The following is a 57,671-nucleotide window of genomic DNA, read 5'->3' on the forward strand; positions in this document are numbered from 1 at the left end:
GCCGACGGCAGGGCGATGGCCCGGGCCAAGGCCGAGCTGGCGCGGATCGAGGCCCGGCTCGCCGAGCTGACCGGCGCCGGCGGCGACAAGGGGGACGAGGCCGAGGCCACCCGCGACGGCGTCGTCGACGTGGCGCGGCACGCGGAGATCGCCCGGCTGCGCGCCGAGTGGAACACCGCCTACTGGCGCTCCTTCCCGTCGTACGAGCACCGCGTCATCACCGGCGCCGAGCCGCGCCTGTACGACTGCTTCAACGTCTCCGACGCGATGGTCTCGGACATCTCCTCCGTGGTCTCCGACTTCATCGCGAGCGGCAAGCCGTACGCGGTCACCGACTCCGGCGAGCTCGGTCACGAGGAGTTCAAGCGGCAGAACACGGCCGTGCGCGCCGCGGTGATCCTGTCCAATGACGCGGGTGAGCTGGGCGGCCTGCTGGACGCCGTGCGCGACCCGTCCGCCGATCCGCTGATGGACGCCCGCAAGGAGCTCAAGCGCTATCTGCTGGGCCCGGACGAGCCGAAGTCCATCGACCGGTTCAACACGGCGGTGGCCGACCTGGCCCTCAAGGCCGAGGTGCGCAACGTCGGCCAGCAGTCCCGGCTGAGCGCCGGGGGCACGGGCCCCACCGAGCTGAGCAATGGGGTGCCGGGTCAGCGGATGGCGTCCGCCGACGACCAGGACGGTGTGAACGCGGGCTGACACCCCACCGTCGGCGTGGGCCGGTCCCGGGAGCGATCCCGGGACCGGCCCATCACGCGGCGGGTGCGTCGGTAGACGGAGGCGGCGGGTGTGGTGGCCGTGCCCTGCGCCTTGTGTGAGCGGGCCGGCTCACAACCTTTTTGCCGTACTCACATCGTGAGTGAACGGCTGCCCAGAGCCTGTCCGGACGCTGGACCGGCGGGCGCGAGGCGATCCACTTCGCGTAGATTGCGGCACAGGCAGCCAAACCGCGCGAGAAACTGAGGACAAGGTGGCAAGGGCAAGGCAGGCCGTGGGCGAGGCCCGCAGGATCGTCGTCAAGGTGGGCTCCTCGTCGCTGACCACCGCCGCCGGCGGCCTGGACGCCGACCGCGTCGACGCGCTGGTCGATGTGCTGGCCAAGATCCGCAGCGGGGGAGAGCGCGAGATCGTCCTCGTCTCCTCCGGAGCGATCGCCGCCGGGCTCGCCCCGCTCGGCCTGCGCCGCCGCCCCAAGGACCTCGCCCGGCAGCAGGCCGCCGCCAGCGTCGGCCAGGGCCTGCTCGTCGCCCGCTACACCGCCTCCTTCGCCCGCTACGGCGTCCGCGTCGGCCAAGTCCTGCTCACCTCCGACGACATGAGCCGCCGCGCCCACCACCGCAACGCCTCCCGCACCCTCGACAAGCTCCTGGCGATGGGCGCCTTCCCGATCGTCAACGAGAACGACACGGTCGCCACGGACGAGATCCGCTTCGGTGACAACGACCGCCTGGCCGCCCTCGTCGCCCACCTCGTCCACGCCGACCTGCTCGTCCTCCTCTCCGACATCGACGGCGTCTACGACGGTGACCCCAGCAAGCCCGGCACCTCGCGGATAGCGGAGGTCAAGGGCCCGGAGGACCTCGCGGGCGTCGAGATCGGCAGCGCGGGCAGGGCCGGCGTGGGCACCGGCGGGATGGTCACCAAGGTCGAGGCCGCCCGGATCGCGGCCGGCGCCGGCATCCCCGTGGTCCTCACCAGCGCCGTGCACGCGGCGGACGCCCTGGGCGGCGGCGACACCGGCACCTACTTCCACCCCACCGGCAAGCGCTCCGCCGACCGGCTCCTGTGGCTCCAGCACGCCTCCACCCCGCAGGGCGCGCTGACCCTGGACGACGGTGCGGTGGACGCCGTCGTGAAGCGGCGCAAGTCGCTGCTGCCCGCCGGAATCGCCGCCGTGGAGGGCGAGTTCAGCGCCGGCGACCCCGTCGAACTGCGCGACACGGCGGGGCGCGCGGTGGCCCGTGGGCTCGTCAGCTTCGACGCCAAGGAGATTCCCCGGCTGATCGGACGTTCGACCCGCGAACTGGCCCGGGAACTGGGCCCGGCGTACGAACGCGAGGTCGTACACAGGGACGACCTGGTGCTCCTGCACCCGTAAAACAGGACGTAGCGACGGCTCCCGGTGGGGGACGTTCCGTAAAACCGCCCCGCGGTGCCACAGGTCCTGCTCAACTTTGTCTCAGAGAGACGTCCGAGTGGCGTTCCCGAACGGTGGGTCAAGGAGGCCGTCGTGAGACGAGTGCGCGCTGGGGTGGCCACCCGCGGTGCCCTGACGAGCGTCGCGGCCGGCGACACCTACGAGGAGCCCAAGGACCTGCCCCGGCTGTGGCACGTCACCCTCAGCGTCGCCGGGCCGGACGTCCCCCTCGCGGATCTGCGCCGGGCCCTGGAACAGCTGGCCCACGACCACCCCTTCCTGCTGACCAGCCGCTATGCGAGCGACCATGCGGAGATCCGGTACTGGGAGGAGGCCCGTGACCTGCACGACGCCGCCGCCGTCGCCCTGCGCCTGTGGGGCGAGCACCGGCAGACCGCCGGACTGCCCCCGTGGGAGATCGTCGGCCTGGAGGTCATCGACCGCGAGACCTACCACCAGCGCATCGCCGAGGGGTACGGCCCGCCACCCGCGACACCGGTCGGAGTCCACCCCTTTTGATCCTTCTTGAGATCTCTTGAGATATCTTGAGGCCTCTTGAGCCCACTTGATCCCTCCTGGGGTCTTGTCTCGGGGTTTGGGATGAGCGGTGACCGACCCGGCCCGCGCACTACCCTTCCCTCATGACCACGCTCTCGCCGTACGACTCGATGTCCCCGGTCACCCAGGCCGCCTACCGGGCCAAGGCCGCCGCCGCCGACCTCGCGCCGCTGCCGCGTGCGGTGAAGGACGACGCGCTGCTCGCCATCGCCGACGCCCTCGAGGTCCGGACCAGCGAGATCGTCGAGGCCAACGCCAAGGACGTCGCCAAGGCCCGGGAGCACGGCACCAGCGAGGCCATCGTCGACCGGCTCACCCTCACCCCCGAGCGGGTCCGCGCCATCGCCTCCGACGTCCGTGACGTGGCGAAGCTGCCCGACCCGGTCGGCGAGGTCGTCCGCGGCTCCACCCTCCCGAACGGCATCGACCTGCGCCAGGTCCGCGTCCCGCTCGGCGTCGTCGGCATCATCTACGAGGCCCGTCCGAACGTCACCGTGGACGCCGCCGCGCTCTGCCTGAAGTCAGGCAACGCCGTCCTGCTGCGCGGCTCCGCCTCCGCCTACGAGTCCAACACCGCCCTCGTCCGCGTCATCCGCGACGCCGTCGGCGGCGCCGGGCTGCCCGCCGACGCCGTCCAGCTGGTGCCCGGCGAGAGCCGCGAGTCCGTCCGCGAGCTGATGCGCGCCCGCGGCCTGGTCGACGTCCTCATCCCGCGCGGCGGCGCCTCCCTGATCCAGACCGTGGTGAGCGAGTCCACCGTCCCCGTCATCGAGACCGGCACCGGCAACTGCCACGTCTACGTCGACGCCCACGCCGACATCGACATGGCCATCGACATCCTGATCAACTCCAAGGCCCAGCGGGTCAGCGTCTGCAACGCCGCCGAGACCCTCCTCGTCCACCAGGACATCGCCCCCGTGTTCCTGCCGCGCGCCCTCGACGCCCTCGCCGAGGCCGGCGTCACCGTGCACGCCGACGAGCGGGTGCTGGCCTACGCCAAGGACTCCAAGGCGACGGTCGTGGAGGCCGTGGCCGAGGACTGGGAGACCGAGTACCTCTCGTACGACATCGCCGCCGCGGTGGTGGACTCGCTGGACAAGGCCGTCGAGCACATCCGGCTGTGGACCTCCGGCCACACCGAGGCGATCGTCACCACCTCCCAGCAGGCCGCCCGCCGCTTCACCCAGCTGGTCGACTCCACCACCGTTGCCGTGAACGCCTCCACCCGCTTCACCGACGGCGGCCAGTTCGGCTTCGGCGCCGAGATCGGCATCTCCACCCAGAAACTGCACGCCCGCGGCCCGATGGGCCTGCCCGAGCTGACCAGCACCAAGTACATCGTCACCGGCGACGGCCACGTGCGCCCCTGAGACCCCCCGTTCGGCCGTACGCCGCCGGGGGCGGGCGGGGCGGCCGAAACGGTGTCTCATCAGTCAGACGAATTTCCATACCGTCTGCCCAAATTGACCCCCCAGGTCTACTCTGTATGCGTGCCGGAGGACGTGGGGGGCACGCCGTTCCCTGACGGCTGGGAGCCCGACGACGACCACGACCACGGGGTGTCGGACGAAGAGTTCGCCTCCGTGGTCTTCGACGAGGCCTTCGTACGGGCGGCCACGGTCCATGAGCCGACCGCCGTCGAGCGCCTCCTGGCCGCCGCACAGGCCAGAGCCGAGGCCTCCGAGGCGGAGGCCCGCCGCGCCCACGCCCGAAGCGAGCGCTACGACGACGCCTACGGCCCCGAGGGGACCGATTTCGGCCAAGATCCGGACGACGACGAGCTGGAGGACACCTACGTCCTCGGCGACCGCCACTTCGGGGGATACGGCAGACCGGTCCGCTGGCACCGCCCCGTGGCCTGGGTGCTGGCCGTCGTGATGGGCATCGGCATGGTCGCCCTGGCCTTCGCCGCCGTCTACCGGGGCGGTTCCGCCGACACCCGTGACGGGGTCCCCGCGCCCGCCCCGACCGGCCTGGAACAGGGCAGCGCCGCCGGGCCCTCCGTCTCCGCCGACACCTCCCAGCCGGCGGCCTCGGCCATCCCGCGCTCCCCTTGAACGCCCACGCCCGCATTTGGTGAGCACCTGTCAGAAGTTGTCGTGTAGCAGGGCGTTTACCTGAGGCCCACGCGACCTACTCTGAAAGTATGGGCGGGCCTGGAGACCCACCGGAGGGCACACCCGAGGGCGGCCCCGCAGGTGGCGAGGACGAGTACCGATCCGTCGTGTTCGACGAGTCGTTCGTCCGCGCTGCCCGCCTCCAGGAGTACTCCGCCGAGGAGCGGATGGCCGACCACGCGCCCGCCGTACGCCGCCGCCCGCCCCTGCACCGCGGACTCACCCGGCAGGCCCTGGTCCTCGTCCTGCTGATCGCCGTCGCCTTCGGCACCGCGGTCTACATGGGCATCCGCCACCCCTACGGCACCCCGGAGGCCCGGCGCCCCGTCGAGCCCCTGCGGATGACGGTGATCCCGCTCGCCCCGACGGGCAGGGTGCCCGGCACCGCCGACGCCGAGTACCTGTACGCGCACAGCCCCGCCGCCCAGTACGACATCGGCGCCGAGGGCATACCCCTGCCGGCCTCCCGCAGCACCGCTCACTTCTCCGACAGCCAGGTGGTGGCCGCGCTCACCACCGCCAAGGACTACATCGTCCGCTCCGCGCTCTACCCCGAGGTGCTCACCGGCCGCCAGGTCAGCCCCGCCCGGTCCCTCCTCGACGCCGACCAGCTCGACCAGTTCGACCAGAGCTTCGACCACCCGGCGGCGGACGGCCGGCACGCCGCCACCGGCTGGCTGGTCCGCCTCGACCCCTCCCGCGCCCGGCTCGCCGACGACCGGGTCCGCGTTCAGGGCGACCTGCAGGCCACCGAGTCCGACGCGGACACGCTGGAGGTCACCGCCGACCACACCTTCGTCTACGCCCTGCGCCCCACCGGCGCCGCGGCGAACGCGCCGGTGTCCCTCTTCACCGTCCGCCGCGAGCTGACCTTCCGCTTCACCCGCGACGACCTGCGCGCCCACCAGGTCCAGCTGCTCACGTCCTACGTCCAGGCCGGCCCACTCGCCTGCGCCGAGGACTCCACGGCCTACTTCCGCCCCCTCCTGGCCGGCCAGACCGCCCACACCGGCGCCCCTGCGGGCACCGACCCCTACGAGACCGACAGCCCCACGGCCCTGTGCGGAACGCTGGCCGCCGGGGCTCAGCCGAAGGTGTGAGCGGGCGCCTTCGGCGCTGGCCTGGGCGGGGTCCGGCGGTGCGGCCGAGCGCCGTTGTGGCGCGGCGGAGTCAGCCCTCCTGAGGGGCGTCCGTCGGGCCCTCCTGCGCCGGGGGCGGGCTGCGGAAGCCGTCGAAGCCGCGGCGGACCCGGCCGCCCAGGTCGCCCGCGCCGCCCGCGAGGTCGGAGACCAGCTTCATCAGCGGGTCCTTGGAGGTCTTCACGTCGCTCGCGTAGCTGGCCGCCGACTCGCGGAAGGAGTCGCTGACCGAGGTGTCCTTGTCCTCGTCGCGCCGCGGATAGTGGCCGTCCATGATCCGCTGGAAGTCGCGGGACTCGGCCCACTTCTTCAGCTCGGCCGCACGGATCGTGGCGAAGGGGTGCGAGCGGGGCAGCACGTTCAGGATCTTCAGCACCGAGTCGCGCAGATCGCCCCCGGACTCGTACTCCTCGGCCTGCTCCAGGAACGCGTCCACGTTCATCTCGTGCAGATGGTTGCCGCCCGCGATCTTCATCAGGCCGCGCATCGAGGCCCGTACGTCCTGCCCCACCAGCAGCCCCGCCCGGTCCGCGGACAGCTCCGACTTGCGGAACCACTCCCGGAGCGCCGTGATGATGGCCATGATCGCGAAGTTGCCCAGCGGGATCCAGGCGACCTTCAGCGCGAGGTTGGTCAGGAACAGCAGGATCGTGCGGTACACCGAGTGCCCGGACAGCGCGTGTCCCACCTCGTGCCCGACGACGGCCCGCATCTCCTCCTCGTCGAGGAGCTCCACGAGCCCCGTGGTGACCACGATGATCGGCTCGTCCAGGCCGATGCACATCGCGTTCGGCTGCGGGTCCTGGTTGACGTACATCGGCGGGACCTTCTCCAGGTCCAGGATGTAACAGGCGTCCAGCAGCATGTCGTGCAGGTGCTGGAACTGCCGCTCGGAGACGCGCACCGAGTCGGACAGGAACAGCAGCCTCAGGCTCCGCTCGGGCAGCAGCCCGCTGAGCGCCTTGAAGACGGTGTCGAATCCGCTCAGCTTGCGCAGCGCGACCAGGGCCGAGCGGTCGGCCGGGTGCTCGTAGGCACGCGAGGAGATCCCCGGGAAACGCCTGCGCTGCCTGCTCGGCACGCGCTCGTGCCCCGTGTGCTGCTGGCCGTCGTCGGACATGTCTTCCCCCATGTGCGTGTGAGTGCCCACTGTGCCCCCGAAGCGGAGCCCAGCCTAGGCGGAGATACCGTGGACGGGCAGTACAGCCGAAGGAGTCCACTCATGGAGCACCATCCCGCAGCCGCCCGGCTGACCGAGGCCGCCGCGAGCGCCGTCCAACAGCACGGGTCGGGCAATCTGCTCCGCATCGTCTTGATCGTGATGGTCCTGGGCTGTGCACTGACCGCCTGGTTCCTGCTCAGCGGCTACAAGCGGAAAGACGACTGACAGCTCAAACAAGTTCCCCGCGCGGCCCGAACGGCAGAGTCGGCGTGATCGCCGCCGGGGCGCCCGCATACGATGAGCCGACATCTTTATCCCGCCCACACGCGTTAGGTCCTGCCGAAGATGAGCCTTCACAGCGCCGCAGCCCAGATGGTCACCCTCGCCGAAGCCGAGGGCGGCCACCACAACAGCCTCAACCCGGCGGTCACCGGCGGCAGCGCCCTCGCCATCCTGCTGCTCCTGCTGTGGATCACCACCCGCTTCAACCGCGACCGCTGAGCGGGGACCCCGTCCCCGGCCGGACGTCCAGGACCGGGCCGGTAGGGTCTGCACGCATGGGAGAGCAGGACATGCCTACCGGTCCGGCGTACGAGAGGGCCGACGACAGGGTCGAGCACCCGCAGTACCGGCCGTTCGGCGGCCCCGCCCACACGGGCAAGCGGCGCCTCGGCGTCATGGGCGGGACCTTCGACCCGATCCACCACGGGCACCTGGTGGCGGCCAGCGAGGTCGCCGCGCAGTTCCAGCTGGACGAAGTGGTGTTCGTGCCCACCGGCCAGCCCTGGCAGAAGTCCCACCGCAAGGTCTCCCCGGCCGAGGACCGCTATCTGATGACGGTCATCGCCACCGCCGAGAACCCGCAGTTCTCCGTCAGCCGCATCGACATCGACCGCGGCGGCCCCACCTACACCGTGGACACCCTGCGCGACCTGCGCGCCCTCAACCCCGACACGGACCTGTTCTTCATCACCGGCGCCGACGCTCTCGCGCAACTGCTGACCTGGCGGGACAGCGAGGAACTGTTCTCCCTCGCGCACTTCATCGGCGTCACCCGGCCCGGTCACCACCTGACCGATGTCGGCCTGCCCGAAGGCGGCGTCTCGCTCGTCGAGGTACCGGCGCTCGCCATCTCCTCCACGGACTGCCGTGCGAGAGTCGCCAAGGGAGAACCCATCTGGTACATGGTGCCGGACGGAGTCGTGCGCTACATCGACAAGCGCGAGCTGTACCGCGGCGAGTGAGCCGAGAGGGGCACCGGTGAACGACCGATACCACGCGGATGACGCAGGCTACGGCGGCGGCCCGTACGAAATCGTCGGCTACGACGAGTACGGCCGGCCCATGTACCGGCAGGTCCCGACACAGCAGGCTCAGCAGGCACACCAGACACCTCAGGCTCAGCAGGCGACCTACGACCCGTACGCCCAGCAGCAGGGCTACGGCTACGATCCGTACGCCACCGGCCAGCAGCCGGTGACCCCCTACGACACCGACCGGCCCGCACCCGGGTACGACCCCTACGGCTCCCATGCCCCGTACGACCCCTACGGCACCGGCACCCGGCACCCCGCCGGCCACGACCCGTACGGGCAGGCCGCGAGCAGCGGACAGCAGCCCCGGGTCACCGAGCACACCGCCCACATCCCGCAGCAGGCCGGCCCGGGGCAGGCCCCGCACGTCCCGGCGCAGCCCGAGGGGCCGCACGACGACGGTGAACGGGACTACCGCACCGAGCAGTTCGCGTTCGTCGAGGAGCCGGACGGTGACTCCGAGGACGTCATCGACTGGCTGAAGTTCACCGAGAACCGCACCGAGCGCCGCGAGGAGGCCCGTCGCCGCGCCCGCAGCCGGATCATCGCCTTCGTCGTCGTCCTCGCCCTGGTCGCCGTCGGCGGCGTCGGCTACCTCTGGTACGCCGGGAAGCTGCCCGGCCTGTCCTCCGCCGGCTCCAAGCCCGGCGCGGCCACGCCGGTCGGCGCCCAGAAGCGCGACGTGATCGTCGTCCATCTGCACAACACCGGCAAGGGCGGCACCTCCACGGCCCTGCTGGTCGACAACACCACCACCAAGCAGGGCAGCACCGTGCTGCTGCCCAACTCCCTCGCCCTGAGCGCCGACGACGGCTCCACCACCACCCTCGCCAAGTCGGTGGCCGACGACGGCTCCTCCGGCACCCTCGGCCAGCTCGACACCGTGCTCGGCACCAGCATCCAGGGCACCTGGCGGCTGGACACCCCCTACCTGCAGAACCTCGTCGACCTGGTCGGCAACATCGACATCGACACCAACACCGACGTGCCCGACCCGGACACCGGCAAGAAGGGCGCCGAACCCCTCGTCCACAAGGGCAGCCAGCAGACCCTCAGCGGCAAGATGGCCGTCGCCTACGCCACCTACCGCGCCGCCGGCGAGTCCCCGAACGCCCAGCTGGAGCGGTTCGGCCAGGTCATGCAGGGCGTGCTGCGCAAGATCTCCTCCGACCCGTCGTCGGCCACGACCACCGTGCAGACCCTCGCGCAGATCCTCGACCCGCCGCTCACCGACAAGGACCTCGGCGCCTTCCTCGCCAAGCTCGCCGATCTCGCCAAGAGCGGCGCCTACCGGACCGCCCTGCTGCCCGTGCAGGCCGACGGCACCCTGAGCGCGAGGACCAGCGACAGCGTGGTGAAGGACATCCTCGGCGGCACCGCCAAGAGCCCCGACGCCGGCTCCGCGGTCCGGGTCTCCGTGCAGAACGCCACCGGTGTGAAGGACGACACGGAGAAGGCCCGCGTGGTGCTGCTCAACGGCGGCTTCACCTTCCTGGAGGGCGGCGACGCCTCCGGGACGCAGGCCACCTCGAAGGTGCTGTACGCGGACGCCGCCCACAAGTCGGACGCCACCGAGGTCGCCAAGACCCTCGGCCTGCCCGCCGGCTCCGTGGCCAAGGGGACCGTCTCCTCCGGCGCCGACGTCTCGGTGGTCCTCGGCCAGGACTACAAACCCGCCAGTTCGTGACCGGGTCCCGGGCGCCCCACGTGCCACGGTAATCACGTGGGGTGCGCCCGGCGGTCCGTGAGACCCTTGAGGTCCAGTGACCGCCGACCCGAAAGCTACGCAGTGACCGCCACCGACCGTTCCCTTGAGCTCATCAACACCGCCGCCCAGGCGGCGGCCGACAAGCTCGCCCACGACGTCATCGCCTACGACGTCAGCGACGTACTGTCGATCACGGACGCCTTCCTGCTCGCCTCCGCGCCGAACGACCGCCAGGTCAGGGCCATCGTCGACGAGATCGAGGAGCGCCTGCTGCAGGAGCTCGGCGCCAAGCCGGTGCGCCGCGAGGGCGACCGGGAGTCCCGCTGGATCCTGCTCGACTACGTCGACATCGTCGTGCACGTCCAGCACAGCGAGGAGCGGGTCTTCTACGCCCTGGAGCGGCTGTGGAAGGACTGCCCCGAGCTGGAGCTGCCCGCGGACGCCAAGGCCACCCGCGGCAAGGCGGCGGAGCACGCGAGGCTGCAGGCCGCCGAGGCCGAGCAGGAGCCGGGCGGGGAGTGGGCATGAGCGCCACGGGCGAGGTGACCGACCGCAGGAACCGCGGCCGCCGCATCATCCTGTGGCGGCACGGCCAGACCGCCTGGAACGTCGAGCGCCGCTTCCAGGGCAGCACGGACGTCGCGCTGACCGAGACCGGCATCGGCCAGGCCCGCCGCGCCGCCCGGCTGCTGGCCTCCCTGGGGCCGGACGCGATCATCTCCTCGGACCTGCAGCGCGCGGCGCACACGGCCGCCGAGCTGGCCGCCCTCACCGGCCTCGACATCACCCGCGAGGAGGGCCTGCGCGAGACCTACGCGGGCGTCTGGCAGGGGCTGACGCACGAGGAGATCATCGCCCGCTACGGCGAGGAGTACGCCGCCTGGAAGCGCGGCGAGGCGGTCCGCCGCGGCGGCGGCGAACTGGAGACCGAGGTCGCCGACCGCGCCGCACCCGTCGTACTGCGGCACATCGAGAAGCTGCCCGAGGACGGCACCCTCGTCGTCGTCAGCCACGGCGGCACCATCCGCACCACCATCGGCCGGCTGCTCGGCCTGGAGGCGGCGCACTGGGAGAGCCTCGGCGGCCTCTCCAACTGCTGCTGGTCCGTGCTCGGTGAGGGCGCCCGCGGCTGGCGCCTGCTGGAGCACAACGCCGGCACCCTCCCGGAGCCCGTGCTCGGCGACGACGACTGATCGACGACGACTGATCGACGACGACTGAGCGTCCGGCGGCTCGCGGACCCCGGATTTCACTTTCTGGCAGGTCACAGGCTAAAGTTCTTCTTGTTCGCCCCGCCGAGCGGGGCGGGACACCACGCGGCTCCGCCGCGTGACGCAAGGGGCTATAGCTCAGTTGGTAGAGCGCCTGCATGGCATGCAGGAGGTCAGGAGTTCAATTCTCCTTAGCTCCACAGATCGGATCCCGTCCCCCTCAGGGGGGCGGGATCTTCTGCTGTAGGCCTTCTGCTGTGTGGCCGGGGGCTGACCGCACGAAGCCGAACCGGGTTGAGTCACTCCCGGCCCCGCGCTCGTATCCACTGTCGTGGCGACGTTCTCGGCGCTCGTGTCCGGACTGGTACTGAGGCGTCGCTGACCGTATTGCTCCGGCCGTGGCAGAATCAAACGGCCGGAAGGGGGCGCGGCCCGACGGGAGGGAGTAGCGATGCCTGCGAGCATCCTTGAGGAGGTCGGCCACCTCCTCGGTGCGGCGTTGATACAGGACACGACCACCCGGCTGAGCTGCCCTTCCTGCGGTTCCGCGCACGTCGCACAAGTCCTCGGCGACAACGGCGGAATCTCCTACGTGTGCACGGCCTGCGGCCACAGCTGGAGCTGATCGATGGGTGCACACAGGCGAAAGTGCGACTGGTGTGGGAGCGGTACGCCGATCGTCCGTGACATGGAGCCGATCAATCCCGACTACCAGTACTGGTGCGAGGAATGCGCGCGGGCGCTGATCATAAAAGGCGACCCGATCGAGACGTACCGGGAATTGGAGGGCGAGCCGATCTACGGCCGTCTCCTCGAAGAGCACTGCACACTCAAGCGGTTCTACTCCTTCGTGACTGCCTGACAAAACGGACATCTGCCTTCTAACTGGGGCGCGGTGGGAATGGATTTGGCGCTGCGCCCGCGGGCCTGTAATGTTTACGTCGTCGCCGGGGGAACCGGGCGAAACAAGAAAACAAGGGGCTATAGCTCAGTTGGTAGAGCGCCTGCATGGCATGCAGGAGGTCAGGAGTTCAATTCTCCTTAGCTCCACAGCAGTCGAAGGCGGATCATCCCGATGGATGGTCCGCCTTCGGCGTGTTGTGCGACGCGCCGCAGGCCCGAACAAGACGGCGGGCCACCCGCCCGGGTGGCCCGCCGTCGTCGTGCGCTCAGCGGCCGAGAGCGCGCCGGCCGCGGCCCTGGGAGACGACCGGCAGGTTGCGGGACGGTGCCTGCCCACGCGTGTCCTCCTCGATGCGCAGGGCGAGCGCCGGGCAGCGGCGTACCGCGCGCAGCGCCTTGGCCTCCGCGTACCGCGGCACCTGCGCCTGGGCGACGGTCGGGAAACCGTCGGCGCCGAGTTCGAACACCTCCGGGAGGATGTCGGCGCACAGTCCGTGGCCCCGGCACAGCGTCCAGTCGACGTAGATCTTCTGGCGGCTTGCGCCGGTCTCCTCGGGCTCTGTGCCGCCCGGGATGCCCGTAGGGGCCCTGCCCCCCTCGAAGAGCGGCAGAACGCCCTCCACGGGCCGTCCGCAGCCGTTTCCGAGGACATGCGCGGCCAGGTCGTCGGTGAACGCCTTGATGGTCGACTCCAGGAACATCGCCGAGCCGTCCGGATGCGAACACGCGCCGCGGCGCTTGACGTTCTTCGCGACCTGCTTCAACGCTTCCAGGGCGGCCGGACCGCCGCCGTTCAGGATGTCCTCCATGCCGCGCGCGGCGGCGGGCAGTCCGAGGTAGCAGGGCCCGCACTGGCCCGCGCTCTCCTCGGCCAGCCACTGCGCCACCCGCAGCGACTCGCCGAGCGGGCAGGTCTCCTGGCTGATCGGCAGGATCGCGCCGGCACCCAGCGAACCGCCCACCGCGTCCAGCGAGTTGCGGGAGACGATCGCCTCGTCGACGGTCGCCGCGTCGATCCACTTGCCGTGATAGCCGCCGGTCAGCACGCCCTGCGGCACCGGCGGGGCACCCGCCAGCTGCAGCACGTAGCGCAGCGGCACGCCCGTGGGCACCTCGATCACCATCGGGCGGGCGACCGCGCCGGACACGGTGAGCATGACGGTGCCCGGCTCGTCGTACAGGCCGGTGTTGCCGTAGCGCTCGGGGCCGATGCGGGCGGCGATGGCCAGCTGCGCGAACGTCTCCGCGTTGGACAGCAGGGTGGGCGCGCCGCCGACGCCGCTCTGCGAGGCGCTGATCTTGCGGCCGGGCGGGATCGCCGGGCCGCCGTCGACCGAGCGGATCAGCGAGGCGGCCGCGCCGGTGACCATGCGCACGGGGTTGCGTTGCACCCACGCGCGCAGCGCCGATCTACGGCTGTTGCTCAGCCCGCGTTCGGCGAGCGCGGCCTCCATGGAGCGCTGCGTGGACTCGCGGGTGACACCGATCACGAGTGTGCGCGCGCCGAGTGCCTCGGCGCACAGCAGCGCGCCGTCCAGGATCAGGTGCGGGGCGCGGTTGATCAGCACCGTGTCCTTGCGGCAGGCCGGTTCGTCCTCGCTGCCGTTGACCACGACGACCGGCCGCACCCCGCGCTTGATCGCCGACTCGGCGACCGAGCGCAGCTTCTTGTGGAAGGGGAAGCCGGCACCGCCGCGGCCCCTGAGGTTGATGCGTTCGGCGAGCTGTGCGAGCTGCTCGCCGGCGAGCGGGTCGAGCGGCCCGTGCACCTTCAGGTGCATGGGCAGGTCGAGTCGTTCCACAAGGTCGAAGCCCGACGTGAGCTGCGGAAGGCCGACCACGCGGACTTCGGGGACGTCGGGCAGGGCCTCGTTCACTAAAAGCCTCCGGACGGCGTGTTCCAGGATTCGCCCGAACCCGGAGTGTCGTACGACGCGCCGGGCAGCGTTTCGGTAGCGGGACCGCTGTTGTACGTGTCACTGGCGTTGTACGTGCCATAGAGGCCGTTTGTCTCACCGGTGTCGTACATGTCACTTCCGCCGTATCCGGCGGTGCCCGAATTGCCGTAGACCGGAATGGTCTGCCCGGTGTCCTGGAGCGGGTCGTACACGGACCGCGGGGCCTCGCCGACCGGCGGCGGGGACGGGATCGGCCAGCTTCCCGAGGCGCCGGCGGAGCCGTCCATGCGCGGCATGGCCTCGGTGGCCTGCATGTCCAGCGGCAGGTCCATGCGAGCGGTCTGGCCGGCCGGGTACGACGGCCGGGAGCGGCCCGGTGCGGAGACGGCGCGGTAGGCGGCCGCGAAGCCCGACGCGGGTTCCGCCGCGGGGGCGGCGGGGGACTGGTACAGCGGCGCGGAAGGGGCGGCGGCCCCCCTGGGCTCGCGCCGGTCCTCGAAGCCCGCCGGAGCCGCTTCGGCCACCCGGGAACGGCTCGCGTCGAGCTCCTCGAGCCCCGGCCGCTCCGAGCTCCCGAACAGCGCCACGAGCCGGTCGGCGACCCTGCGCTTGACCGGGCGGGGGGCGGCGCGCAGGGCGAGGGCGGCCATGACCGCGAGCAGGGACAGCGCGTACAGGTACGTGAAGAGCGGGCTCTTCACCGGGCGGCCCGCGTACAGGCCGTGGATCAGCGCGGCGCACCAGGCCGGGTAGGACAGCATGTGCATGGCGCGCCAGCGCGCGGCGACCGGGGCGGGGGTGGCGAAATTGCTGCGCAGGGCGCCGGTGACGCCCACGAAGATCATCAGCAGGCCGGCCAGCGAGCCCAGTCCGATCAGGCCGCCGATTCCGGTGACGCCGAGCGAGAACGGGATGATCGCGGCGATCAGCTGCGTGTGGCCGAGTGCGATCTTGATGGTGATGTGCAGCAGCAGGAATGCGATCGACGCGACCCCCAGCGTGCGGTGCACCGCCTGGCCGATGATCCGCTGCCGGATGTTCAGGAAGATCCGGTCCTGGGCGAACAGGCCCCAGATCACCGAGCAGCTGAGCGAGACCAGGGACATCACGCCCGCGCCGAAGTTCAGGAAGTCCTGGACCTGGTTGCCTCCGACCAGCACGACCACGGGTATGAGCAGCAGGGCGACGGCCGACGCCACCCCATAGGCCGAGCGGCCCGGTTTGGGGAGGGAGCGGGTACTACGACGAGGGTTCATGGGGGCAACTCCGAGCAGTTTCGGGAAAGCGGTCCCGCTGCCGAACTCTAAGTGGCGCCATACCGATCAGTACGGGGTTTGAGTTATTGCGTTGTTATCAACGGACTATGCGACTGGGGTGATGTCCCTTGGGGGACGGTACGCGAAGTAGTTGTTGACCTTGGTTCAGCTCCCCTTGCGACTCCTGGCATGTCCACAAGGGATACGGAAGCGGGCCGCGGCTTGCTCAAGGCCGTCGCCGCTCGCTCGGGGCCTGCGGTACCCTAACGCCATGCGTGCCGTACGCCTTCTGCTTAGCGGGCCGCGCTGATCAGTACCGACCCCGGGTCGAACCGTGAGGTCGGCATCGGCGCGGCGTCCCCTCCTGTGCGAGGGGTTTTTTCGTTTCTCGGAATGTCGCAGCCGCAGGCAGAGACGATCGATGGAGCTTTGAGGATCATGAGCGAGACGAACCCCGCTGCCGCCGCCGCCACGTCGGCGGAGGCCGCCGCGCCGCACCGCTACACGGCCGCCATGGCAGCCGAGATCGAGGCACGCTGGCAGGACTTCTGGGACGCCGACGGCACCTACGCGGCGCCGAACCCCAAGGGCGACCTGGCGGGCGACGCCGGGCTGGTCGCCAAGCCCAAGAAGTTCATCATGGACATGTTCCCGTACCCCTCGGGTGCGGGCCTGCACGTCGGCCACCCGCTGGGCTACATCGCCACCGACGTCTTCGCCCGGTTCCAGCGCATGACCGGCCACAACGTCCTGCACACCCTGGGCTTCGACGCCTTCGGCCTGCCCGCCGAGCAGTACGCCGTGCAGACCGGCACGCACCCGCGCGTGTCCACCGAGGCCAACATCGAGAACATGAAGGCCCAGCTGCGCCGGCTGGGCCTGGGCCACGACAAGCGCCGGTCCTTCGCCACGATCGACCCGGACTACTACAAGTGGACCCAGTGGATCTTCCTGCAGATCTTCAACTCCTGGTACGACGACGCGGCGAAGAAGGCCCGCCCGATCTCCGAGCTGATCGCACAGTTCGAGTCCGGTGAGCGCGCTGTTCCGGGCACCACGCGCGCGTGGAGCGAGCTGAACGCCACCGAGCGCGCCGACGTCCTGGGCGAGTACCGCCTGGCCTACGCCTCCGACGCGCCGGTCAACTGGTGCCCCGGCCTGGGCACCGTGCTGGCCAACGAGGAGGTCACCGCCGACGGCCGCTCCGAGCGCGGCAACTACCCGGTCTTCAAGGCCAAGCTGCGCCAGTGGAACATGCGCATCACCGCCTACGCCGACCGGCTGCTGGAGGACCTGGAGGAGCTGGACTGGCCCGAGGCCATCAAGCTGCAGCAGCGCAACTGGATCGGCCGCAGCGAGGGCGCCCGCGTCGACTTCCCGATCGACGGCGAGCACATCACGATCTTCACCACCCGCCAGGACACCCTGTTCGGCGCGACCTACATGGTGCTGGCGCCCGAACACCCGCTGGTCGAGAAGTTCACCCCCGAGGCCTGGCCCGAGGGCACGCACGAGGTCTGGACCGGCGGTCACGCCACGCCCGCCGAGGCCGTCGCCGCCTACCGCGCGCAGGCCGCCTCGAAGTCCGACGTCGAGAGGCAGGCAGAGGCCAAGGACAAGACCGGCGTCTTCACCGGTGCGTTCGCGACCAACCCGGTCAACGGCGAGCAGATCCCGGTCTTCATCGCCGACTACGTCCTGATGGGCTACGGCACCGGCGCGATCATGGCCGTCCCGGCGCACGACACCCGCGACTTCGCCTTCGCGCGCGCCTTCGAGCTGCCGATCCGCTGCGTGGTCGAACCGACCGACGGCCGCGGCACCGACACCGCGGCCTGGGACGACGCGTTCGTGTCGTACGACGCGAAGCTGGTCAACTCCGCGAGCGACGGGGTCTCGCTGGACGGCCTGGGCGTCACCGAGGCCAAGGCCCGCATCACCGAGTGGCTGCAGGGCAAGGGCATCGGCGAGGGCACCGTCAACTTCCGGCTGCGCGACTGGCTGTTCAGCCGTCAGCGCTACTGGGGCGAGCCCTTCCCCATCGTCTACGACGAGGACGGCATCGCCCACCCGCTGCCCGAGTCGATGCTGCCGCTGGAGCTGCCCGAGGTCGAGGACTACAGCCCGCGCACCTTCGACCCGGACGACGCCAACACCCAGCCCGAGACCCCGCTGTCGCGCAACGAGGAGTGGGTCAACGTCACCCTGGACCTGGGCGACGGGCCGAAGAAGTACCGCCGCGAGACCAACACCATGCCCAACTGGGCGGGATCCTGCTGGTACGAGTTCCGCTACCTGGACCCGCACAACGAGCGGCAGCTGGTCGACCCCGACATCGAGCAGTACTGGATGGGCCCGCGCGAGGGCCGGCCGCACGGCGGTGTCGACCTGTACGTCGGCGGCGCCGAGCACGCCGTGCTGCACCTGCTGTACGCGCGCTTCTGGTCCAAGGTCCTGTACGACCTGGGCCACGTGTCGTCGGCCGAGCCGTTCCACAAGCTGTTCAACCAGGGCATGATCCAGGCCTACGTCTACCGCGACAGCCGTGGCATCGCGGTGCCGGCCGCCGAGGTCGAGGAGCGCGACGGCGCGTACTACTACCAGGGCGAGAAGGTCTCCCGCCTGCTGGGCAAGATGGGCAAGTCGCTGAAGAACGCGGTGACCCCGGACGAGATCTGCGCCGAGTACGGCGCCGACACCCTGCGCCTGTACGAGATGGCCATGGGTCCGCTGGACGTCTCCCGGCCGTGGGACACGCGCGCGGTGGTCGGCCAGTTCCGGCTGCTGCAGCGGCTGTGGCGCAACATCGTCGACGAGGCGACCGGTGAGGTCACCGTCACCGACGCCGAGCCCGACGAGGAGACCCTGCGCGCCCTGCACAAGGCGATCGACGGCGTCCGCCAGGACCTGGAGGGCCTGCGCTTCAACACCGCCATCGCCAAGGTCACCGAGCTGAACAACCACCTGACCAAGGCCGGCACGGCGGTGCCGCGCTCGGTGGCCGAGCCGCTGGTGCTGATGGTCGCCCCGCTGGCCCCGCACATCGCCGAGGAGCTGTGGCGCAAGCTGGGCCGCACCGACTCGGTCGTCCACCAGGACTTCCCGGTCGCCGACCCGGACTACGTCGTGGACGAGACCGTGACCTGCGTCGTGCAGATCAAGGGCAAGGTCAAGGCCCGCCTGGAGGTGCCGCCGGCCATCTCCGAGGAGGAGCTGGAGAAGGTGGCGCTGGCCGACGAGAAGGTCGTCGCGGCGCTGGACGGCGCGGGCATCCGCAAGGTGATCGTCCGGGCGCCGAAGCTGGTGAACATCGTTCCCGCGTAGGAAACGGGGGCCGTTCGCCGTCTCGGGGTAGTCCCCTACGGGCAGGTTCGGGGTTTCTCTGGAACTCCGGGCCTGCCCGCTGCGTTTACCGTGGAGAGCACAGCGGCGTGTGCCGTGCCGGCCCGAGGAGGAGCGTCGTGGAAGCAGTGATCGCCGTGTTCGCCCTGCTCTTCCTGCTCTTCGTCGGCCTGGGCGCGTACGCCACGGTCAAGGCGGTCGGCGCCGCCAAGCGCGGAGTGGACCGGACGATCGAGCAGGCCCGCCGCACCGTCGAGGACCACACGCTGCGCGCCAAGTCGTTCGTCCAGATCGGCCCCGCCGCCGAGATCGCGCAGCTCCGGCTCACACTGCGCACCTCCCTGCGCGCCACCCAGGACGCGCTGCGCGCGGGCGCGAGCGAGGACGAGTCGCTGAAGGAGTCCCTCGGCCTCTTCGAACGGCTCAGCGCGCACGGGCACGAGCTGGACGCCGACCTACGGCGGCTGGAGTCGGAGCCCGACCGGGCCGAACTCGGCGCCCGGCTGCCCGAACTGCGCAGCCGCACCGAGCGCATCACCAAGTCCGCGGACTCACTGCGCTGGGCGGTCCGCGACCGGGCGCGCCGCTTCATCGACGACGATCTGGGCGCGCTCAGCGACCAGATAGACATCGAGGCCGACGCCCTGCGCCACTGGACCCCGGCCGGTTCCGCGCAGCCGCAGGCGCAGGAGCAGCAGACCGACGTGTCCGCCGCGTCCACCCCCGACGGCCCGGCGGCCCAGCACGCCCGCTCGCGGGCGTCCCGCCCCGCCGCGGAGCAGGCGCGCCAGGCGATCACCCCGCCGTCGCCGCGTCTCGCCCACCCGTGGCAGAAGAAGCCGCGCCCAGAGAGCACCACCTGACCTGGCCGCTCCGGTCCCGCACCATGGGGGCCGGGCTGCCGCACCAGCACTACGGCAGGTAACCTCCAGCTCATGTCCCGCCATGTCGCGATCGTCACCGATTCAACGGCCTACCTGCCGCCGCGGACGATGGAGCGTCACGGCATCACCACAGTGCCCCTGACCGTGGTTCTCGGCGACCAGGCGCTCGAAGAGGGCACCGAGATCTCCACCCGCTCCCTGGCCCAGGCGCTGCAGAAGCGGCGTCCCGTCACCACCTCGCGGCCGAGCCCCGAGGTGTTCGCGGAAACCTACCGCAGGGTCGCCGAGTCCGGCGCGAGCGGCATCGTCTCCCTGCATCTGTCCGCCGAACTGTCCGGCACCTATGACGCGGCGGTCCTCGCGGCCCGCGAGGCGCCGGTGCCGGTGCGGGTGGTGGACACGGGGATGGTCGCGATGGCCCTCGGCTTCTGCGCGCTCGCCGCGGCCGAGGCCGCCGAAGCCGGCGGCACCGTGGACGAGGCCGTCACGGCCGCCGAGAAGCGAGCCGCGGGCACGTCCGCCTACTTCTACGTCGACACCCTCGACTATCTGCGCCGGGGCGGTCGCATCGGAGCCGCACAGGCCCTGCTCGGTTCCGCACTCGCCGTCAAACCCCTGCTCCAGCTGGACGGTGGCCGCATCGAACTGCTCGAGAAGGTCCGCACGGCGTCCAAGGCCATCGCCCGTCTGGAGGAGATCGCCGCCGAGCGGGCGGGCGGCGCCGAGGTGGACATCGCCGTCCACCACCTCGCCGCGCCCGACCGCGCCGCCGCGCTCGCCGACCGGCTGCGGGAACGGGTGCCGGGCCTGGCCGACCTCCATGTCAGCGAGGTCGGGGCGGTGATCGGGGCACACACCGGTCCCGGGCTGCTCGGAGCGGTGATCTCCCCCCGCTGAGCCCACACGCGTACGGGTGACGGAGTTATCCACAACAGTGCCGTCATCCACGGGAATTGACCAAGATCATCGCGAAGCGGCGGGATGTCCCATCCTCGTCGCATGGCACTTCGATCACGTTCACGCACAGCCACTCCGACCAGCGGACCCGGCCGTGGACCCACCTCCGACGGCCGCATCCGTCACCGCCGTGGCATCGACCGCGGCCGTGCCCGCCACCGCCCGCCGGCACCGGCCGAGGACCTGCGCCGCCGAGCGGAACTCCTCTTCGGTGAACGAGCCGTGCGACGGCGGGAGTCGGGAAACGGACCGCCGGACGCAGAGGGGCCCGCCGGGAGGACGGCGACCGAGGCGGCCACCGGGGCGGCCGCGGCATCGGTCACGGCATCGGTCACGGGCCGGGCGTCCGGGCTGAGCCCTGCCAGGGTCCCGGCGGCGACGGTCGCGCCTGCTCCGACCGAGCCACCGCACGCCGTGCCGCCGTACGGGCCGACGCCGACGCTGATGCCGACCCCGGCTCAGGCACCGAGCACGACTGACGAGCCCGAACCAGCGGGCGCTGCAGGCCCCGTGGAGCTGCCCGGCGCCGACCGGCTCGGCTGGCGGGAGCGGGTCGGGCCGGCGTTGCGGGAGCGGATGCCGGTGTGGCTGCAGGCGCGGTGCGGGGTGGAGCGGCGGGGAGTGGTGGCGCTCGCCGTGGTGCTCGTGGCCGCCGCGGTGTTCGCCGTGCAGCACTTCTGGGCCGGGCGGACCCAGTCCGTGAGCGCCCCCCAAGTGGTGCGCGCCGAGGCGCCCTACACCAAGGCGGACACGCCGTATGCCAAGAAGGGGGACGACACCAAGCCCGGAGCGGGCGCGAGCGCCTCCGCCACGCCGAGCGGACAGATCGTCGTGGACGTCAGCGGTAAGGTCCGCAATCCCGGGATCCAGCGGTTGCCGGCCGGTTCCCGGGTGGCCGACGCGCTGCGGGCGGCCGGCGGTGTCCGTCCGGGCGTGAACATCGAAGGCCTCAACCGGGCCCGCTTCCTGGTCGACGGCGAACAGGTCGTCGTCGGCGCACCCGCCGGGGCCGCACCTCTTCCCGGCCTCTCGGCCGGGCCCGCCGCCCCCGGAGCGGCCGGCCCGGGCCCCGCGACGCCCGTCTCCCTCAACACGGCCACAGTGGACCAGCTCGACGCGCTGCCGGGAGTCGGCCCGGTCCTCGCCCAGCACATCATCGCCTACCGCACCCAGCACGGCGGTTTCCGCTCGGTGGACGAACTGCGCGAGGTCAACGGCATCGGCGACCGCCGCTTCGGCGATCTGCGGAATCTGGTACGGCCATGACCCGAGCGATCGATGACGGGCCGCCGGAACGCGGGAGGATCGGCCTGCTCGGGCAGGCCCGGCGAGAAGGCGGGCGGTCGGGAGACCGGGGGTCCCTCGGCTCCGTGGACCGCGGCACCGGGGAGGACGACACCGCCGCTCGCGGCGACCGGACGGGGCCCATGGACCTGCGCCTGGTGCCGCCCGCACTCGCGGCCTGGGTCACGGCCGCCCTGACACTGGACACGCCGATGGGCTGGACGGCCGGTATCGCGGTCGTCTGTCTGGTGGCCGGGGTCGTGCTGCTGGCAGCGCGGAGGCCCCCACGGTCCGCACAGTCCGCACCGGCCGGGCGGGTCACGCAGAGAGCACCGGCCGGAGCGCGGCTCGGGCGGTTCGCGTGGGCCCGGTCTTCGATCGCCGCCGTGCTGCTGTGCGCTTCCGCAGCGGCCGCCTCGGCCGGACTGCACGGGGCGGACCTGCGGCGCGGGCCGGTGCCCGAGCTGGCCCGGCGGTACGCGACCATGACCGCCGAGGTCGAACTCAGCGGCGACCCCTGGCTGAGTCGGCCACGGGTGCGCGGCGATCACGCCGCGCCGACCGGGGTGCTGGTCCGGGCCGAGGTGCGGCAGGTCGAACGGAGCGACGGGACGCGCGTGCGGACGCGGACTCCGGTGCTGCTGGTCGTCGACGCGGACGTTCCGGCCCCGGAAGGGACGACCGCCAGAAACGGCGGCTCTCCGGCAGAGGGATCCGCGGCGCGCCCCGGGGCCCCGGGCGCGCGGAGCAAGCAGGGCGCGCGCGATGCCTGGCTCGGGTTGTTGCCGTCCACGCGGCTGCGGGTCGGCGGGCGGCTGGCGCCCGCGGCGGCGGGTGGGGAACCGACCGCGGCGGTGCTGCGGGTGCGCGGCCGGCCGGGTCCGCGGATCGTGGCGGACCCCAGTGGGCCGCAACGGCTCGCGGGACGGCTCAGGGCCGGACTGCGCAAGGCGACCGACGGCCTGCCGGGGGACGCCCGGGCGCTCCTTCCCGGACTGGTCGTCGGGGACACCTCACGGATCACACCCGAACTCGACCAGGCGTTCAAGGAGACGGACCTGGCGCACACGCTCGCCGTGTCCGGCAGCAACCTCACCATCCTGCTCGCGCTCCTCATCGGGCCGCCGGGCCTGGCACAGCTGGCCGAGCGCCGTGGCCTGGCCCCGCGCCTGGGGCTGTCGCTGCGGACGACCGCACTGCTCGCCGGAGCGCTCACGGTGGGATTCGTGGTCGTGTGCCGGCCCGACCCCAGTGTGTTGCGGGCCGCCGCCTGTGGCGCGGTCGCGCTGCTCGCCCTGGCCACCGGGCGGCGCAGATCCCTGATCCCGGCACTGGCCACGGCCGGCCTGCTGCTGGTGCTCTACGACCCGTGGCTGGCCCGCAGTTACGGCTTCCTGCTCTCCGTGCTGGCCACCGGCGCCCTGCTCGTTGTGGCACCGGGCTGGAGCGAGGCGCTGAGGCGGCGCCGGGTACCGCCGAGGCTCGCGGAGGCACTGGCGGCGGCCGCCGCGGCACAGGCGGTGTGCGCCCCGGTCACGGCGGTGCTGTCGGCCCGGGTGAGCCTGGTCGCGGTGCCGTGCAATCTGCTGGCCGAGGTGGCGGTGGCACCGGCCACGGTGCTGGGATTCGCGGCGCTCGTGGCGGCGCCGGTGGCGATGGCACCCGCCAAGGCCCTGGCGTGGTGCGCGAGTTGGCCCGCCGGGTGGATCGCCGGTGTGGCCCGGACAGGGGCGGCGCTGCCCGGCGCGGGAGTGGACTGGCCGGGCAGCTGGCCCGGGGCGCTGCTGCTCGCGGCGGTCACCGTGGCCGTCGTGCTGGGCGGGCGGCGGCTCACGCGGCATCCCTGGTGGTGCGCGCTGCTCGGGGTGCTGCTCCTGCTGGCGGTGGTGCGGCCGGCACCGCTCACCCGGGTGATCACGGGCTGGCCACCGCCGGGCTGGCGGTTCGCGATGTGCGATGTCGGGCAGGGCGACGCGACGGTACTGGCGGCGGGCGAGGGAGCCGGGGTGGTCGTGGACGCCGGCCCCGATCCGGTGCTGGTCGACCACTGTCTGCGGCAGTTGGGCATCACGCGCATTCCGCTTCTCGTCCTGACCCACTTCCATGCCGACCATGTGGCGGGCCTGCCCGGGGTCCTGCGGGGCCGTTCGGTGGCCGCGATCGAGACCACGGGTTTCGAGGAGCCCACCGACGAGGCCGAGTTCGTCGGACGGGAGGCGGCGGCACGGCACATCCCGGTCACGCATGCCGTAGCGGGAGAGGAACGGCGTGCCGGAGCGTTGTCCTGGCGGGTCCTGTGGCCCCCGCCGAGCACCCGGCCGCCCGGGGACACGCAGACCCCGGCCTGGCCGGGCCCGGTACCCGAGCCGGACGGTCCGAACGACGCCAGCGTCGCGATGCTGGTGCGCTCGGGCGGGCTGCGGATGCTGTTGCTGGGCGACCTCGAACCACCGGCCCAGCAGGCGTTGGTGCGGTCACCGGCGGCGGCCGAGCTGGCCGGCGTGGACGTGATGAAGGTGGCCCATCATGGCTCTTCCCACCAGGACCCGGAGCTGATGCGGCTCGCGGCTCCCCGGGTGGCACTCATCTCGTGCGGCGCCGACAACCCCTACGGCCACCCGGCACCGGCGACCGTGGCAGCGCTGCGGGAGATCGGGGCGCTGGTACTGCGCACCGACCGGGACGGGGAGCTCGCGGTCGGCGGGACGGGCGGGACGGGAGGGGAACTGCGGGTGGCGAGAGACTGAGGAACAGGAGTTCGCGCAGACTGAGTCCATGAACTCAAGCCGGGTCGAGGCCTATCTCCGTCGGATCGGGGCCGAGCGCCCGCAGGAGCCCACCGGCCGGGCACTGCGCGAGCTGCAGCTGCGCCATCTGCGGACCGTCCCCTTCGAGAATCTGTCGATCCACCTCGGCGAGGCGATCGTGCTGGAGGAGGAGAAGCTGCTGGACAAGGTGGTCGGACGCGGACGGGGCGGTTTCTGCTACGAACTCAACGGAGCGTTCGGCGCGTTGCTCGCCGCGCTCGGCTACGAGGTCGAGCTGCTGGCGGCGCGCGTGTACGGCGATGAGGGGCGGCTCGGCATCCCGTACGACCATCTCGCCCTGCGGGTGCGGACGGTGGAGGCGGACACCTGGCTCGCGGACGTCGGGTTCGGGGCGCACAGCCACTATCCGCTGCGATACGAGGAGCGCGGGGAGCAGGTCGACCCCGCCGGGGTGTTCAGGGTGGTCGAGGCCGGGCCGGACGCGGCCGGGGTGCGCGGCGGCGGCTCGGCCGGTTCCGGGGACCTGGACGTCCTACGGGACGGCAGGCCGCAGTACCGGCTCGAGACGCGGCCCCGGGTGCTCGGGGACTTCGCGGCCGGGGCCTGGTGGCACAGCACCTCGCCGCTGTCGCACTTCACCCGGTCACTGGTCTGCTCACGAGTCACCGGGGACGGAGGGAGGACCACGCTCAGCGGCCGGGAGCTGAAGACGACGGCCGCCGACGGTACGCGCGGTGCGCGGGAGTTGGAGGCGGACGAGGAGGTGCTGAGGATGTACCGGGAGCGGTTCGGCATCGAGCTGGACCGCGTGCCGGCCGTGCGAGACCGGAACGGGACCTCCTGACCGGTCTGACCTGGCGGTTCGGTTCTCGTGCGGTGGCGGAGAATGGGCCCGTGAGCGATGTGAGACACGTGCTGGTGCTGCCCGACCGGGATGCCGCCGAGGAGGTGGCCGAGGCGCTCGGGGAGCGGTTCGGGCTGGACGAGGAGCCACGGCTCGTCCGGGACGCGCTGGCCGGCGAGGACGACGCCGAGGATGCGCAGTGGCTGGTGGTCCTGCGGGACGAGGCGGAGCGGCTGGACCCGGCGGAGCTGGACGAGTTCGCCGCGGGATGGGACGGCTGGCGCGAGGACCCGTGACCCCGGGCCGGACCTCGTCCGTGGTTCGGGCCGTGACCCCGGGCTGGGCCCCGTGCCGGGCCTCGGGCCGGATCCTGGGCCGTGACCACGAGGCGGATCCTGGGCGCGACGCCGAGCCGGCCCCCGGCCGTGACCTCGGGCCGTGACCCCAAGCTGGATCCCGAGCTGGATCCTGGGCGTGCCCGCGAGCTGCGCCCCGTGCCGGGCCTCGGGCCGGATCCCGGGCCGTGACCCCGAGCCGGTCCCTGGCGTGACCCCGAGCCGGACCCCGGCCGTGACCCCGGACGGTGATGACCCCGAGCCGACTCCCGGCCGTGCCCCCGAGCCCGCTCCCGGTCCGGTCTCAGGGGCGGCTCCGGGGCCGGTCAGGGTGCGGGGGTCGGTTCGTTGTCAGTGCCGCGTGGGATGCTGTGAGTGATGGCCAGGAAGACTGCGAATGACGACCCTCTCGCCCCGGTGACGCTCGCCGTGGGCCAGGAGGACCTCCTGCTCGACCGTGCCGTGCAGGAGGTGGTGGCCGCCGCCAGGGCCGCCGACGCCGACACGGACGTACGCGACCTCACCCCGGACCAGTTGCAGCCCGGCACCCTCGCCGAGCTCACCAGTCCTTCGCTCTTCGCCGAGCGGAAAGTCGTGGTCGTACGCAATGCGCAGGACCTGTCCGCCGACACGGTCAAGGACGTGAAGGCCTATCTCGGGGCGCCCGCCGAGGAGATCACGCTCGTGCTGCTGCACGTGGGCGGGGCCAAGGGCAAGGGGCTGCTCGACGCCGCGCGCAAGGCGGGGGCGCGGGAGGTGGCCTGTCCGAAGATGACCAAGCCGGCGGACCGGCTGGCCTTCGTTCGGGGGGAGTTCCGCTCCTTCGGGCGGTCGGCCACGCCCGAGGCGTGCCAGGCCCTCTGCGACGCCATCGGCAGCGATCTGCGGGAACTGGCCTCGGCGGTCTCCCAGCTGGTCGCCGACGTGGAGGGCACGATCGACGAGGCGGTGGTCGGGCGGTACTACACCGGCCGGGCCGAGGCCTCCAGCTTCACGGTCGCCGACCGGGCCGTGGAGGGGCGTACGGCGGAGGCGCTGGAGGCGCTCAGATGGTCGCTGGCGACCGGCGTGGCGCCGGTGATGATCACCAGTGCTCTGGCCCAGGGCGTGCGCGCGATCGGGAAGCTTTCCGCGGCGCGCGGAGGGCGGCCGGCGGACCTGGCGCGGGAGCTGGGGATGCCGCCGTGGAAGATCGACCGGGTGCGGCAGCAGATGAGGGGGTGGACGCCGGACGGGGTCGCGCTGGCGATGCGGGCCGTCGCCGAGGCCGACGCCGGAGTGAAGGGCGGGGGCGACGACCCCGAGTACGCCCTGGAGAAGGCGGTCGTGACGATCGCCCGGGCAGCGCGATCGAGAGGCCGGGCCTGATCCGCCGCCGACCCGGCCGGCCTCGACGCCGACCCAGGCAGGCTTCGGCACTGACCCGGCGCGGGAGGCGGCGATCGCCGTGGCTGGACGAACGCCGCATGCAACGGCGTCCCGGATCTCGTCCGCTCCCTCGTCTCCCTCGTCCGCAAGGGCGACAACGCATTCCCCCGGCGGACATCATGCCTGCCGAACTGCGTGACCCGGCTCCCGTGGTGACCGGCTGCGGTCGTCAAAGGGGCGCATGCCGAAGGCCCCACCACCCGCCCTGGGGAAGGGAGGGTGCCGGGGCCTTCGGATCAAGCTGGTGGACTCGCACCCGCGTGGCGAACGCAGGCCGCGTGCGAATCCGGGGGTGCCGGCCGGGAGCGGATGAGAGAGGGCCCGCTCTTGGTCCTTCCGGCGGTCAGATCAGAAAGGGGTTCAGCCCTTGAGGGTCGCGACCTTGGAAGCAAGCGCCGACTTCTTGTTGGCGGCCTGGTTCTTGTGGATGACGCCCTTCGAGACGGCCTTGTCGAGCGCACGCGCGGCAGCGCGCTGCAGCTCGGTGGCCTTCTCGACGTCACCCGCGGCAGCGGCCTCGCGGGCCTTGCGGATCGCGGTCTTCAGGGAGGACTTGACGGCCTTGTTGCGCAGCCGGGCCTTCTCGTTGGTCTTGATCCGCTTGATCTGGGACTTGATGTTCGCCACGAAGGAGCCTTTTCAGGTTCTGGTGCGGGGCCGCGCGGGTCCCGTACCGGTGATCCAAAATTTCTCTGACGCGCCTCGCGCTGAGAGGGCATGAGGCACAGCCATCTACAGTACCAGTGGCCCTGCGAGCGGCCCAAAACGGTGCCCGGTCCCTCCGCGTGGGACCATGGAGACTACGTATCGATCCGACCCGAGACCGTTACCCTGCGGATACCTCAAGAATCAGGACCCTGCGTGCCCGCGACCCCTAACCATGTGCCCGAGCCGAGCCGTACCGACCCGGCCCTGATCCGCAATTTCTGCATCATCGCGCACATCGACCACGGCAAGTCCACACTCGCCGACCGAATGCTTCAGCTGACCGGTGTGGTCGAGCAGCGGCAGATGCGTGCTCAGTACCTCGACCGGATGGACATCGAGCGCGAGCGCGGCATCACGATCAAGTCCCAGGCGGTGCGTCTGCCCTGGGCCCCCACCGAGGGCCCCGACCAGGGCACGACCCACATCCTCAACATGATCGACACCCCGGGGCACGTCGACTTCACCTACGAGGTCTCGCGGTCGCTCGCCGCCTGTGAGGGGACCATCCTCCTCGTCGACGCCGCCCAGGGCATCGAGGCGCAGACCCTCGCCAACCTCTACCTGGCGATGGAGAACGACCTCACGATCATCCCCGTGCTCAACAAGATCGACCTTCCCGCGGCCCAGCCCGAGAAGTTCGCCGAGGAGCTCGCCAACCTCGTCGGCTGCGACCCGGAGGACGTCCTCAAGGTCTCCGCGAAGACCGGTCTCGGCGTCGACGCGCTGCTGAACAAGGTCGTCAAGGAGATCCCGGCCCCGGTCGGGGTCGCCGACGCGCCCGCGCGTGCGATGATCTTCGACTCGGTCTACGACTCCTACCGCGGTGTCGTGACCTACGTCCGTGTCATCGACGGCCAGCTGAACAAGCGCGAGCGCATCAGGATGATGTCCACCGGCGCCACGCACGAGTTGCTGGAGATCGGCGTCAACTCGCCCGAGATGCTGCCGGCCGACGGTCTCGGCGTCGGTGAGGTGGGCTACCTGATCACCGGTGTGAAGGACGTCCGCCAGTCCAAGGTCGGTGACACCGTCACCAGCCAGAACAAGGGCGCCACCGAGGCCCTCGGCGGCTACAAGGACCCGAAGCCGATGGTCTTCTCGGGCCTGTACCCGCTCGACGGCTCCGACTACCCGGAGCTGCGCGAGGCCCTGGACAAGCTGCAGCTCAACGACGCCGCGCTGGTCTACGAGCCGGAGACCTCCGCCGCCCTCGGCTTCGGCTTCCGCGTCGGCTTCCTCGGCCTGCTGCACCTGGACGTGATCCGCGAGCGGCTGGAGCGCGAGTTCGGGCTCGACCTGATCGCCACCGCCCCCAACGTGGTCTACCGCGTGATCATGGAGGACGGCAGCGAGGCCACCGTCACCAACCCGAGCGAGTTCCCCGAGGGGAAGATCGCCGAGGTCTACGAGCCGGTCGTGCGGGCCACGATCCTCGCGCCCACCGAGTTCATCGGCGCGATCATGGAGCTGTGCCAGACCCGGCGCGGCACCCTGCTCGGCATGGACTACCTCTCCGAGGACCGCGTCGAGATCCGCTACACCCTTCCGCTCGCGGAGATCGTCTTCGACTTCTTCGACCAGCTGAAGTCCAAGACGCGCGGGTACGCCTCCCTGGACTACGAGCCCACGGGCGAGCAGTCCAGCTCCCTGGTCAAGGTCGACATCCTGCTGCACGGCGACAAGGTCGATGCCTTCTCGGCGATCACGCACAAGGACCAGGCGTACGCGTACGGCGTGCGGCTCGTCGCCAAGCTCAAGGAGCTGATCCCGCGGCAGAACTTCGAGGTGCCGGTGCAGGCCGCCATCGGCTCCCGGGTCATCGCCCGCGAGACCATCCGCGCCATCCGCAAGGACGTCCTCGCCAAGTGCTACGGCGGTGACATCTCCCGCAAGCGGAAGCTGCTGGAGAAGCAGAAGGAAGGCAAGAAGCGGATGAAGATGGTGGGTTCCGTGGAGGTTCCGCAGGAAGCCTTCATCGCCGTCCTGTCCAGTGATGACAGCGCGGGGTCGGCCAAGGGCAAGAAGTAACCAGGGGTAACAACGGGTTACGTCCATAAACGGGACACAAGGGGGCCCGTCGTGCGAAAGCGCGGCGGGCCCCTACGCGTGCGTAGCGTCGCTCTCCGTGGAAAGTGACAGGCCGAAGCCCCTTACGCAGCGGCCTGTCGCGGCTTACTCTGATCCCTGCTCGATAGTTACTCGCGAGTTAAACAACAGCGAAACAGCAGCACGAACCCCCACCGTGAGTTAACCCAGCCGCACCGAGTTCAGCCGCACCGTCGCGGGCCCCGGAGGATGTCGTGAGCGACACACAGACCCTGATCGAGAACCGTCCGCCGTCCGTGGCGGCCCTCTTCCTGGAGCGCGTGGCGGCCACACCGGACGCCGAGGCCTACCGGTATCCGGTGCCGCCCGCCTCCGGCCAGGGCCCCGACGACTGGAAGTCGCTCAGCTGGGCGCAGGCGGCCGAACGGGTGTTCGCGATCGCGGCCGGCCTCATCGAGCTGGGCGTGCAGCCCGAGCAGCGGGTGGCGCTCGCCTCCTCCACCCGGGTCGAGTGGATCCTCGCCGACCTCGGCATCCTGTGCGCCGGCGGCGCCACGACCACCATCTACCCGCAGACCAACGCCGACGAGTCGGCCTTCATCCTCTCCGACTCCGAGAGCCGGGTGCTGATCGCCGAGGACGCCGCCCAGGTCGCCAAGGCGCTCGAGAGGCGCGCCGAGCTGCCCGAGCTGACCAAGGTCGTCGTCGTCGACCCGGCCGGCGCCGAGACGAGCGACTGGGTGATCACGCTCGCCGAGCTGGAGCGGCGCGGTGCCGCCTACCTGGAGCAGCACCCGCAGCTGATCAAGGAGCGGGTCGGTGCGATCAAGCGGGACCAGCTCGCCACCCTCATCTACACCTCCGGCACCACCGGCCGCCCCAAGGGAGTCAGGCTCCCGCACGACAACTGGGCGTACATGGCGAAGGCGATCGCCGCGACCGGCCTGATCAGCGCCGAGGACGTGCAGTACCTCTGGCTGCCGCTCGCGCACGTCTTCGGCAAGGTCCTCACCTCCGGCCAGATCGAGGTCGGCCACGTCACCGCCGTCGACGGCCGCGTCGACAAGATCATCGAGAACCTTCCGGTGGTGCAGCCGACGTACATGGCGGCCGTGCCGCGGATCTTCGAGAAGGTCTACAACGGCGTCGCCGCCAAGGCCCGCGAGGGCGGCCCGGCCAAGTACAAGATCTTCCAGTGGGCCGCCGAGGTCGCCCGCGAGTACGCCAAGGTCAGCCAGGACAACTTCCGCCGCACCGGCACCCACGCCGTGCCGTTCGGCCTCGCCGCCAAGCACAAGGTCGCCGACACCCTCGTCTACGGCAAGCTCCGCGAGGCCTTCGGCGGCCGGCTGCGCGCCTGTGTCTCCGGCGCCTCCGCGCTCGCGCCCGAGATCGGCTACTTCTTCGCCGGCGCCGGCATCCACATCCTGGAGGGCTACGGCCTCACCGAGTCCTCCGCGGCCTCCTTCGTCAACCCCGGCGAGGCCTACCGCACCGGCACGGTCGGCAAGCCGTTGCCCGGCACGGAGGTGCGGATCGCCGACGACGGCGAGATCCTGCTGCGCGGCCCCGGCATCATGGAGGGCTACCACGGCCTGCCCGAGAAGACCGCCGAGGTGCTGGAGACCGACGGCTGGTTCCACACCGGAGACATCGGCGAGCTCTCGCCCGACGGCTATCTGCGCATCACCGACCGCAAGAAGGACCTCATCAAGACCTCCGGCGGCAAGTACGTCGCCCCGGCCGAGGTCGAGGGCCAGTTCAAGGCGGTGTGCCCGTACGTCTCCAACATCCTGGTGCACGGCGCCGACCGGAACTACTGCACGGCCCTCATCGCCCTGGACGAGCTCGCCCTGCTGGACTGGGCGAAGGAGAACGGCCTGGAGGGCAGGCCGTACGCCGAGATCGTCGCCGCGCCGCAGACGGTGGAGATGGTCGACGGGTATGTGCAGCAGCTCAACGCAGGACTTCAGAAGTGGCAGACGATCAAGAAGTTCCGGCTGCTGCCGCGGGATCTCGACGTGGAGCACGGGGAGATCACGCCGAGCCTGAAGCTGAAGCGGCCCGTGGTGGAGCGGGAGTACAAGCACCTCATCGATGAGATGTACGCCGGTACCCGGGAGGCCTGACGCGGTTTCGAGGGGGTGCCCTGGGGCTGTCGGCGGGTGCGGGTGCGCCGTGGTTGCTCGCGCCCACGCGGCAGAGCCGCATGGCGGCACAGCCCCACGCCCCTGGGCAGGTTGAGCTCGACGGGCGTTCGAAAGTGGTCGTCTTCTGCCCACTTCAGTGACACACCGCTTATGGGCGCCCCCGGTCTGTCACCCTGGCCGCATGGACATGGCGGCCATACCGACGCAGCGGGAGAGCGAGCCCCGGGCCAGGGACGTGCGGGGCGGCACGACGCTGCCCGGAAGCCCCCTGGCACCGGGGTCCGCACGTGCCCTGGTGCGGGCCGCGCTGGCCGAGACGCCCGGAGTCCCGCCCCGGCTCGTCGACGACGCCATGGCCGTCGTCAGCGAACTGGTCACCAACGCCGTCGTACACGCCGGCACCGACGTCGAGGTCGACTGGCTGCTGGAGGAGACCGGCGCGTTCGTGGTGGAGGTCGGCGACCGGCATCCCTCCCGCGCCCCGCGCGACCCGCTCGGCGGCGAGGGGCCGTACGACACCCCCGAGTACGGGCGCGGCCTGCGGCTGGTCACCACGCTCGCCGAGTCCTGGGGCGTCACCTACCGCGCCGGCGCCAAGACCGTCTGGGCGCGGCTGCCCCCGGGCGGCGTCGAGGACCCGGACACCCCCGCCCCGGAGGCCGCCCTGGAGGTCGCCGAGGACCTGGCCCCGCAGCCGCACCGCGCCGGCGGCGACCGGGACTGGCTCGGCCGGGGCGCGCTGTCGTTCCTCGCCGAGGCCTCCGACCTGCTCGCCGGACAGCTGGACGAGAACCTGGTCACCGCCCTCACCGGCCAGCTCATCGTGCCCCGGCTCGCCGACTGGTGCGCGGTGTGGCTGGAGGACGAGGCAACCGTGCGCGGCGGCGCCACCAGCGGCCCCGACCGGGTCTGGCACGCCAGCGAATGCCGCATCGAGGAACTGCGGTGCGCCCTGGAGAAGGAGCCGCCCTGCCCGCACGAGGGGCTGCGCTCCGGCCCCGAGCCGTACCCATGGCCCGGCCATGCGCTCGGCCCGCAGGGCGCCGACGGCACGGCACTTTCGTACCGGCTGATCGCGGCCGGGCGGCCGCTCGGCACGCTGGTCATCGGCCGGTGCGGACTGCTGAGCTTTCCCGACGAGGTCACCGGGCTCGTCGAGGACCTCAGCCGACGCGTGGCCCTCGCCATCGGCGCGGCCCGCCAGTACGCCCGCCAGGCCACCATCAGCGCCGTCCTGCAGCGCGGCCTGCTGCCCGGCGCGGTCGCCGAGATCCCCGGCGTGAGCAGCGCGCTCGTCTACGAGCCCTGCGACAAGGGCGGCCCCAGCGGCGACTTCTACGACCTGTTCCCGGCCGGCCACGGTCGGTGGTGCTTCGCTGTCGGCGACGTCCAGGGCAAGGGCCCGGAGGCGGCGGTCGTGATCGGCCTCGCCCGCCCCTGGCTGCGCCTCCTCGCCCGCGAGGGGTACCGCGTCGCCGACGTCCTGGACCGGCTCAACCAGCTCCTCCTGGACGACGCCACCGAGGCCGCCGACGCCGCCGCCCGCGCCCTCGTCGCCGCCGGCGGCCGGCCGGTGGCCACCGGGGACGGCCCGCAGACCCGCTTCCTGTCCCTGCTCTACGGCGAGCTGACCCCGCACGACGGCGGGGTCCGCTGCACCCTCGCCTCCGCCGGCCACCCGCTCCCGCTCGTCCTGAGTCCCGACGGCACCGTGCACACCGCCGCCCGCCCGCAGACCCTGCTCGGCGTGGTCGAGGACGAGACCTACACCAGCGAGACCCTCGACCTGCGGCCCGGCGACAGCCTGCTGTGCGTCACCGACGGGGTGACCGAGCGGCGCTCCGGCTCCCGCCAGTTCGACGACGGCGACGGCCTCGCCCGCGCCCTGTCCGGCTGCGCAGGACTCAGCGCCGAACTGATCGCGGAAAGGATCCGGCGCCTGGTCCACGACTTCGGCGGGGGCCTGCCGGAGGACGACCTGGCCCTGCTCGTGCTGCAGGCGGAGTAACCCCGGCGGTGCTGGACAATGGAAGGCATGCCCTCCGCACTCCCCGACGGCGAGCCCGTCCCCGCCGACGGCGCGCTGCCCGCGCACGCGCTCGCCGGGGCCACAGGCCGCCCGCTCGGTTTCTACCTGCACGTGCCGTACTGCGCGACCCGCTGCGGCTACTGCGACTTCAACACCTACACCGCGACCGAGCTGCGCGGCACGGAGGGCGTGCTGGCCTCCCGCGACAACTACGCGGACACGGTGATCGAGGAGATCCGCCTCGCCCGGAAGGTGCTGGGCGACGACCCGCGTGCGGTCCGTACGGTCTTCGTCGGCGGCGGTACGCCCACGCTGCTGGCCGCGGACGATCTCGTGCGGATGCTGGGGGCGATCCGCGACGAGTTCGGCCTGGCGGAGGACGCGGAGATCACCACCGAGGCGAACCCGGAGTCGGTCGACCCGGCCTACCTCGCCACGCTCCGCGAGGGCGGCTACAACCGGATCTCCTTCGGCATGCAGAGCGCGCGGCAGCACGTGCTGCGCGTCCTCGACCGCACCCACACCCCGGGCCGCCCCGAGGCCTGCGTCGCGGAGGCGCGGGCGGTGGGCTTCGCGCACGTCAACCTCGACCTGATCTACGGCACCCCCGGCGAGAGCGACGACGACTGGCGAGCCTCCCTGGACGCGGCGATCGGCGCGGGGCCGGACCACATCAGCGCGTACGCGCTCATCGTGGAGGAGGGCACGCAGCTGGCCCGCCGGATCCGCCGGGGCGAGGTCCCGATGACCGACGACGACGTCCACGCGGACCGGTACCTGATCGCCGAGGAGGCTCTGTCCGCGGCGGGCTTCTCCTGGTACGAGGTCTCCAACTGGGCCACCTCCGAGGCGGGCCGCTGCCTCCACAACGAGCTGTACTGGCGGGGCGCCGACTGGTGGGGCGCGGGCCCCGGAGCGCACTCGCACGTCGGCGGGGTGCGCTGGTGGAACGTCAAGCATCCGGGGGCGTACGCGGCGGCGCTGGCCTCCGGCCGCTCCCCGGGGGCGGGACGGGAACTGCTGTCCGAGGAGGACCGGCGCGTGGAGCGCATCCTGCTGGAGCTGCGGCTGCGCGAGGGGGTGCCGCTGTCCCTGCTGAAGGAGGAGGGGCTTGCGGCTTCCCGGCGGGCGCTGGGCGAGGGGCTCCTCCAGGAAGGGCCGTACGAGGAGGGGCGGGCCGTGCTGACGCTGCGGGGGCGGTTGCTGGCGGACGCGGTGGTGCGGGACCTGGTGGACTGATCGCTCGGGCGGGTGAATCCCCCCGGAACGCGGGTTCGGTCCCTAACCTGGTTCGTAGGCTGCCGCTGACAGTACGCGGCGAATGTGGAGGCCACGGAGATGACCGCTGTGGACGAACGTGGAGTCGCAGAGTTCTTCGAGGGGTTCGAGCCGCCCGACGGACTCAAGGTGGAGCTCCTGCGGGGGGAAATCGTGATGATGGCCAGCCCGGACCTGGTCCACAACCTGATCGTGATGCTGCTCGGCAGGCAGATTCCTCTTGAGCGCTGGTACAGCCTTCAGACCCAGGACGTCGACATCATCGACGAAGCCAGCGAGCCCGTCCCGGATCTTGTAGTCGTCGCCCCGGAAATCCTGCCTGCTTCGGGGCGGCTCCTCCCGGCCAGTCTCATCACGATGGTCGTCGAGGTGGTGTCGAAGACCAGCGTCGAGAGGGATTACTGCGTCAAGCGCTCCATCTACGCGGCGGGCGGGATCCCCGTGTACCTCATCGCCGATCCGATCATGGCGCAGTGCGTCCTGCTGACGCGGCCCGAAGGCGATGGGGAGATGGCCGACTACAAGGGGCAGATCACGAGGAAGTTCGGCGAACGGCTGCGGCTTGAGGCGCTGGATGTCGAACTGGACACCAGCGGGTTCGGCACCCTCCCCAACGTCAAGCCCCACCGCTTCCCGCTGCCGTGACGAAGTCGATCAGTTCCTCCACCCGCCCCAGCAGCTCCGGTTCCAGGTCCTTGTAGGACCCCACCCGCTTCAGGATCGCCTGCCACACCGCCCCGGTGTTCTCCGACGGCCAGCCCAGCGCCCGGCACACCCCCGTCTTCCAGTCCTGCCCCCTCGGAACCGTCGGCCACGCCTCGATCCCCAGCGACGACGGCTTCACGGCCTCCCAGATGTCGATGTACGGGTGGCCCACCACCAGGGCGTGTTCGCTGGTCACCGACTCCGCGATCCGCCACTCCTTCGTGCCCGGCACCAGGTGGTCCACCAGGACGCCCAGCCGCGCGTCCGGACCCGGTGCGAAGGAGGACACGATCGCGGGCAGGTCGTCGACGCCCTCCAGGTACTCCACGACCACGCCCTCGATGCGCAGGTCGTCGCCCCACACCTTCTCGACCAGCTCGGCGTCGTGCCGGCCCTCGACGTAGATGCGGCCGGCACGGGCCACGCGGGCGCGGGCGCCGGGGACGGCGACGGAACCGGAGGCCGTACGGGTGGGCCGTACCGGACCGGAGGACGACGGGCGTACGAGCGTCACCACCCGCCCCTCCAGCAGGAACCCCCGTGGCTCCAGCGGGAACACCCGGTGCTTGCCGAAGCGGTCCTCCAGCGTCACCGTGCCCGCCTCGCAGCGGATCACCGCCCCGCAGAACCCGGTGCCGGGCTCCTCCACCACCAGGCCCGGCTCCGCCGGTACCTCCGGGGCGGGCTGCTGCTTCTTCCACGGTGGGGTCAGGTCGGCGGAGTACTGGCGCATTCGGATGACGATAGGAGAAGCCCGGGCCCGAGTGTCACGACACGCCGAAACGGGCCGCCAGCTCGTCGCGTTGCCGGCGCACGAACGCCGCGTCCACCACCGCTCCGTGACCGGGCACGTACAGCGCGTCCGCGCCGCCCAGGGAGAGGAGCCGGTCCAGGGCGTCCGGCCAGCGGGACGGCAGCGCGTCCGGACCGGCCTGTGGCTCACCGGACTCCTCGACCAGGTCGCCGCAGAAGACCACCTCCGGAGAGCCGGGGACCAGCACCGCGAGGTCGTGGGCCGTGTGACCCGGACCCACGTTCGCCAGCAGCGCCTGGCGGCCGCCCCCGAGGTCCAGCGTCCACTCGCCGGAGACCGGATGGCCGGGCGTCACCAGCGCGTCCACCGCCTCGTCCGCGTCGGCGACCGGCAGACCGTTCCGGACCGCGTCCATGCGCAGCTCGCCGCGTTCATGGGCGAACACCACGTCGACGCCCACCGCCCCGTACACCTGCGCCCCCGCGAAGGCCGCCGCCCCGAAGACGTGATCGAAGTGGGGATGGGTCAGCGCGAGATGGGTCACACGGCCGTCGGCGAGTTCCTCGGCCTGCGCCCGCAGCCGCGCGCCTTCGGCCACGCTCGAGCCGGCGTCCACCATCAGTGCCGTACCCTCGCCGAGGACCAGTCCGGCCGTGCAGTCCCAGCCGGGCAGCCGGCACCGGCCGACCCCCGCGGCCAACCGCTCCCACCCCAGCTCTTCCCAAGTCACCGTCATACCGCGACGCTAACTGCACGAGCCGCCGGGACCGCACCGACCTTGCCCTCGGTGTACCCGACAGCCGTACACTGGGCCCGGGAACGCTGGCACTCGCATGCGAAGAGTGCCAGGCGGACGAACCGCAGGACCGAGTGGAACCAAGGGGACGACGTGCTGGAGGTGCGCGCGGATGCTGAGTGAACGCAGGCTGCAGGTACTGCGCGCCATCGTCCAGGACTACGTCGGCACCGAGGAGCCGGTCGGGTCGAAGGCCCTGACCGAGCGACACAACCTCGGCGTGTCCCCGGCGACGGTCCGCAACGACATGGCGGCCCTGGAGGACGAGGGGTTCATCGCGCAGCCGCACACCAGCGCCGGGCGCATCCCCACCGACAAGGGCTACCGGCTGTTCGTGGACAAGCTGGCGGGCGTGAAGCCGATGACCGCGCCCGAGCGACGGGCGATCCAGAGCTTCCTGGAGGGCGCCGTCGACCTCGACGACGTCGTGGCCCGTACGGTACGGCTGCTCGCGCAGCTCACCCGGCAGGTCGCCGTCGTGCAGTACCCGTCCCTGACCCGGTCCACCGTGCGGCACGTGGAGCTGCTCTCGCTCGCCCCCGCGCGCGTGATGCTCGTGCTGATCACGGACACCGGCCGGGTCGAGCAGCGGATGGTCGACTGCCCGGCGCCCTTCGGCGAGACCTCCCTCGCCGATCTGCGCGCCCGGCTGAACAGCCGGGTCGCGGGCCGCCGGTTCACGGACGTGCCGAAGCTGGTCGAGGACCTGCCGGAGGCTTTCGACCCCGAGGACCGCGGTACGGTCTCGACGGTGCTCTCCACCCTCCTGGAGACGCTCGTCGAGGAGAACGAGGAGCGGCTGATGATCGGCGGCACCGCCAATCTCACCCGCTTCGGACATGACTTCCCCCTCACGATCCGGCCCGTCCTGGAGGCCCTGGAGGAGCATGTCGTGCTCCTCAAGCTCCTAGGCGAGGCGAAGGATCCGGGCGTGATGGTGCGCATCGGGCACGAGAACGCCCACGAGGGACTCAACTCCACCTCCGTGGTGTCGGTCGGCTACGGTTCGGGCGGCGAGGCGGTTGCCAAGCTCGGCGTGGTCGGACCGACCCGCATGGACTATCCGGGAACGATGGGAGCGGTACGCGCAGTGGCACGGTACGTCGGACAGATCCTGGCGGAGTCGTAAGTGGCCACGGACTACTACGCCGTTCTCGGCGTGCGCCGCGACGCGTCGCAGGATGAGATCAAGAAGGCGTTCCGCCGGCTCGCGCGCGAGCTGCACCCGGACGTCAACCCCGATCCGAAGACCCAGGAGCGGTTCAAGGAGATCAACGCCGCTTACGAGGTGCTGTCGGACCCGCAGAAGAAGCAGGTCTACGACCTCGGCGGCGACCCGCTCTCGCAGTCCGGCGGGGCCGGCGCGGGCGGCTTCGGGGCCGGTGGCTTCGGCAACTTCTCGGACATCATGGACGCGTTCTTCGGTACGGCGTCGCAGCGCGGGCCGCGCTCGCGCACCCGGCGCGGCCAGGACGCGATGATCCGCATCGAGGTCGAGCTGGACGAGGCGGCCTTCGGGACCACCAAGGACATCCAGGTCGACACCGCGGTCGTCTGCAACACCTGCAACGGCGAGGGCGCCGCGCCCGGTACGACCGCCCAGACGTGTGACATGTGCCGCGGCCGCGGTGAGGTCTCGCAGGTCACCCGGTCCTTCCTGGGCCAGGTCATGACCTCGCGCCCCTGCCCGCAGTGCCAGGGATTCGGCACCGTGGTCCCGACCCCGTGCCCGGAGTGCGCCGGCGACGGCCGGGTCCGCTCGCGCCGCACCCTGACCGTGAAGATCCCGGCCGGTGTCGACAACGGCACGCGGATCCAGCTCGCCGGTGAGGGCGAGGTGGGGCCGGGCGGCGGTCCGGCCGGTGACCTGTACGTCGAGATCCACGAGCTGCCGCACCCGACGTTCCAGCGGCGCGGTGACGACCTGCACTGCACGGTGACGATCCCGATGACCGCGGCGGCGCTCGGCACCAAGGTGCCGCTGGAGACCCTGGACGGCATGGAGGAGGTCGACATCCGGCCCGGCACTCAGTCCGGCCAGTCGATCCCGCTGCACAACCGGGGCGTCACGCATCTGCGCGGCGGCGGCCGGGGTGACCTGATCGTGCACGTCGAGGTGCAGACCCCGACCAAGCTCGATCCCGAGCAGGAGCGGCTGCTGCGCGAGCTGGCCAAGCTGCGCGGCGAGGAGCGGCCGCAGGGGCAGTTCCAGCCGGGACAGCAGGGGCTTTTCAGCAGGCTGAAGGACGCGTTCAACGGGCGCTGAACAGCCGCTCACGGAGTCCTGACGGGGTGCTTCGGCACCCCGTATGCCATTGGTTTATGCCATTGGGTGCCCGGATTCGGACTTGTTCAAAGGACGTGACAACATGCGGTCATGTCCTCCGCACTGACCGATCTCTTCCCCCACCCGATCGTGCAGGCCCCCATGGCGGGCGGCGTCTCCGTGCCGCAGCTCGCCGCCGCCGTCTCCGAGGCCGGTGGCCTCGGGTTTCTCGCCGCCGGGTACAAGACCGCCGACGGCATGTACCAGGAGATCAAGCAGCTGCGGGGGCTCACCAGCCGCCCCTTCGGCGTGAACGTGTTCATGCCGCAGCCCGAGTACGCCGAGTCCGGCGCCGTCGAGGTCTACGCCCACCAGCTGGCCGGCGAGGCCGCCTGGTACGAGACCGAGCTGGGCGACCCGGACAGCGGCCGGGACGACGGCTACGACGCCAAGCTCGCCGTACTCCTCGACAACCCGGTACCGGTGGTCTCCTTCCACTTCGGGGTGCCGGGCCGGGACGTGCTCGACTCCCTTCGCCGTGCCGGAACCTTCACCCTGGTCACCGCCACCACCGCCGAGGAGGCTCGCGCGGTCGAGCGGGCGGGCGCGGACGCGGTGATCGCACAGGGCGTGGAGGCCGGCGGTCACCAGGGCACCCACCGGGACCTCCCCGAGAACGACGGCTCCGGCATCGGGCTGCTCTCGCTGGTCGCGCAGATCCATGAGGCCGTGCGCATCCCGGTCGTCGCCGCCGGCGGCATCATGCGCGGCAGCCAGGTCGCCGCCGTGCTCGCGGCCGGCGCGAGCGCGGCCCAGCTCGGCACCGCCTTCCTCGCCACCCCGGAGTCCGGCGCCCAGGCCGTGCACAAGCAGGCGCTGACCAACCCCCTGTTCGCGCGCACCGAGTTGACCCGCGCGTTCTCCGGCCGCCCGGCGCGCGCACTGGTCAACCGCTTCCTGCGCGAGCACGGCCCGTACGCCCCCGCCGCCTACCCGGAGATCCACCACCTCACCTCGCCGCTGCGCAAGGCCGCCGCCAAGGCCGGGGACGCGCAGGGCATGGCGCTGTGGGCGGGCCAGGGCCACCGGCTGGCCCGCGAGCTGCCCGCCGGGGAGCTCGTGGAGGTGCTGGCCGCCGAACTCGACGCCGCCCGGACAGCGTTGTCGGCCAAGGGGGGCCTGCGATGACCGCGCCGGTGTTCGTCGTCGACTCGCTGGAGGGCGTGGGTCCCGGCTCGGTCGTCGACGTCACGGGCCCCGAGGGACGGCACGCGGTCTCCGTACGACGGCTGCAGCCCGGTGAGCACGTGGTGCTGACGGACGGCGAGGGGCGCGGGGCCGCCGGGGTCGTCGTCGGCGTGTCCGGCAAGGACCACCTGGTGGTGGAGCCCTTCGAGTTCCCGGTGGAGCCGGAGCCCAGCCCCCGTATCACCGTGGTCCAGGCCCTGCCGAAGGGCGACCGGGGCGAACTCGCCGTGGAGACGATGACGGAGACCGGAGTCGACGCGATCGTCCCCTGGCAGGCCGCCCGGTGCATCACTCAGTGGAAGGGCGAGAGGGGCCAGAAGGCCCTCGCCAAGTGGCGGGCCACCGCGCGCGAGGCCGGCAAGCAGTCCCGTCGGCTGCGCTTCCCTCAGGTCGCGGACGCGGCGAGCACCAAGCAGGTTGCCGCACTTCTCGCCAAAGCCGACTTCGCCGCCGTGCTCCACTCCGACTTCGAGCACGAGAGCGGGCGGCTGGCGTCCGCCGAACTGCCCACCGAGGGCGAGATCGTGCTGGTCGTCGGCCCCGAAGGCGGCGTCGCGCGGGACGAGTTGGCGCTCTTCGAGGGGGCGGGCGCGAAGGCGTACGTCCTCGGTCCCACCGTGTTGCGTACATCAACCGCCGGCACCGCCGCCGTGGCCCTGCTGCTGGGCCGCACCGGCCGCTGGTCCTGACACCTGGGGGACACCGTGGAACTCGCCCAAGTCCGGCTCCTGGTCACCGACTTCGCCGCCTGCTACCGCTTCTACGCCGACATCCTCGGCCTCAAGCCGCAGTCCGGCGCGACCGAGGGCCCGTACGAGAAGTTCAGCCCGCACACCGGTTCCGCGGGGATCGCGCTGCAGGACCGCGCGATGATGGCGGAGGTGCTCAAGGAGCTGGGGGACACGGTCACCGGTCACCGTTCGCTGGTGGTGCTCCGCGTCGACGACCTGGACGCCTACTGCGCGGAGATCACCGCCCGTGGTGCGGTCCTGGTGCACGGCCCCGCGCCCATGACCGACCGGATGAGGGTCGCTCACCTCAAGGACCCCGAGGGCAACCTGGTCGAACTCCAGCAGTGGCTGCTGCTGCGGGGGTAGCTCCGCTGGTTCGGCCGAGGGCGCGATCGGTAGTGCCGCGATGTGCTGTCCGGCGGCTGCGACGCCGTCGTGGTTGCTCGCGCAGTTCCCCGCGCCCCTTTGGGGCGCCCAAGTGGCCGTATGCGGCCTTCCCCGGTGCCCGTGCCGGTGGCACGCTGCCCTGCATGGGGGCTTTGCGAGGGAATCGGCGTGGAGTGCGGGTGGCTGCCGTGACCGGAATGGTCGTGGGAGCCGGTGCGGTCGTGGTCGCATGCCGGCCCGCCGATCTCAGCCCCGCCACCACCGCCTACACCACCGCCACCACCGCCAAGGCCAGGCTCGAACAGCAGCACATCGACGTCAGCTGGCTCACCTGCACCGGGCAAGACGGGGGCAGTTCGACGGGGAAGACGGGGAAGACGGGCAAGACGGGGAAGTCGCCCTCGCCCAGCGCGAGCACCGTCGTCTCCGTCGACTGCCGGGGCGAGACCAAGGACGGGCGGAAGATCACCGTCACCGGGAGGGTGACCAAGGCCGTCGACGGGGCGTGTGTCCGGGGGGATCTGACCGCCAGGGTCGGCGGCAGGCAGGTGTTCCACGTCAGCGGGCTCGGGGACTGCGGCGCCACGACGGGGCCGACGTACCAGCCGCCCACCTATCGGCCGGGAGGCGGGGAGCCCACCGTGACCGTCACCGTCACCCGCACCATCTGGTGCAAGGGCGACCCCACCTGCTGGCCCGCCGGGGGCAAGTGATCGGAACGCGAGCGGGACACACCGGTCACTGCGTACAGTGACGGAGTGACTCAGGGTGCCGCCTATCTCCGATACCCCCATGTGCACGGCGACTTGGTGACCTTCGTCGCCGAGGACGACGTATGGCTCGTGCCCCTCGACGGCGGCAGGGCCTGGCGGGTCAGCGTCGACAACGTGCCGGTGACCTCGCCCCGGATATCACCGGACGGACGGCACCTCGCGTGGACCTCCACCCGTGACGGCGCGCCCGAGGTGCATGTCGCCCCCGTCGACGGCGGCCCCGCCGACCGGCTGACCTACTGGGGCAACCGCCGTACCGAGGTGCTCGGCTGGACCGCCGACGGGCGGGTGCTCGCGCTCGGCGCGCAGGGCCAGGCCAGCTTCCGGCGCACCTGGGCGTACGCCGTCCCGCTGGACGGCGGACCCGCCGAGACCCTGCCGTACGGCCCGGTCGGCGACGTCGTCTTCGGCCCCGCCACCGTGCTGCTGTCCGCGCCGATGGGCCGCGAGGCCGCGCACTGGAAGCGCTACCGGGGCGGCACGGCGGGCAAGTTGTGGATCGACCGGGAGGGCGACGGGGAGTTCGTCCGGCTGCACGAGGACGTCGACGGGAACATCGAGCGGCCGGTGTGGGCGGGGGACCGGATCGCCTTCCTCAGCGACCACGAGGGCACCGGTGCGCTGTACTCCTCCCTCGCCGACGGCTCCGACCTGCGCCGGCACACCCCGCTCGACGGGTTCTACGCCCGCCACGCCTCGGGAGACGGCACCCGGATCGTCTACAGCTCCGCCGGTGAACTGTGGCTGCTGGACGACCTGGAGGGCGCCGAGCCGCGCCGGCTGGACGTGCGGCTCGGCGGGCCCCGGACCGATCTGCGGCCCCGCCCGGTGAACGCCGCTCGCTGGTTCGGCGAGGCGTCCCCCGACCACACCGCGCGCGGCAGCGCGGTCTGTGTGCGCGGCGGGATCCACTGGGTCACCCACCGCTCCGGGCCCGCCCGCGCCCTCGCCGCCACTTCCGGCGTCCGCGCCCGGATGCCGCGCGCCTTCCGCGCCGAGGGCGAGGAGTGGGTGGTGTGGGTGACAGACGCCGAGGGCGACGACGCCCTGGAGTTCGCCCCCGCGACCGGGACGGTACCGGGCGCCCCGCCCCGCCGCCTCGCCGCCGGACAGCTCGGCCGGGTCCTGGAGCTGGCCATGGCCCCCGACGGCAGCCGGGCCGCCGTGGCCGCGCACGACGGACGGCTGCTCCTCGTCGAACGCGAGACCGGCGAGGTCCGCGAGGTCGACCGCAGCGACGACGGCGAGGTCTCCGGGCTCGCCTTCTCACCCGACTCCGCCTGGCTCGCCTGGGCCCACCCCGGCCCCCGCCCGCTCTCCCAGCTGCGCATCGCCCACACCACCGACCTGTCGGTCACCGAGGCGACCCCGCTCCGCTTCCAGGACTACGCCCCCGCCTTCACCCTCGACGGCAAACACCTCGCCTTCCTCTCCAACCGCGCCTTCGACCCGGTCTACGACGAGCACGTCTTCGACCTCGCCTTCGTGGTCGGCGCCCGCCCGCACCTGATCACCCTGGCCGCCACCACTCCCTCGCCCTTCGGCCCGCAGCGCCACGGCCGCCCCTTCGAGACCCCGGACAAGGACGAGACCCCCGACAGCGAGGGCACCCCCGCCACCCGCATCGACCTCGAGGGCCTCGCCGACCGGATCGTGCCCTTCCCGGTCGAGGCCGGCCGCTACTCCACCCTGCGCGCCGCCAAGGACGGTGTGCTCTGGCTGCGCCACCCCGTGCACGGCGTCCTCGGCGCCGCCCGCGCCCACCCCGAGGACCCCGACCCGCACACCGAGCTGGAGCGCTACGACCTAGCCCAGCGGCGCCTGGAGCACCTCGCCTCCGACGCCGACCACTTCGAGGTCAGCGGCGACGGCAAACGCGTGCTGCTGTGGAGCGACGACCGGCTCCGGGTCGTCCCCAGCGACCGCCGTACCGGCACCGAGGACGACGGCGACACCAGCATCACCGTCGACCTCGCCCGCGTCCGGCAGACTCTCGACCCGGCCGCCGAGTGGCGGCAGATGTACGACGAGACCGGCCGCCTGATGCGCGACCACTTCTGGCGGCCCGACCTCGGCGGCGTCGACTGGACCGGCGTCCTCGCCCGCTACCGCCCCCTGTTGGCCCGCCTCGCCACCCACAGCGACCTGGTCGACCTGCTCTGGGAGCTGCACGGCGAACTCGGCACCTCGCACGCCTACGTCATCCCCTCCGGCGGCCGTGGCAACGGCCCCCGGCACGGTCTGCTCGGCGCCGACATCTCCCGCCACCCGGACGGAAGTTGGCGCATCGACCGGATCCTGCCCTCCGAGACCTCCGACCCGGACGCCCGCTCCCCGCTCGCCGCACCGGGTGTCGCCGTCCGCCCCGGCGACGCGATCATCGCCGTCGCCGGCCACCCGGTCGACCCGGTGACGGGGCCGGGTCCACTGCTCGCCGGCACCGCGGGCCACCCGGTGGAGCTGACCGTCTCCCCGGCGGGCGGCGGCGAACCCCGGCACACCGTCGTCATCCCCGTCGCCGACGAGGAACCCCTGCGCTACCACGCCTGGGTCACAGACCGCCGCGCCCACGTCCACGCCGCCTCCGACGGCCGCCTCGGCTACCTCCACGTCCCCGACATGCAGGCCCCCGGCTGGGCACAGATCCACCGGGACCTGCGGGTGGAGGTGGCCCGCGAGGGACTCGTGGTCGACGTCCGCGAGAACCGCGGCGGCCACACCTCCCAACTGGTCGTCGAGAAGCTGGCCCGCCGCATCATCGGCTGGGACCTCCCGCGCGGCATGCGCCCCACCAGCTACCCCCTCGACGCCCCGCGCGGCCCGGTCGTCGCCGTCGCCAACGAGTTCTCCGGCTCCGACGGCGACATCGTCAACGCGGCGATCAAGGCCCTCGGCATCGGCCCGGTCGTCGGCACCCGCACCTGGGGCGGCGTCATCGGCATCGACAGCCGCTACCACCTGGTCGACGGCACCCTGATCACCCAGCCGAAGTACGCGATGTGGCTGGAGGGGGTGGGCTGGGACGTGGAGAACCACGGGGTGGACCCGGATGTGGAGGTCGTACAGCGGCCCCAGGACTGGGCAGCGGGCCGCGACACCCAGCTGGACGAGGCGGTCAGGCTCGCACTAGAGGCACTGGAGGAGCAGCCCGCGAAGACTCCGCCGGGAATGCCGGCCTGATACGACTACGATGCACCGGTATTGATCACCAGCGTGAGGAGGCACACGCATGGCAGGCGAACCCCAGGACGACTGCCTGTTCTGCAAGATCGTCGCAGGGAGCATCCCGGCGACGATCGTCCGCGAGACAGACACCACCGTCGCCTTCCGGGACATAAACCCCCAGGCCCCCACCCACATCCTGGTGATCCCCAAGGTCCACTACAAGAACGCTGCCGAACTCGCCGCCGAAGCGCCGCAGGCAGCCGCCGACGTGCTCGCCGAGACCCAGGCCGTGGCCGACGAGGAGAAGCTCGACAGCTACCGCATCGTCTTCAACACCGGCTCCGGCGCGGGCCAGACCGTCTGGCACGCCCACGCGCACGTCCTCGGCGGCCGTGGCATGCAGTGGCCCCCCGGGTAACCCACCGTGTCCGTACGTGAATTGGTGGTCCTCGGCACCGCCAGCCAGGTCCCGACCCGGCACCGCAACCACAACGGCTATCTGCTGCGGTGGGACGGCGAGGGCATCCTGTTCGACCCCGGCGAGGGCACCCAGCGGCAGATGGTGCGCGCCGGGGCCGCCGCCCACGACCTGAACCGGATCTGCGTCACCCACTTCCACGGCGACCACTCCCTCGGCCTCGCCGGTGTCATCCAGCGGATCAACCTCGACCAGGTGCCGCACGAGATCACCGCGCACTACCCGCGCTCCGGGCAGCGCTTCTTCGACCGCCTGCGGTACGCCACGGCCTACCGGGAGACGGTCGGCATCACCGAGGCACCGGTCGCCGCCGACGGCATCCTCGCGGTGACCCCGTCGTACACCCTTCAGGCGCGCAGGCTGTCGCACCCGGTCGAGTCCTACGGCTACCGGCTGATCGAACCCGACGGCCGCCGTATGCTGCCCGACCGGCTCGCCGTGCTCGGGATCAAGGGCCCGGACGTCGGCCGACTGCAGCGCGAGGGCCGGCTGGGGGAGGTCAGGCTGGAGGACGTCAGCGAGGTGCGGCGCGGGCAGCGGTTCGCGTTCGTCATGGACACCCGGCTCTGCGACGGCGTGCACGACCTCGCGGAGGGCTGCGACCTGCTCGTCATCGAGTCGACCTTCCTGGACGAGGACATCGAACTGGCCGTGGAACACGGCCATCTGACCGCCGGACAGGCCGCCGCCGTCGCCCGGAACGCGGGCGTACGGCACCTCGTCCTCACCCACTTCAGCCAGCGCTACACCGAACCGGAGGAGTTCGAGCGGCAGGCGCGGGCGGCCGGTTTCGACGGCGAGCTGACCGTGGCGCACGATCTGCTGCGAGTGCCGGTTCCGAAACGGCGGTAGAAGATCCGTACGATGCTTTGATGCCCCTCCCGAAAGCAGAACTGCACCTCCACATCGAAGGCACCCTGGAGCCGGAGCTGGCGTTCCAGCTGGCCGCCCGCAACGGCGTCGAGCTGCCGTACGCCGACACGGACGCCCTGCGCAAGGCCTACCAGTTCGAGGACCTCCAGTCCTTCCTGAACCTGTACTACGAGCTGATGGCCGTCCTGCGCACCGAGCAGGACTTCGCCGACCTGGCGAACGCCTACCTGGCCCGCGCGGCCGCGCAGGGCGTGCGGCACGCGGAGATCTTCTTCGACCCGCAGGCCCACCTCGCGCGGGGCATTCCCATGGCCACGATCGTCGAGGGGCTGTGGCGGGCGCTGGGCCGCAGCGAGCAGAACCACGGCGTCTCCACCAGGCTCATCATGTGCTTCCTGCGCGACCTGTCCGCCGAGTCGGCTCTGCTGACCCTGGAGATGGCCGAGCCGTACCTGGACCGGATCACCGGCGTCGGCCTGGACTCCGCCGAGGTCGGGCATCCGCCGGTGAAGTTCCGGGAGGTGTACGAGGCCGCCGCCGCGCTCGGGCTGCGCCGGGTCGCGCACGCCGGTGAGGAGGGGCCGCCGGAGTACATCACCGAGGCCCTGGACGTGCTCGGCGTCGAGCGCGTCGACCACGGGCTGCGCTGTATGGAGGACCCGGCGCTGGTCGAGCGGCTGGTGCGGGAGCGGATCCCGCTCACCCTGTGCCCGCTGTCCAACGTCCGCCTGCGCACGGTCGACACGCTGGCCGACCACCCGCTGCCGGCCATGCTGGACGCGGGCCTGCTGTGCACGGTCAACTCCGACGACCCCGCGTACTTCGGCGGATACGCCGGCGACAACTTCGCGGCCGTCCACCGGACTCTCGGCCTGGGCGAGGACCGGCTGCGCGAGCTGGCCCGCAACTCCTTCCTCGCCTCCTTCCTGGAGGACGACGAGGAACGGCGGGAGCGCTACATCGCCGAGGTCGACGCGTACGAGTTCGGCGACGCCGTGTCGTAGGCGTGCCGGGCGGGCACGGCGGGCGACTCCACCGGCAGTTCCACGACCGGCAGGGGCCGCCTGCCCGCCCGCAGCGCCACCGCCGTCATCGGTACGGCGATCAGCAGCAGCCCGGCGCCGAGCACCTTCCCCATCACGGGGAAACCCGCGCCCGCCGCCAGCACACTCCCCGCCAGCGGTCCGGCCGCCGTCCCCAGTGACGCCGCCGAGCCGACCAGGACCGCCCAGCGGCCGCGCGGGTCGAGGGAGGCGGCGAGGCCGATGACGTACGACAGGACGACCGGGTACAGCACGTTCCAGGAGATCTCGCCCGCCGCGAAGGCCGGCAGGTCGGTCGCGGAGGCGCTGAGCGCGATGCAGCCCGCGATCAGCGCCGTACCCGCGCCGATGGGCACCGCCCGGCCCAGCCGGGGGCCGAGGGCGCCCGCTCCGACGACCCCGACGAGTCCGGCGCCGAGCGCGACCGCGAACACCGCGCCGACGGTGGCCTCGGTGAGGTGGGCCTGGTCGACACCGATCCGGCCGCTGACGCCCCACAGCGAGTTCTGGGCGAGGGACCAGCAGAGCATGGCGGCGGCCAGCAGCAGCCCGGCGCGCGGGCGGGGGAGGCGGCCGTGCGCGACGGCCGTGGGGGACGGTGCGGTACGACCGGACAGACGGCCGGTGAGCGGGAGAGCGGCGAGTGCCGTGAGCGCGAGGGCCGCGAGCGGCTGGCCGTGGCCGGGGCCGAGGTGGGGGATCGTCAGGTACAGGGCGCCGGCGAGGGCGGAGACGCCGAGCAGGCCGAGCGTGGTGACCCGGTGCGGGTCGCGGTGTGCCGCGATGCCGCTCGCGGCGACCGCCGTGACCGTGCCGGATCCGAATCCGCCGATGACCGCGCCCGCGACGACGGCCGGTACGAAGGCGGTGAGGGCGGCACCGCCGTAGCCGAGGACGGCGAGCGCGAGGCCGAGCCGGGCGAGCGCGCGGGGGCCGATCCGGTCGAGCCGGGAGGCCAGCAGGAAGCCCGCCGCCGCCGAACTCAGCAGCAGCGCACTGCCGATCGCCCCGGCCTGGGTGGCGGTGAGCGGAAGCCCGGAAGCGAGCCGGCCGACGGTGGTCGGCAGCAGATAGGGCGCGAGGTAGCCGGCCGTGAAAAGGGCGACGAGGGGCCAGGGCAGGGGGCGGGGGGCGGACACGGGCGTTCCAGGGCAGGCGAAAGGAAGGGCTTGGGGAAAGGGGAGAGCGACGCCTGTCGACGGACAGGAACATCCGAGGAAGTTGTACCAAGCACGATGTTCGGGGAAGAAGGCCGGGCGGTGCGATCTGCGTCACTTTCCGGTTTGCTCAGCCTGGGTCCGGGTAAAAGTCGCTAGGCTCGTTCTCATATATGGACACCATTCATAAAGAGAGATGATCGAGGCGGCTTCCTCTTCTTCGACGGGGCCGCCACCGCCGAGATCCGGGCCCGTGCCTCAAGGCCCTGCTCACCACCGGACTCGACCTCGTAGGAGCCTCCCTGTGACCATCCGTGACCTGACCATCGCCGAGGTGCGGCTGACGCCGATCCTGGTCGCCGACCCGCCGCTGCTCAACACCCAGGGGGTGCACCAGCCGTACACCCCGCGGCTGATCGTGGAGATCGTCACCGCCGACGGGATCACCGGGCTCGGCGAGACCTACGGCGACACCAAGTACCTGGAACTGGCCCGCCCGCTGGCCGAACGCCTCCCTGGGCGATCGGTCACGGATGTGAACGGCCTGTTCACGATCGACCTTGGTGTGGACGAGTCGCGGGTCCAGGGCGAGGTGGACGCCGGCGGGCTGCGCGGGGTGCAGAGCACCGACAAGCTCCGCCTCTCGGTGCTGTCCGCCTTCGAGGTCGCCTGCCTGGACGCCCAGGGCAGGGCGCTCGGGCTGCCCGTGCACGCGCTGCTCGGCGGCAGGGTGCGGGACGCCGTCGAGTACAGCGCCTACCTGTTCTACAAGTGGGCCGGCCATCCGGAAGGCGTGGCCTGCGAGCAGGACGACTGGGGGGCCGCCCTCGACCCGGCCGGAGTCGTGGCCCAGGCGCGGCTGTTCAAGGAGCGGCACGGCTTCACGTCCTTCAAGCTCAAGGGCGGCGTCTTCCCGCCCGACCAGGAGATCGCCGCCGTACGGGCCCTCGCCGAGGCCTTCCCCGGGCATCCGCTGCGCCTCGACCCCAACGGCGCCTGGTCGGTGGAGACCTCGCTGAAGGTGGCGAAGGAACTCGGGGACGTCCTGGAGTACCTGGAGGACCCGACGCTGGGCACGCCGGCGATGGCCGAGGTGTCGGCAGGGACGGACGTCCCGCTCGCCACGAACATGTGCGTGACCACCTTCGGCGAGATCAAGGAGGCCTTCACGCGCGATGCCGTGCAGGTGGTCCTCTCCGACCACCACTACTGGGGCGGGCTGCGCAACACCCAGCGGCTCGCCGCGATCTGCGCCGCCTTCGGGGTCGGGGTGTCGATGCACTCCAACACTCATCTGGGGATCAGCCTCGCCGCGATGACCCAGGTCGCGGCCACGGTCCCCGGACTCCACCACGCGTGCGACTCCCACTATCCCTGGCAGTCCGAGGACGTCCTCACCGAGCGGCCGGCATTCCGTGACGGGCGGGTCGAGGTCTCCGACGCCCCCGGCCTCGGGGTCGAGCTCGACCGGGACGAACTGGCCCGGCTGCACCGGCGGTGGGCCGAGGACGACGGCTCGCTGCGCGACCGCGACGACGCGGCCGCGATGCGGGTGGCCGAACCGGGCTGGCGGCAACCGGTGACGCCCCGCTGGTAACCCCCTGTGCGGCGGGCTGATTGGTGCACACTGGCCAGATCCGCACCATGCCAGGGAGCGCACCGTGACCGCCTCGCACACGATCACCGGAGAGGAACCGGAACACCTCACCCAGGCCGCGCGCTGTCAGGCCCGGGTCGACCCGCTCGCCGCGCTGCGCCGGCCCGGCGATCCGCCCTGGGACGTCTATCTGACGGGCACGGTCTTCCTCGACATCATCTTCACCGGCCTGGACTCGGCGCCCGTGCGCGGCACCGAGTCCTGGGCCCGGGGCATGGGCTCCAGCCCCGGCGGGGTCGCCAACATGGCCACGGCCCTGGCCCGGCTCGGTCTGAAGACCTCCCTGGCAGCGGCCTTCGGGGACGACCACTACGGCGAGTACTGCTGGGACGCGCTCGCCCAGGGCGAGGGCATCGACCTGTCGGCGTCCCGGACCGTGCCCGGCTGGCACTCGCCGGTGACGGTGTCCATGGCGTACGAGGGCGAGCGGACGATGGTCTCCCATGGACACGAGCCGCCGCCGGAGGCCGCGCTCATCCAGGAGGGGGCCGCGCGCTGCCCGGCACGCGCGCGTGCCGCCGTGGCCTCACTGACGCCCGGAACGCGCGCGCCGTGGATCGCGCAGGCCGCGCGCGAGGGGACCCGGATCTTCGCCGACGTCGGCTGGGACGACACCGGGGCGTGGGATCTCGCCGGGCTCGCCGATCTGGAGCACTGCGAGGCCTTCCTGCCCAACGCGGAGGAAGCGAAGCGGTACACGGGGACCGACTGTCCGCGGCTCGCCGCGCATGCCCTGACCGAGCATGTGCCGGTGGCCGTGGTGACGCTGGGGCCGGAGGGTGCGTACGCCGTGGACCGGCGGACGGGGGAGGCGGCGGAGGTGCCGGCGATCGCCGTGGAGGCGCTGGATCCCACGGGGGCGGGGGACGTCTTCGTCGCCGGGTTCGTGACGGGGTCGCTGGCGGGATGGCCGCTGGCGGACCGGCTGGCCTTCGCCGGACTCACGGCGGCGCTGTCGGTGCAGGAGTTCGGGGGCTCCCTGTCGGCGCCGGGGTGGTCGGAGATCGGGGCGTGGTGGCGGAGGGTGCAGTCCGTGCCGGGGCAGGAGCCCGCGGCGCTTCGCCGGTACGGCTTCCTGGACGCGCTCGTCCCGGAGGAACTGGACCGGCCGTGGCCGCTGCGCCGCGCGGTGCCCACCATCGGCTTCCGCCGGTCCGGCTGACGAGCGGCGGCCGGCTGAAAAGTGGCCCGGCGAAAAGCCCTACGGGCTTGTCTGTGCACCGTCGTACCCTGGAATCGCGAGGCCGCCCTCAGCTACGCGGCCGTGACGAGGAGGAAGCGCAGGCCTTCAGCGCCGGCCCATGACACAGACACCCACAGCTCACACCACCCCCGCGCAGGAGCAGGCGAGAGCGCAGTTCACCGTCCCCGCCCAGCACCCCATGGTGACCGTGCTGGGTTCCGGCGACTCCCTCCTGCGTGTGATCGAGAGGGCCTTCCCGGCGGCCGACATACATGTCCGGGGCAATGAGATCAGCGCGGCCGGCGCCCCCGCCGACGTCGCCCTCATTTCGCGCGTGTTCGACGAGATGATGCTGGTGCTCCGCACCGGGCAGCCGATGACGGAGGACGCAGTGGAACGCTCGATCGCCATGCTCAAGGCGAGCGAGAACGGGACGAGCGACGGCCCGGAGACCCCGGCTCAGGTGCTGACGCAGAACATCCTGTCCTCGCGAGGCCGGACGATCCGCCCGAAGACCCTCAACCAGAAGCGGTACGTCGACGCGATCGACAAGCACACGATCGTCTTCGGCATCGGCCCCGCCGGTACCGGCAAGACCTACCTGGCCATGGCCAAGGCCGTACAGGCCCTGCAGTCCAAGCAGGTCAACCGGATCATCCTGACCCGGCCTGCGGTAGAGGCGGGGGAGCGGCTGGGCTTCCTGCCGGGCACGCTGTACGAGAAGATCGACCCCTACCTGCGCCCGCTGTACGACGCGCTGCACGACATGCTCGACCCGGACTCCATCCCGCGGCTGATGGCGGCGGGGACGATCGAGGTCGCGCCGCTCGCGTACATGCGTGGTCGCACGCTCAATGACGCCTTCATCATCCTGGACGAGGCCCAGAACACGAGCCCCGAGCAGATGAAGATGTTCCTCACCCGCCTCGGCTTCGACTCGAAGATCGTGATCACCGGTGACGTGACCCAGGTCGACCTGCCGAACGGCACCAAGAGCGGTCTGCGGCAGGTGCAGGAGATCCTGGAGGGCGTCGAGGACGTCCACTTCTCCCGGCTGTCGTCCCACGATGTCGTACGGCACAAGCTGGTGGGCCGTATCGTCGACGCGTACGAGAAGTACGACGACTCGCACGGCACCCAGAACGGCATGCAGAAGGGCCGGGGCAAGTCCGGGCACAAGGGGAAGTAGACCAGCACGACCATGTCGATCGACGTCAACAACGAGTCCGGCACCGAGGTCGACGAGCAGGCGATCCTCGACATCGCCCGCTACGCGCTCGCGCGGATGCGCATCCACCCGCTCTCCGAGCTCTCGGTGATCGTCGTGGACGCCGACGCCATGGAGCAGCTGCACATCCAGTGGATGGACCTGCCGGGTCCCACCGATGTCATGTCGTTCCCGATGGACGAGCTCCGGCCGCCGTCCAAGGACGACGACGAGCCGCCGCAGGGGCTGCTCGGCGACATCGTGCTGTGCCCGGAGGTCGCCGCCAAGCAGGGGGCGGAAGCCGAGACGCAGCACTCCATGGACGAGGAGCTGCAGCTGCTCACCGTCCACGGGGTGCTGCACCTGCTCGGCTATGACCACGAGGAGCCGGACGAGAAGGCGGAGATGTTCGGGCTCCAGGCCGCCATCGTGGACGGCTGGCGGGCCGAGCGCGGGCTGACCGGGCCGTCCCCGGCGCCGACCGTCTCATAAGCGGCCCGTATGTCTCCGCAGATCGTGACCGGCGCGATCGCGCTGGTCGTCGTCGCCTGGCTCGCCGCCTGCGCGGAGGCGGGCCTCGCCCGGATCTCCAGCTTCCGCGCCGAGGAGGCCGTCAAGTCGGGCCGCCGCGGCAGTGCGAAGCTGGCCCAGGTCGCCGCCGACCCCACCCGCTATCTGAACGTGGCCCTGCTGGTCCGCGTCGCCTGCGAGATGGCGGCCGCGGCCCTGGTGACCTACGCCTGCCTGGAGGAGTTCAGCGCCACCTGGCAGGCCCTGCTGATCGCCATCGGGGTCATGGTGCTCGTGTCGTACGTCGCCGTCGGGGTGTCGCCCCGCACCATCGGCCGCCAGCACCCCCTCAACACCGCGACCGCGGCGGCGTACGTGCTGCTGCCGCTGGCCCGGATCATGGGGCCGATCCCGTCCCTGCTCATCCTCATCGGTAACGCCCTCACCCCGGGCAAGGGGTTCCGGCGCGGCCCGTTCGCCTCCGAGGCCGAGCTGCGCGCGCTGGTCGACCTCGCCGAGAAGGAGTCGCTGATCGAGGACGAGGAGCGCCGCATGGTGCACTCGGTCTTCGAACTCGGTGACACGCTCGTGCGCGAGGTCATGGTGCCGCGCACCGACCTGGTCACCATCGAGCGCTTCAAGACCATCCGGCAGGCCCTCACCCTCGCCCTGCGCTCCGGGTTCTCCCGGATCCCGGTCACCGGCGAGAGCGAGGACGACATCGTCGGGATCGTGTATCTGAAGGACCTGGTCCGCAAGACGCACATCAGCCGGGAGGCGGAGAGCGACCTGGTCTCGACGGCCATGCGGCCCGCCGCCTTCGTGCCGGACACCAAGAACGCCGGTGACCTGCTGCGCGAGATGCAGAAGGAACGCAACCACGTCGCTGTCGTCATCGACGAGTACGGCGGCACCGCCGGCATCGTCACCATCGAGGACATCCTGGAGGAGATCGTCGGCGAGATCACCGACGAGTACGACCGCGAACTCCCCCCGATCGTCGAACTCGGCGACGACCGTTTCCGGGTCACCGCCCGCCTGGACATCACCGACCTCGGCGAGCTGTACGGCCTGGAGGAGTACGACGACGAGGACGTGGAGACCGTCGGCGGCCTGCTCGCCAAGGCGCTGGGCCGGGTGCCCATCGCCGGCGCGTCCGCCGAGGTCGAGCTGCCCGACGAGCGTCGGCTGAAGCTGACCGCGGAGGCCGCGGCCGGACGCCGGAACAAGATCGTGACGGTCCTGGTCGAACCCGTCCCCGTGCCGGCCGCCGAGGAGGCGAACCCCGAGTGACGCCCGAGCAGTTGCGCGCCTTCTGCCTGTCCTTCAACGCGGTGGTGGAGGACTTCCCGTTCAATCCGGAGACCTCGGTCTTCAAGGTGCTGGGCAAGATGTTCGCCCTGACGAACCTGGGCGCGCGGCCCCTCACCGTCAACCTCAAGTGCGACCCGGAGGACGCGGTCCGGCTGCGCGGGGAGCACGAGGGGCTGATCGTCCCCGGCTATCACATGAACAAACGGCACTGGAACACCGTGACGGTCGACGGCGGGCTGCCGGAGCGGCTGGTGAAAGAGCTGATCGAGGACTCGTACGACCTCGTGGTCGCGGGGCTGCCCAGGGCGGAGCGGCTGCGGCTGGACCGGCCGTGACGGCCTTGTCAACGGTCCGCGCGGCCGTGTGGTGCACACGGCCGCGCGGAGCGAGATCGTTCAGACCCTGGACCGACCCCGGCTCCGGCCCTGGCGCAGGCCCAGTCCGACCAGGACGGCGGCGGCGAGGACGATGGCCGCATCCAGGGCGAGGACCGTGTGGACGCCGGCCAGCAGGTCGTCGGACGTGGTGGCCAGGACGCCCAGCAGCGGGATGCCGACCGTGATGCCGACCTGCTGGGTGGAGGTCACCAGACCGGTGGCCAGGCCCTGCTCCTCGTCCGGGACCCCGGAGGTGACGGTCAGGCCGTACGAGATGATCGCGCCCAGGTGGCACATGCTGGCCAGGGACACGGCCGCCGTGGCGAGCCAGACCGACCAGACGTGCGAGTTCAGCACGAGCAGCGCCGCGATCAGCGCGCCCTGGCCGGTCAGCGAGCCGACCAGCGTGCGGCGGGCGCCGAAGCGGCCGATCACCTTCGGGGCGAGCGTGCCGGCGACGGCCGACAGCACGCCCTGGACGCCGAAGACCAGACCGGTCTCGAAGGCCGACAGGTGCAGGATCTCCTGGAGGTACAGGGTCAGGACGAAGATGACGGTGGACATCATCGAGAAGGTCACCAAGCCGCCCACATTCCCCCAGGCCACCGTGCGGCGGCGCAGCATGGGAAGCGAGACGAGGGGAGCGGTCGTACGGGACTCCACGGCCGTGAACGCGGTCAGCAGGAGCACGCCGGCGACGAGCGCCGTGATGACGTCCGCGCGGCCGAAGCCGTGGTCGGCGGCCGTGGACAGGGCGTAGATCAGGGACAGCAGGCCGGCGGTGACGGTGACCGCGCCGGGCACGTCCAGGCGCGGCCGCTCCGGGGTGCGCGACTCCGGCAGCAGACCCGGCGCCAGCGGCAGCACGATCAGCGCGAACACCGACAGCAGGGCCATCGTGGAGCGCCAGCCGAGCGCGTCGGTGAGGACGCCGCCCGCGACCATGCCGACGGTGAAGCCCAGCGACAGCAGCGTGCCGGAGATGCCGAGGGCGCGGTCGCGGGCCGGGCCCTCCGGGAAGGTGGTGGTCAGCAGGGACATGCCCGTCGGGACGATCGCCGCCGCGCCGAGGCCCTGCAGCGCGCGCCCGGTGAGGAAGGACGCCGGGTCCCAGGCGAGGGTCGCCAGCAGCGAGGCCGCGCCGAACAGGGCCAGGCCGGTCAGGAACAGCTTGCGGCGGCCGTACAGGTCGCCGATGCGGCCGAAGAGGAGCAGGAAGCCGCCGGACGGGAGCGCGAACGCGGTGACCGCCCACTGCAGGGCCGAGCGGCTCATGCCGAGGTCGGTGCCGAGTTCCGGCAGGGCCACGTTCAGGACGGAGAAGTCCAGCGCGACCATGAACTGGGCGGCGCACAGGACGAACAGGACGAGCTTGTCACGCGTCGACAACCGGGGCGGCCGGGGGGTGTCGAGCGGTGTGCCCGTGGAGGTGGTGGTCTGGGTGGTGGTGTCGATCGCCATGGCAAGAGCTTCGGGCGAACGGAATACCGGTGGGGAGTCGGAACTTATGGTGGTGGTGACACCACCAGACAGACGGGGCCGTCACGACGGGGGAGGAGCGGTACGTGCCTGCTGCGGGGGCGATGAGGAGT

Annotated in this window: 52 protein-coding genes and 2 tRNA genes (2 of these 54 cut by a window edge); 46 read left to right on the forward strand and 8 right to left on the reverse strand. The window is 71.8% G+C overall.

The window, feature by feature from the left end; genetic code table 11:
- From ACWC2T_RS00230 to ACWC2T_RS00255, 6 genes are all read left to right on the forward strand, one after another.
- Positions 1–699, forward strand: partial view of a hypothetical protein gene (locus tag ACWC2T_RS00230; RefSeq protein WP_450668694.1) — the 3' portion only. The gene continues 1,410 nt to the left of window position 1, outside the view; 699 of the gene's 2,109 nt are visible here — the last part of the coding sequence; its start codon lies off the left edge, out of view; its stop codon occupies positions 697–699.
- A gap of 292 nt (positions 700–991) precedes the next feature.
- Positions 992–2,098: a glutamate 5-kinase gene (gene proB, locus ACWC2T_RS00235; protein ID WP_450668695.1), complete on the forward strand. Its 1,107-nt coding sequence runs from the start codon at positions 992–994 to the stop codon at positions 2,096–2,098.
- Between the two features lie 132 nt (positions 2,099–2,230).
- A complete protein-coding gene (locus ACWC2T_RS00240) occupies positions 2,231–2,656 on the forward strand; it encodes a hypothetical protein (RefSeq protein ID WP_351202993.1) in 426 nt (141 codons plus the stop codon).
- A gap of 122 nt (positions 2,657–2,778) precedes the next feature.
- Positions 2,779–4,065, forward strand: a complete 1,287-nt coding sequence (locus ACWC2T_RS00245; protein ID WP_450668207.1) for a glutamate-5-semialdehyde dehydrogenase — start codon at positions 2,779–2,781, stop codon at positions 4,063–4,065.
- Between the two features lie 120 nt (positions 4,066–4,185).
- Positions 4,186–4,752, forward strand: a complete 567-nt coding sequence (locus tag ACWC2T_RS00250; RefSeq protein WP_450668208.1) for an SCO2584 family spore wall biosynthesis protein — start codon at positions 4,186–4,188, stop codon at positions 4,750–4,752.
- Between the two features lie 89 nt (positions 4,753–4,841).
- Positions 4,842–5,912 (forward strand): SCO2583 family membrane protein, encoded by a 1,071-nt coding sequence (locus ACWC2T_RS00255; RefSeq protein WP_450668209.1) that lies wholly within the window; start codon positions 4,842–4,844, stop codon positions 5,910–5,912.
- Between the two features lie 70 nt (positions 5,913–5,982).
- Here ACWC2T_RS00255 and ACWC2T_RS00260 read toward each other — a convergent pair whose 3' ends face one another.
- Positions 5,983–7,071, reverse strand: a complete 1,089-nt coding sequence (locus ACWC2T_RS00260; protein WP_450668210.1) for a M48 family metallopeptidase — start codon at positions 7,069–7,071, stop codon at positions 5,983–5,985.
- A gap of 102 nt (positions 7,072–7,173) precedes the next feature.
- On the opposite strand from ACWC2T_RS00260, the gene ACWC2T_RS00265 reads away from it, so the two are divergent.
- The 10 genes from ACWC2T_RS00265 to ACWC2T_RS00310 all read left to right on the forward strand — a co-directional run bounded on the left by ACWC2T_RS00265 (position 7,174) and on the right by ACWC2T_RS00310 (position 12,395).
- A complete protein-coding gene (locus ACWC2T_RS00265; RefSeq protein ID WP_388759541.1) occupies positions 7,174–7,338 on the forward strand; it encodes a hypothetical protein in 165 nt (54 codons plus the stop codon).
- A gap of 120 nt (positions 7,339–7,458) precedes the next feature.
- Positions 7,459–7,614, forward strand: coding sequence for a hypothetical protein (locus ACWC2T_RS00270; RefSeq protein WP_388759543.1), 156 nt, complete (start codon positions 7,459–7,461; stop codon positions 7,612–7,614).
- Between the two features lie 56 nt (positions 7,615–7,670).
- On the forward strand, positions 7,671–8,357 hold the full coding sequence (nadD, locus tag ACWC2T_RS00275; RefSeq protein ID WP_450668211.1) for a nicotinate-nucleotide adenylyltransferase: 687 nt from the start codon (positions 7,671–7,673) through the stop codon (positions 8,355–8,357).
- 16 nt (positions 8,358–8,373) lie between these two features.
- Entirely contained in the window at positions 8,374–10,113 is a 1,740-nt protein-coding gene (locus ACWC2T_RS00280; protein ID WP_450668212.1) for an LCP family protein, read from the forward strand.
- A 102-nt stretch (positions 10,114–10,215) separates the two neighbouring features.
- Positions 10,216–10,662 carry a ribosome silencing factor gene (gene rsfS, locus ACWC2T_RS00285; RefSeq protein WP_450668213.1) on the forward strand — a complete coding sequence of 149 codons (447 nt, stop codon included), beginning with the start codon at positions 10,216–10,218 and terminating at the stop codon, positions 10,660–10,662.
- Positions 10,659–11,327, forward strand: a complete 669-nt coding sequence (locus ACWC2T_RS00290; RefSeq protein ID WP_450668214.1) for a histidine phosphatase family protein — start codon at positions 10,659–10,661, stop codon at positions 11,325–11,327. The genes rsfS and ACWC2T_RS00290 overlap by 4 nt, the downstream gene beginning before the upstream one ends.
- Positions 11,328–11,472: 145 nt before the next feature.
- Positions 11,473–11,545: transfer RNA gene (locus tag ACWC2T_RS00295), tRNA-Ala, on the forward strand.
- Between the two features lie 251 nt (positions 11,546–11,796).
- Positions 11,797–11,970, forward strand: coding sequence for a hypothetical protein (locus tag ACWC2T_RS00300; RefSeq protein WP_330340009.1), 174 nt, complete (start codon positions 11,797–11,799; stop codon positions 11,968–11,970).
- Between the two features lie 3 nt (positions 11,971–11,973).
- Positions 11,974–12,207: a hypothetical protein gene (locus ACWC2T_RS00305; protein ID WP_006136074.1), complete on the forward strand. Its 234-nt coding sequence runs from the start codon at positions 11,974–11,976 to the stop codon at positions 12,205–12,207.
- Positions 12,208–12,322: 115 nt separating this feature from the next.
- A tRNA-Ala gene (locus ACWC2T_RS00310) sits at positions 12,323–12,395 on the forward strand.
- A gap of 119 nt (positions 12,396–12,514) precedes the next feature.
- On the opposite strand, the gene ACWC2T_RS00315 is transcribed toward ACWC2T_RS00310, so the two are convergent.
- Together ACWC2T_RS00315 and ACWC2T_RS00320 are read right to left on the reverse strand one after the other, a co-directional pair.
- Positions 12,515–14,125 (reverse strand): NADH-ubiquinone oxidoreductase-F iron-sulfur binding region domain-containing protein, encoded by a 1,611-nt coding sequence (locus tag ACWC2T_RS00315; protein ID WP_450668215.1) that lies wholly within the window; start codon positions 14,123–14,125, stop codon positions 12,515–12,517.
- Positions 14,125–15,402 (reverse strand): cytochrome b/b6 domain-containing protein, encoded by a 1,278-nt coding sequence (locus ACWC2T_RS00320; protein WP_450668216.1) that lies wholly within the window; start codon positions 15,400–15,402, stop codon positions 14,125–14,127. The genes ACWC2T_RS00315 and ACWC2T_RS00320 overlap by 1 nt, the downstream gene beginning before the upstream one ends.
- A 438-nt stretch (positions 15,403–15,840) precedes the next feature.
- Between ACWC2T_RS00320 and leuS the strand changes: the two genes are divergently transcribed.
- The 8 genes from leuS to holA all read left to right on the forward strand — a co-directional run bounded on the left by leuS (position 15,841) and on the right by holA (position 27,184).
- Positions 15,841–18,726, forward strand: coding sequence for a leucine--tRNA ligase (gene leuS, locus ACWC2T_RS00325; RefSeq protein WP_450668217.1), 2,886 nt, complete (start codon positions 15,841–15,843; stop codon positions 18,724–18,726).
- A gap of 137 nt (positions 18,727–18,863) precedes the next feature.
- A complete protein-coding gene (locus ACWC2T_RS00330; protein ID WP_450668218.1) occupies positions 18,864–19,607 on the forward strand; it encodes a hypothetical protein in 744 nt (247 codons plus the stop codon).
- Between the two features lie 72 nt (positions 19,608–19,679).
- Entirely contained in the window at positions 19,680–20,525 is an 846-nt protein-coding gene (locus ACWC2T_RS00335) for a DegV family protein (protein ID WP_450668219.1), read from the forward strand.
- A gap of 102 nt (positions 20,526–20,627) precedes the next feature.
- A complete protein-coding gene (locus tag ACWC2T_RS00340) occupies positions 20,628–21,851 on the forward strand; it encodes a helix-hairpin-helix domain-containing protein (protein ID WP_450668220.1) in 1,224 nt (407 codons plus the stop codon).
- On the forward strand, positions 21,848–24,616 hold the full coding sequence (locus tag ACWC2T_RS00345) for a ComEC/Rec2 family competence protein (RefSeq protein WP_450668221.1): 2,769 nt from the start codon (positions 21,848–21,850) through the stop codon (positions 24,614–24,616). Before ACWC2T_RS00340 ends, ACWC2T_RS00345 begins: the two co-directional genes overlap by 4 nt.
- Positions 24,617–24,644: 28 nt before the next feature.
- Positions 24,645–25,481, forward strand: a complete 837-nt coding sequence (locus ACWC2T_RS00350) for an arylamine N-acetyltransferase family protein (RefSeq protein WP_450668222.1) — start codon at positions 24,645–24,647, stop codon at positions 25,479–25,481.
- Between the two features lie 50 nt (positions 25,482–25,531).
- Complete coding sequence (locus tag ACWC2T_RS00355) at positions 25,532–25,777, forward strand: hypothetical protein (RefSeq protein ID WP_450668223.1); 246 nt, start codon at positions 25,532–25,534, stop codon at positions 25,775–25,777.
- Between the two features lie 417 nt (positions 25,778–26,194).
- Positions 26,195–27,184: a DNA polymerase III subunit delta gene (gene holA / locus ACWC2T_RS00360; protein ID WP_450668224.1), complete on the forward strand. Its 990-nt coding sequence runs from the start codon at positions 26,195–26,197 to the stop codon at positions 27,182–27,184.
- A gap of 420 nt (positions 27,185–27,604) precedes the next feature.
- On the opposite strand, the gene rpsT is transcribed toward holA, so the two are convergent.
- Complete coding sequence (gene rpsT, locus ACWC2T_RS00365) at positions 27,605–27,871, reverse strand: 30S ribosomal protein S20 (RefSeq protein ID WP_061922887.1); 267 nt, start codon at positions 27,869–27,871, stop codon at positions 27,605–27,607.
- 234 nt (positions 27,872–28,105) lie between these two features.
- Between rpsT and lepA the strand changes: the two genes are divergently transcribed.
- From lepA to ACWC2T_RS00390, 5 genes are all read left to right on the forward strand, one after another.
- Positions 28,106–29,980: a translation elongation factor 4 gene (lepA, locus tag ACWC2T_RS00370; protein ID WP_450668225.1), complete on the forward strand. Its 1,875-nt coding sequence runs from the start codon at positions 28,106–28,108 to the stop codon at positions 29,978–29,980.
- A gap of 272 nt (positions 29,981–30,252) precedes the next feature.
- On the forward strand, positions 30,253–32,127 hold the full coding sequence (locus ACWC2T_RS00375) for an AMP-dependent synthetase/ligase (RefSeq protein ID WP_450668226.1): 1,875 nt from the start codon (positions 30,253–30,255) through the stop codon (positions 32,125–32,127).
- Positions 32,128–32,335: 208 nt separating this feature from the next.
- The gene (locus ACWC2T_RS00380) at positions 32,336–34,156 is read left to right on the forward strand and encodes a SpoIIE family protein phosphatase (protein ID WP_450668696.1); all 1,821 of its coding nucleotides are present in this window, start codon (positions 32,336–32,338) and stop codon (positions 34,154–34,156) included.
- Between the two features lie 27 nt (positions 34,157–34,183).
- The gene (gene hemW, locus ACWC2T_RS00385) at positions 34,184–35,416 is read left to right on the forward strand and encodes a radical SAM family heme chaperone HemW (protein WP_450668227.1); all 1,233 of its coding nucleotides are present in this window, start codon (positions 34,184–34,186) and stop codon (positions 35,414–35,416) included.
- A gap of 99 nt (positions 35,417–35,515) precedes the next feature.
- Positions 35,516–36,100, forward strand: coding sequence for a Uma2 family endonuclease (locus ACWC2T_RS00390; protein WP_450668228.1), 585 nt, complete (start codon positions 35,516–35,518; stop codon positions 36,098–36,100).
- Here ACWC2T_RS00390 and ACWC2T_RS00395 read toward each other — a convergent pair.
- The gene (locus tag ACWC2T_RS00395) at positions 36,072–36,893 is read right to left on the reverse strand and encodes a DUF3097 domain-containing protein (protein WP_450668229.1); all 822 of its coding nucleotides are present in this window, start codon (positions 36,891–36,893) and stop codon (positions 36,072–36,074) included. The two genes, ACWC2T_RS00390 and ACWC2T_RS00395, sit on opposite strands and share 29 nt — an antisense overlap.
- A 34-nt stretch (positions 36,894–36,927) precedes the next feature.
- Positions 36,928–37,650 (reverse strand): MBL fold metallo-hydrolase, encoded by a 723-nt coding sequence (locus ACWC2T_RS00400; RefSeq protein ID WP_450668230.1) that lies wholly within the window; start codon positions 37,648–37,650, stop codon positions 36,928–36,930.
- Between the two features lie 172 nt (positions 37,651–37,822).
- On the opposite strand from ACWC2T_RS00400, the gene hrcA reads away from it, so the two are divergent.
- The 10 genes from hrcA to ACWC2T_RS00450 all read left to right on the forward strand — a co-directional run bounded on the left by hrcA (position 37,823) and on the right by ACWC2T_RS00450 (position 48,635).
- Entirely contained in the window at positions 37,823–38,839 is a 1,017-nt protein-coding gene (gene hrcA, locus ACWC2T_RS00405; protein WP_450668231.1) for a heat-inducible transcriptional repressor HrcA, read from the forward strand.
- Positions 38,840–39,976: a molecular chaperone DnaJ gene (dnaJ, locus tag ACWC2T_RS00410; RefSeq protein ID WP_055709624.1), complete on the forward strand. Its 1,137-nt coding sequence runs from the start codon at positions 38,840–38,842 to the stop codon at positions 39,974–39,976.
- Between the two features lie 111 nt (positions 39,977–40,087).
- Positions 40,088–41,164 (forward strand): nitronate monooxygenase, encoded by a 1,077-nt coding sequence (locus ACWC2T_RS00415; RefSeq protein ID WP_450668232.1) that lies wholly within the window; start codon positions 40,088–40,090, stop codon positions 41,162–41,164.
- Positions 41,161–41,913, forward strand: a complete 753-nt coding sequence (locus tag ACWC2T_RS00420; protein ID WP_450668233.1) for a 16S rRNA (uracil(1498)-N(3))-methyltransferase — start codon at positions 41,161–41,163, stop codon at positions 41,911–41,913. Before ACWC2T_RS00415 ends, ACWC2T_RS00420 begins: the two co-directional genes overlap by 4 nt.
- Positions 41,914–41,928: 15 nt before the next feature.
- Entirely contained in the window at positions 41,929–42,321 is a 393-nt protein-coding gene (locus tag ACWC2T_RS00425) for a VOC family protein (protein ID WP_450668234.1), read from the forward strand.
- Between the two features lie 200 nt (positions 42,322–42,521).
- Complete coding sequence (locus tag ACWC2T_RS00430; protein WP_450668235.1) at positions 42,522–43,055, forward strand: hypothetical protein; 534 nt, start codon at positions 42,522–42,524, stop codon at positions 43,053–43,055.
- 93 nt (positions 43,056–43,148) lie between these two features.
- Positions 43,149–46,295 (forward strand): S41 family peptidase, encoded by a 3,147-nt coding sequence (locus ACWC2T_RS00435; protein WP_450668697.1) that lies wholly within the window; start codon positions 43,149–43,151, stop codon positions 46,293–46,295.
- Positions 46,296–46,344: 49 nt separating this feature from the next.
- Positions 46,345–46,698: a histidine triad nucleotide-binding protein gene (locus ACWC2T_RS00440; RefSeq protein WP_450668236.1), complete on the forward strand. Its 354-nt coding sequence runs from the start codon at positions 46,345–46,347 to the stop codon at positions 46,696–46,698.
- Positions 46,699–46,704: 6 nt separating this feature from the next.
- On the forward strand, positions 46,705–47,610 hold the full coding sequence (locus ACWC2T_RS00445) for a ribonuclease Z (protein ID WP_450668237.1): 906 nt from the start codon (positions 46,705–46,707) through the stop codon (positions 47,608–47,610).
- A gap of 20 nt (positions 47,611–47,630) precedes the next feature.
- The gene (locus tag ACWC2T_RS00450) at positions 47,631–48,635 is read left to right on the forward strand and encodes an adenosine deaminase (RefSeq protein WP_450668238.1); all 1,005 of its coding nucleotides are present in this window, start codon (positions 47,631–47,633) and stop codon (positions 48,633–48,635) included.
- Here ACWC2T_RS00450 and ACWC2T_RS00455 read toward each other — a convergent pair.
- Positions 48,587–49,813, reverse strand: a complete 1,227-nt coding sequence (locus tag ACWC2T_RS00455; RefSeq protein ID WP_450668239.1) for an MFS transporter — start codon at positions 49,811–49,813, stop codon at positions 48,587–48,589. The two genes, ACWC2T_RS00450 and ACWC2T_RS00455, sit on opposite strands and share 49 nt — an antisense overlap.
- Before the next feature lie 322 nt (positions 49,814–50,135).
- Between ACWC2T_RS00455 and ACWC2T_RS00460 the strand changes: the two genes are divergently transcribed.
- From ACWC2T_RS00460 to ACWC2T_RS00485, 6 genes are all read left to right on the forward strand, one after another.
- Positions 50,136–51,428, forward strand: a complete 1,293-nt coding sequence (locus ACWC2T_RS00460) for a glucarate dehydratase family protein (RefSeq protein WP_450668240.1) — start codon at positions 50,136–50,138, stop codon at positions 51,426–51,428.
- Between the two features lie 82 nt (positions 51,429–51,510).
- Entirely contained in the window at positions 51,511–52,650 is a 1,140-nt protein-coding gene (locus tag ACWC2T_RS00465; RefSeq protein WP_450668698.1) for a carbohydrate kinase family protein, read from the forward strand.
- A gap of 139 nt (positions 52,651–52,789) precedes the next feature.
- Positions 52,790–53,860, forward strand: a complete 1,071-nt coding sequence (locus ACWC2T_RS00470) for a PhoH family protein (protein ID WP_450668241.1) — start codon at positions 52,790–52,792, stop codon at positions 53,858–53,860.
- A 12-nt stretch (positions 53,861–53,872) separates the two neighbouring features.
- Positions 53,873–54,370, forward strand: a complete 498-nt coding sequence (gene ybeY / locus ACWC2T_RS00475; protein ID WP_208900934.1) for an rRNA maturation RNase YbeY — start codon at positions 53,873–53,875, stop codon at positions 54,368–54,370.
- 9 nt (positions 54,371–54,379) lie between these two features.
- Positions 54,380–55,681 (forward strand): hemolysin family protein, encoded by a 1,302-nt coding sequence (locus tag ACWC2T_RS00480; RefSeq protein ID WP_450668242.1) that lies wholly within the window; start codon positions 54,380–54,382, stop codon positions 55,679–55,681.
- Positions 55,678–56,037 (forward strand): MmcQ/YjbR family DNA-binding protein, encoded by a 360-nt coding sequence (locus ACWC2T_RS00485; RefSeq protein ID WP_450668243.1) that lies wholly within the window; start codon positions 55,678–55,680, stop codon positions 56,035–56,037. Before ACWC2T_RS00480 ends, ACWC2T_RS00485 begins: the two co-directional genes overlap by 4 nt.
- 60 nt (positions 56,038–56,097) lie before the next feature.
- On the opposite strand, the gene ACWC2T_RS00490 is transcribed toward ACWC2T_RS00485, so the two are convergent.
- The gene (locus tag ACWC2T_RS00490) at positions 56,098–57,540 is read right to left on the reverse strand and encodes an MFS transporter (RefSeq protein ID WP_450668244.1); all 1,443 of its coding nucleotides are present in this window, start codon (positions 57,538–57,540) and stop codon (positions 56,098–56,100) included.
- Positions 57,541–57,662: 122 nt separating this feature from the next.
- Between ACWC2T_RS00490 and ACWC2T_RS00495 the strand changes: the two genes are divergently transcribed.
- Positions 57,663–57,671, forward strand: partial view of a helix-turn-helix transcriptional regulator gene (locus ACWC2T_RS00495; protein WP_450668699.1) — the 5' portion only. 855 nt of this gene lie beyond the right edge of the window; only the first 9 of its 864 coding nucleotides appear in the window; the start codon lies at positions 57,663–57,665; its stop codon lies beyond the right edge, outside the window.

Source organism: Streptomyces sp. NPDC001393 (assembly GCF_053597455.1).

Bases quoted from the DNA above. Each gene is read 5' to 3' on its own strand.
- ACWC2T_RS00290 (WP_450668214.1), top strand. From the start codon at position 10,659: ATGAGCGCCACGGGCGAGGTGACCGACCGCAGGAACCGCGGCCGCCGC.
- holA (WP_450668224.1), top strand. From the start codon at position 26,195: ATGGCCAGGAAGACTGCGAATGACGACCCTCTCGCCCCGGTGACGCTC.
- ACWC2T_RS00300 (WP_330340009.1), top strand. From the start codon at position 11,797: ATGCCTGCGAGCATCCTTGAGGAGGTCGGCCACCTCCTCGGTGCGGCG.
- leuS (WP_450668217.1), top strand. From the start codon at position 15,841: ATGAGCGAGACGAACCCCGCTGCCGCCGCCGCCACGTCGGCGGAGGCC.
- hrcA (WP_450668231.1), top strand. From the start codon at position 37,823: ATGCTGAGTGAACGCAGGCTGCAGGTACTGCGCGCCATCGTCCAGGAC.
- ACWC2T_RS00265 (WP_388759541.1), top strand. From the start codon at position 7,174: ATGGAGCACCATCCCGCAGCCGCCCGGCTGACCGAGGCCGCCGCGAGC.
- ACWC2T_RS00255 (WP_450668209.1), top strand. From the start codon at position 4,842: ATGGGCGGGCCTGGAGACCCACCGGAGGGCACACCCGAGGGCGGCCCC.
- ACWC2T_RS00390 (WP_450668228.1), top strand. From the start codon at position 35,516: ATGACCGCTGTGGACGAACGTGGAGTCGCAGAGTTCTTCGAGGGGTTC.
- ACWC2T_RS00420 (WP_450668233.1), top strand. From the start codon at position 41,161: ATGACCGCGCCGGTGTTCGTCGTCGACTCGCTGGAGGGCGTGGGTCCC.
- ACWC2T_RS00270 (WP_388759543.1), top strand. From the start codon at position 7,459: ATGAGCCTTCACAGCGCCGCAGCCCAGATGGTCACCCTCGCCGAAGCC.
- ACWC2T_RS00440 (WP_450668236.1), top strand. From the start codon at position 46,345: ATGGCAGGCGAACCCCAGGACGACTGCCTGTTCTGCAAGATCGTCGCA.
- ACWC2T_RS00345 (WP_450668221.1), top strand. From the start codon at position 21,848: ATGACCCGAGCGATCGATGACGGGCCGCCGGAACGCGGGAGGATCGGC.
- ACWC2T_RS00320 (WP_450668216.1), bottom strand. From the start codon at position 15,402: ATGAACCCTCGTCGTAGTACCCGCTCCCTCCCCAAACCGGGCCGCTCG.
- ACWC2T_RS00395 (WP_450668229.1), bottom strand. From the start codon at position 36,893: ATGCGCCAGTACTCCGCCGACCTGACCCCACCGTGGAAGAAGCAGCAG.
- nadD (WP_450668211.1), top strand. From the start codon at position 7,671: ATGGGAGAGCAGGACATGCCTACCGGTCCGGCGTACGAGAGGGCCGAC.
- ACWC2T_RS00480 (WP_450668242.1), top strand. From the start codon at position 54,380: ATGTCTCCGCAGATCGTGACCGGCGCGATCGCGCTGGTCGTCGTCGCC.
- ACWC2T_RS00305 (WP_006136074.1), top strand. From the start codon at position 11,974: ATGGGTGCACACAGGCGAAAGTGCGACTGGTGTGGGAGCGGTACGCCG.
- ACWC2T_RS00400 (WP_450668230.1), bottom strand. From the start codon at position 37,650: ATGACGGTGACTTGGGAAGAGCTGGGGTGGGAGCGGTTGGCCGCGGGG.
- ACWC2T_RS00470 (WP_450668241.1), top strand. From the start codon at position 52,790: ATGACACAGACACCCACAGCTCACACCACCCCCGCGCAGGAGCAGGCG.
- hemW (WP_450668227.1), top strand. From the start codon at position 34,184: ATGCCCTCCGCACTCCCCGACGGCGAGCCCGTCCCCGCCGACGGCGCG.
- ACWC2T_RS00340 (WP_450668220.1), top strand. From the start codon at position 20,628: ATGGCACTTCGATCACGTTCACGCACAGCCACTCCGACCAGCGGACCC.
- ACWC2T_RS00245 (WP_450668207.1), top strand. From the start codon at position 2,779: ATGACCACGCTCTCGCCGTACGACTCGATGTCCCCGGTCACCCAGGCC.
- ACWC2T_RS00350 (WP_450668222.1), top strand. From the start codon at position 24,645: ATGAACTCAAGCCGGGTCGAGGCCTATCTCCGTCGGATCGGGGCCGAG.
- ybeY (WP_208900934.1), top strand. From the start codon at position 53,873: ATGTCGATCGACGTCAACAACGAGTCCGGCACCGAGGTCGACGAGCAG.
- ACWC2T_RS00380 (WP_450668696.1), top strand. From the start codon at position 32,336: ATGGCGGCCATACCGACGCAGCGGGAGAGCGAGCCCCGGGCCAGGGAC.
- ACWC2T_RS00415 (WP_450668232.1), top strand. From the start codon at position 40,088: ATGTCCTCCGCACTGACCGATCTCTTCCCCCACCCGATCGTGCAGGCC.
- ACWC2T_RS00335 (WP_450668219.1), top strand. From the start codon at position 19,680: ATGTCCCGCCATGTCGCGATCGTCACCGATTCAACGGCCTACCTGCCG.
- ACWC2T_RS00450 (WP_450668238.1), top strand. From the start codon at position 47,631: ATGCCCCTCCCGAAAGCAGAACTGCACCTCCACATCGAAGGCACCCTG.
- ACWC2T_RS00490 (WP_450668244.1), bottom strand. From the start codon at position 57,540: ATGGCGATCGACACCACCACCCAGACCACCACCTCCACGGGCACACCG.
- ACWC2T_RS00260 (WP_450668210.1), bottom strand. From the start codon at position 7,071: ATGTCCGACGACGGCCAGCAGCACACGGGGCACGAGCGCGTGCCGAGC.